This is a genomic window from Diaphorobacter caeni, assembly GCF_015354245.1.
Taxonomy (GTDB): domain Bacteria; phylum Pseudomonadota; class Gammaproteobacteria; order Burkholderiales; family Burkholderiaceae_C; genus Diaphorobacter_A; species Diaphorobacter_A caeni.
In genome coordinates this window covers 1-57408 of sequence record NZ_JADKYZ010000006.1, presented here as the reverse complement: position 1 = coordinate 57408, position 57408 = coordinate 1, and the positions used below count along the sequence as shown (strand labels likewise).

Genomic DNA, 57408 nt, shown 5'->3' with positions numbered 1-57408 from the left:
GCGCCCTGCCCGTCTCCCTTGTCGCCGTTGTCGCCGCTCGACAGCACGCTGCCCTTGGACTTGAAGTGGTTCACGACGAAGGTGAACGACTCCTTTCCGGTTGGAGCGGTGAACGAGAAGGTCTGCGCGATCGGCACGCGCGCGCCGCCCACGCCGGGCGTGAACGCGTCGTAGGTAGCCACGTTCGGCACGGCGGCCTGGCCCTCGGGCGTCACCCGGTCGCTGCGGTAGACGATGGCGACGGTGATCGCGTCGGTGCCCGCTCCCGCCATGTCCGCGCCGCCGTTCTGCTTGAACGGCGCCTTGATGAAATCAAAGATCGCTCCGGCGGGCTTGTCGGTGCTGGCGTTCATCGCGTCGACCAGCAACTGGAGTGCGCTGCTCGCGTCAAAGCCGTTGTTCTGCACCTCCATGAGGCCATAGACGTCGGCGTCGAGCCCGACCAGATTGGCGACGACCTTGGCCTTCTGGCGATCCAGCTCCGCCGCGTTGTTGGCGCCGCGAATGCCGATGGGCGAACTGCCTGCGGTGGGCGGCGTGAAGACATCCTTGGTGCTTGTGCTGGTGTCGCCCACCTTGCTGAAGAAGTTGAGCACGTTGGCGGAGGCCACCTTCACGTTGGCCGCACCGACGGCCGCCTTCAGATCGGCGGCGGTGGGCCGCGCCGCGCCGGTGAAATTCAGCGGCTGCGTGGGCTGCACGCGGTAGCTGGTCTGGTAGATCTCGGGGGGCGACGACGTCTGGTAGAACTGGTCGAGCACGCCGATCACCGCGTCCACGCCATCGCCCGCGCGCAGCGGATTGCTGGCCGAGAGCGGCTGGCCGTTGCGGCCGCGCACGGCAGCGGGGTTCGACTTGCTGCTGTTGTCGTCCAGAATGATCTGGCTGCGCCGCATGGTGTCGGCGTACTCGGTGAAGCCGCTCACGCTCGGCTCATTCTCGTCGGTGAACTGAGGCAGGACGCGGTCGGCGGACAGCGTCACGTCGCCATACCGCCCGAGCGTGTAGTTGTCGCTGATGACGAGCTTGCCGCCGCTGGTGGCGGAACTCACCTTGACCAGCATGCCCTCGTAGCGCTCCCACAGCGCCGCGTCGCTGATGGGCAGCGTGAGCGACACGGGCGTGGGCAGCACGCCGTCGCCGATGATCTCAAACGCCGTGAGGTTCTTGAGCTGCGTCTGGCGGTTGTATTCATCGACCGTGGCCGAGACCTGCACTCGCTTGCCGACGGTGGCCGCGCTCACGCCCGGGTTGGTGCCTCCGTAATACACGAAGATGCCCTCGGAAGTCGCGGGGTCCGCGTCGGCGTCGGCATCGGCCTCCTGCATCACGAAGCCCGAAAGATCGGGCATGTAGGCCGTGACCACGGCGTTGACATGCACGGCCGTGCCGAGTTTGGTCGAAGCATCCCCGCTGCCCTGGATCGCCGAGATGCGCGTGATCGTCGGTGCCGCCCCGGTGGTGAAGCTCAGGCTCTGCACCACCCACGCGTTGCTCGACAGATCCTGCACCGGAGTGCCTACCGGCACCACGCTGTAGGCCGTGTTCGGCTGCAACGAGACGCCAGGCGTCAGCGTCACGGTCTGCGCGTTGATGGCGACTCGCGAGGCGTCGGTGACCGGCATGGTCGCCAGAACGCTCGCGCCCTGTCGCAGCTCAAAACTGCCGGTGCCCGCCTGCACGGATTCGTTGAAGCTCAAGGCGATGCTGCTCGTCGTGGTCGCGACGCCGGTGGCCCCGGCTGCGGGTACGCTGCTGCTCAGCGTCGGCGCGGCGATGTCGGCACCGGCGGTCTTGACGACCAGATCGTCGATGGCCATGCCGTGGTTGGAGCTCGCAATGCGCGTATTCACCCAGCGCAGCCAAAGCGTCTGTCCCTTGGCCCACTGCAGGTTGCGCAGATCGCCGCCGAGACCGCTGACACGGCCGCTGTCGTTGCCGATGCTGCTGACGATCGTGGCGCCCACCACGGGCGTCGACCAGCGGAAAAGATCGCCGGCGTCCTGCCAGTTCGCGACGGCATCGAAGCTGTCGCCGATGCCGTACTGCAGCCCCATCGTCTGCGCGTTGGTGTTGCCGCCGCTGCGCCACTGCTCGCCATTGAATTTCACGTTCAGCGCGTCGATCAGTGCTTCCGTATCGTTCGTGAGCGCAAGCGCCATCCAGCCCGCGACGCTTCCAGCGATCGGATTGTTGAAGGCGTTGGCGGAAATCAGAATGCCGAGCGCGCGCTCGGTCGACCCCGCCGCTCCGAAGCTGTAGAACGCCCCGGCATTGTCGCTGCCCGTGCCGCCTCTGTACGTGGTGAAGGCCGAGTTGTCGTGACGGAACAAAGACCAGCCGGTCAGCGTGTTGCCGTTGTCCCAGACATTGGCGGTGCCGGTGCTCGCAAGCGCATCGAAGTTCTGCTCGTAGTGGCCGGTGAACGACACCGGTCCGGCAGATGCGCAGGTCGATGCCAGCCCGAAGAGCAGTGCCCCGCCAAGCGCCTGCCAATGCATGCGTGCGCGCGTGATCGCGGTGGGATTGAAAACGGTGGACGATGTGCGGTGAGTGAAGGCTGTAGTCATGTAGGTGTTGCCGAAGAATGCCCCACCCTCCCAAGGGTGAGTCATGCGCCATTCTTTCGACGCCGCGTGACGCGGTCATGACGTGCGGATCAAGTCCCCGTCGATTCGCCAGCGGGTTCACGACACCTCTTGTGCCAACACCATTTCAAAGAATTTCAAAAAAAACGGGCCGCACGAGGCGGCCCAAGTTCCCACTAACACCTGGATGAAACTATGGCTTGCAGAGAGCGCGGATCACTGCAGGAAAACAGGCTTCGCGTAACCCGCGAACTTGGTGTCGACCACCGTCTTGAAATCAGCAGAATGGAATGCTTCGGCCAGGTCCTTGGCCCATCGCGCATCCTTGTCCTTGGTCTTCACCGCGACGATGTTCAGATAGTGATCGGGCGTCTTCTCGAGCACCACGGCATCCTGCAGCTTGAGGCCCGAAGAGATCGCGAAGTTGCCGTTGATGATGGCGTACTGCACATCGTCGAGCGAGCGCGGCAGCTGCGCGGCCTCCAGCGGCACGAACTTGAGCTTGTGCGGGTTCTCGGCGATGTCCAGCTCCGAGATGCGCAGCGGGTTCACATTGGTCTTGACCTTGATGAGTCCCGCCTGCTGCACCAGCAGCAGCGCGCGCGCCAGATTGCTGGCGTCGTTGGGCAGCGCGATGCGGTCACCGGGCTTGGCCTCGGCGAGCGACTTGCGGGCCTTCGAGTAGATGCCCATCGGCGCGATCGGACCCTGCGTCAGCGCCACCAGATCGAGCTTGCGGTCGCCCTTGAACTGGTTGAAGTAGACCTCGTGCTGGAAGAAGTTCGCGTCCAGCGAACCATCGGCCAGCGCCAGATTCGGCTGCACATAGTCGTTGAACTCGACCAGCTTGACCTTGTAGCCCTTCTTCTGCAGAAGCGGCACGATGCCGGACTGCAACTGGTCGATGTTGGACCCGGCCGTGCCGCCGATGATCAACTGCTTCTTGCCGGCGTCCTGCGCCAGCGCGCCGCCGGCCAGCCCCAGCGAGGCGGCGGAGACCGCCAGCACCGACGCAGCGGCGGTCAACAGGGAACGGCGGGATGTCGAAACCAAGCTCATGCAGAATTCTCCGGGTGCCCTCGCAAGGGCCTATGTGTCTATGGATGGATACGGAGTATGTCGACTCGTCTTGATTTCTCAAAATAATATAAAACATGATGAATATTCCAATTTCACATATAGACTATTCGAGGATCCAAGAGATGCCGCAACATTCGATTGCTCGCATACACCGGGCCTCACAAGTGCCGGCGTGATAATCGAATCGCCATGCAACCCAGCCCTCACTCCCTCCCCTCCCCCTCTACCCCTCGCGGCTGCATCACCGATGTGGCCGGCATCGAGGTGGGCCAGTTCACCGATCCGCGCCGCCCCACTGGCTGCTCCGTCGTCATTGCGCGCGCGGGTGCGGTCGCGGGCGTCGATGTGCGCGGCGCGGCGCCGGGCACGCGCGAGACGGACCTGCTGGAGCCGTGCAATCTCGTGCAGCAGGTGCACGCGGTCATGCTGTCCGGCGGCAGCGCCTACGGGCTGGATGCGGCGACCGGCGCGATGCGATGGCTGGAAGAGCAAGGCATCGGGCTCGACGTGGGCGTGGGGCTCGTGCCCATCGTGCCCGCGGCGGTGCTCTTTGATCTGACGGTGGGCGACATGAAGATCCGCCCCGATGCGGCGGCCGGCCATGCGGCCTGCGCGGCTGCATCACGCGCCGCCGTCGAGCAGGGCAACGTGGGCGCTGGCGCAGGCGCCGTGGTCGGCAAGATGTTCGGGCTGCACAACGCGATGAAAGGCGGCATCGGCAGCGCATCGGTGCGCGTGGGCGGCGTCACCGTCGGCGCGCTGATCGCCTGCAATGCGGTCGGCGACGTGATCTCGCCGCAGGATGCCAGGCCGCTGGCCGGCGCGCGCACGGACGATGGACGCCGTCTGCGCGACACGCGTCGCGCATTGCTTTCGGGCGATGCTCCGCGTGCGCTGCTCGCGGGCACCAACACGACCATTGGGGTGATCGCCACCGATGCGCGGATCACCAAGGTGCAGGCCACGCGTCTGGCCACGGTGGGCCATGACGGGCTCGCGCGCAGCATCAATCCGGTGCACACGATGACCGACGGCGACACGCTGTTCGCGCTCGGCACCGGGCAGGTCGATGAGAACCCCGGCATGCTGGTGCTCGCGGCGATGGCCGCCGAAGCCGTTGCGCTCGCGACCGAGCAGGCCGTGCGGGCGGCGCGCTCCATCACGCTGCCCGACGGAACGGTGCTTCCAGGTCTTGCCGACTGGCGTGCGGAGGCAGCGGCATGACCGTCACCCAGATGTCGCGCGGCCTGCGCAATCTGCTGCTGTCGATCCGCGATCTGCTGGTCTCCGCCGGGCCGCTGGCCGTGCTCGGCGTGGCGCTGGTGATCGGCGCGTACTGGTGGCTCAAACCGACGCCGCCCAAAACGGTGACGCTCGCCACCGGTCCAAGCCAGAGCGCGTACGAGGAATTCGGCAAGCGCTACCAGCAGGCGCTCAAGGCCGACGGCATCGAGGTCAAGCTGGTCGAAAGCGAAGGCTCCTCGTCCAACCTGCAACTGCTGCGCGACGGCGAGGTCGATCTGGCTTTTGTGCAGGGCGGCAGCGGCGAACTCAAGCCCGAGGACAGTGACGACATGGTCTCGCTCGGCAGCCTGTTCGTCGAGCCGGTCTGGCTGTTCTACCGCGCCGAATCGGCGAAGAAATTCACCCGCAGCGAGCGCCTTGACGGCCTGCACCAGCTGCGCGGCATGCGCGTGAACGTGGGCTCGGCGGGCAGCGGCCTTCCCATGCTCATGGAGCGACTGCTGGACGCCAACCACATCGCGCTCGGCGAACTCACGCTCAGCGAACTGGGCCAGACGCCCGCGACGGTGGCGTTTCTGAATGGTGAACTCGACGCCATCGTGTTCGCGTCCGCACCCGAATCGCTGATGGTCCAGATGCTGCTGCAGACACCCGGCGTGCACCTGCTGAGCTTTTCCCAGAATGAGGCCTACAGCCGCCGCTTTCCGTTTCTCACGCCGGTCACTCTGCCGCGCGGCGTGGTCGATCTGGCCAAGAACGTGCCCACGCGCGACGTGCGGCTGGTGGCGTCGACCACGTCTTTGCTGGCGCGCGAAGGAACCCACCCCGCCCTGCTCACGCTGTTTGCGCAGAACGCGCAGATCATCCACGGCAAGGCCGGCTGGTTCAACCGCGCACGCGAGTTTCCAAGCACGCTGCACGCCGAACTGCCGATCGCCAAGGAGGCCGAGCGCGCGATCAACGAGCCCACGCCCTCGCTGCAGCGCTACATGCCGTTCTGGATCGCCAACCTCATTGAACGCATGTGGCTGGTGATGGGTCTGCTGATCGCGGTGATGCTGCCGCTGTCGCGCATCGTTCCGCCGCTCTACCAGTTCCGGGTGCGCTCGCGCGTGTTCCGCTGGTACGGCAAGCTGCGCGAGATCGAGGACGAGATGGAAAGCGGCACGTTCGATGGCAAGGAACTGCTCGCGCAACTCGACAAGCTCGAGTCCCAGGTCGAAAAGATCAGCGTGCCGCTGTCCTACGCCGAAGAACTGTATGCCCTGCGCAACCACATCCAGCTGGTGCGCAAGCGGGTGACGTACCGGAGCGGGCAAGCCAAGGAACCCGCGTCCACCGAAGCTGACAACCGCATCAGCGACGGCAGTGGCGGCAACGCCTCGTCGGTGGCCTGACGCGTCAGCCTCATCAGGCTTGTCAGGCTCGTCAGGCGACCTTCTTGCTGCTGCGCAGCTTGGAGTCCTTGGCATCCGCCGCCACGGCGCCCAGCGCGCGGGCCACGACGCGCTGATCCTCGAGCTTGCGGATCATGCCCTCGGCATGGAGCTTGTCGAGCATGCGGCGCGTCATCGACTGCGTGCTCGCATCGAGCGCGGTGAAGAGGAACAGCGTGTTGTGCGGACTGACCCAGGTGAGCTGGGTCTTGACGGTGCGCTGATGGGTCGTGAGCTCAACCCACTGGCCGACTTCGAATCCCGTGCCATTGCCTGAACCACCCGAACCGACCGCGCTGTCCACTGCACCCGCCATCGTCTCCAGCGGCACGCTGGCACTGACATCCAGCGGCTGCGGCACTGCGGCGGCTGGCGCTTGCTGTTGCGGCACGGGCTGAGGTTCTGGCCCGGGTTCGGGCTGTCGAACCGGATCGGCCACGACGGAAGTCGGGAGCGGTTCCGGCTCGCCAAAGAAAGTCTGCGCGGGCGTCTCGGTCAAGGAGCGCAAGCGGCGCTTCTCGACCATCGGCGCAACGGGCTCTGGCGCGGCCTGTGCGACTGCTGCAGGAACCGAAACCGGCTCTGGAGGAATCGGAGCCGACACCGCCGACTCCATCGGAGCATCGACTGCCGCATCCACGACGGGCGCGCGGGCCTGGAGCTCCGCAGCGCTCTGGGCCACCTGGTTCTGCAACCCCGACAGGCGCTGCAGCACAAGTGCGATGTTCTGGTCGGGCTGACCGACGCTGCGCAGTCCGTCACGCACGATGAACTGCATCGGCGCGAGCAGCGGCAGCATGCGCTGCGCGTCTTCGGGAGCATGGCTGGGCTGGGCGCACCAGAGAATCTGCGGCACCATGGCCAGATAGTCATGCGGATCGCCACCGGGCTGACCGCCGCTTTGCACGGCGTCGCACTGCGCCTTGGCCACCACGCCGGACCAGACGCCGGTGATGAATTCCAGAATGTCCGGCGGCACGCTGCGCGCCTCGGGCAGCTGGTGAAAATCTTTGGCCAGACGCGCGGCGAGCATCTGCCGCCGTTCGGTTTCGGCGAGCGCCTTCTGTTCGTTGTCCTGCTGGCGGCGCAGCTGCTGCACCTGCGTGTTCCAGGCGCTTTCGAGCGCGCCGGAGACATGCTCGAAGGCGCTTGCATCATGCACCGGCACGGTGGCCAGATGCTGCACGGCCGCATTGACGAGCTGGATGTACTTGCGAAAGCCCTTGGACTCCGGATCGGTGAAGGTGAGGCTTCGCTGCGTCAGATCGTCGAGCAGACGCCGCGCCGGGTGCTGCTCGTTGGAGAAGAAGCTCGGATCGTGGCGCACCAGCTGCTTGAGCGCGGGCTCGAGGTTCTGCACCGCGCGCTGCACCGGAGCGAGCAGTCGTGAGTCCTGCGCGATGTGGTCCATCATGCGGCTGAGCACCTCGGTCGCCGTGCGTGCAGACAGGCTGCCGTAGGCCGACAGGTTGCCCGGCACCGACACGTCCTGCTGCCAGTTGGTGGCCGCCGCGACAGGCATATCGCCCGGGCGCGCCATCGGCATGGCCTGCATCGGCTGAGCACCGCCGAGACTGCCGGACAGACGTCCGACCAGTTTCTCAAGCTGGGCGATGTCCTCCATCGCCTCGTTCGCCTGCGCGCTCGAATAGCCCATCTGCGCCGCGTGGCCCGGGTTCATCGCCACCTGCTGCACCTGCTGCTGCACCACCTGCTGCGCCATCGGCATGGCGCGATGCATCGGCTGCACCACGTCGTACGCGAACGGGTCGCCGCCCGCAGCGAGCATCTGCCGCAGGATGCCCGCCGCCAGAATCGCCTCCTGCGGATCGCTGGGTGCGGCCATCATCGGCTGGCCGTAACCCGTGGGGGCGACCGGCGCGAGCCCGGTCGCGCTCCAGCCACCATGCGGACCGGACGCCATGGGCGGCGCGAAGTTGGTCTGGGTCTGGGGGTGGCCGTAGCCCGTGTGTGCCACCGCTCCCTGCGCGCCACCGTGGCTGCGCTGCATTCCAGCCGCCGACGCCACGGTGTAGCCCACCGGCGTCACGCCATGTTCGCGCAGGCTTTCGCTCACGCGCTTGTAGGCGGCGGTCAGTTCGGCTCCCATCACCTCGCGCATGCGCTCGATCCACAAGTGGCGGGTTTCGCTCGAGACCTGACAGTCGTCCACCGCGCGCTGCAGGGCGCGGATGTAGTTTTCGGGGCGAAACGGGTTGCGCTCGGGCTGTACGTTCGAGAAGCCCTGTGCGGAACTGACCAGCGTGTTGAGTTCGGCCAGCGCCGCATCGGTCGCGTGGCTGGCGATCTGCTGCGCACGGGCCAACTCGACCTGCGCCATCACCTCGTTGTCGTCCACCAGCGTGAGCTCGCCGAAATCCATGCCGGTATCGAGCGCCGCACGCGATTTGCCGGCCGATCCGCCGCCGTCCGAGAACGTCTCCAGCAGCGCCATGGGGTAGCTCTTGAGCAGCGTGGCTTCCTGCTGGTCCAGCGCGCGCAGAGCGTCGCCCAGATGCATGCGCTCCTGAATGCCGCTGGCCTTCTGTTCGGCCTCGCTGAGATCCGCACGCGTGCTGCGGATCAATTGCGACATCAGCGCCTCGCTTTCCCTGACGGCATTGACGACGCAAGCGCGAAAAACCGCAGTGGACCGAGAAGCGGGCAGGGACATGACGCGAGGGGCTGAATAATGTAAGTAGTTTTAAGTTAATGCTACTACCTGCAGACCTCGAAAACGGGGTTTTGACCCTTCAAATTTGAGGTTTTCACTACAAGAGTGTAGTTAAATTTAACTATCAAAAGCAAACAGTTATTTTGCAACTTGCAACAAAAAACCGAACCGACTAGGCGCCCCCATTCGATTCGGTTTTGTTCTATCTCAAAGCGCATTCACATGCGCCAGAACTGATTACTTCAGTGCCTTGTAGCGCACGCGCTTGGGCTTCGCGCCCTCTTCGCCGAGGCGCTTCTTCTTGTCGGCTTCGTATTCCTGATAGTTGCCGTCAAAGAACACCCACTGCGAGTCACCCTCGGCGGCCAGGATGTGCGTCGCGATGCGGTCGAGGAACCAGCGGTCATGGGAAATCACCATCACGGTGCCCGCGTATTCGAGCAGCGCATCTTCCAGCGCGCGCAGGGTTTCCACGTCCAAGTCATTGGATGGCTCGTCCAGCAGCAGCACGTTGCCGCCCTGGATCAGCGTCTTGGCCAGGTGCAGACGGCCACGCTCACCACCGGAGAGATTGCCGACCTTCTTCTGCTGGTCCTGGCCGTTGAAGTTGAAGCGGCCCGCGTAGGCACGCGAAGCCATCTGGAACTTGCCGACGTTGATGATGTCGAGGCCGCCCGAGATATCTTCCCAGACGGTCTTTTCATTGGCCAGCGCGTCGCGGTGCTGGTCGACGAAGGCCATCTTCACGGTCTTGCCGATCACCACGGTCCCGGAATCGGGCTGCTCCTTGCCGGCGATCAGCTTGAACAGCGTGGACTTGCCGGCGCCGTTCGGGCCGATGATGCCGACGATGGCGCCCGCGGGGACGTTCATCGACAGGTTATCGATCAGCATGCGGTCGCCGAAGGACTTGGAGACGCCATGGAATTCAATGACCTGCGCGCCCAGACGCTCCGCCACAGGAATGAAGATTTCCTGTGTTTCGTTGCGCTGCTGGTATTCGTAGTCGCTCAGTTCCTCGAAGCGCGCGATACGCGCCTTGGACTTGGCCTGACGGCCCTTGGCGTTCTGGCGCACCCACTCCAGCTCCTTCTTCAGGGCCTTGGCGCGGGCTTCCTCGCCCTTCTGCTCGGCCTCGAGGCGGTTGCCCTTCTGGATCAGCCAGTCGGAGTAGTTGCCCTTGTAGGGAATGCCGTGGCCACGGTCGAGTTCGAGAATCCACTCGGCCGCGTTGTCCAGGAAGTAGCGATCGTGGGTAATGGCCACCACGGTGCCGGTGAAGCGGTGCAGGAACTGCTCGAGCCAGTCGACGGATTCGGCATCCAAGTGGTTGGTCGGTTCGTCGAGCAGCAGCATGTCGGGCTTGGACAGCAGCAGCTTGCACAGCGCCACGCGGCGCTTTTCACCGCCGGAGAGCTGACCGACGATGGCGTCCCATGCGGGCAGGCGCAGCGCGTCGGCGGCGATTTCCAGCTGGTGCTCGGAATCCGTGCCGGCGGCGGCGATGATGGCTTCGAGCTGCCCCTGCTCGGCGGCCAGCGCGTCGAAATCGGCGTCTTCCTCGGCATACGCGGCGTACACCTCTTCGAGGCGCGCCTTGGCGTTGTTCACTTCGGACATCGCCTCTTCGACCGCCTGACGCACGGTGTGCTCAGGATTGAGCTGCGGCTCCTGAGGCAGGTAGCCGATGGACAGGCCCTGCATCGGGATGGCCTCGCCTTCGATTTCCTTGTCCACGCCGGCCATGATCTTCAGCAGCGACGACTTGCCAGAGCCGTTCAGACCCAGCACGCCGATCTTGGCGCCAGGGAAGAAGCTGAGGGAGATGTCCTTCAAGATCTGTCGCTTGGGCGGCACAGTCTTGGTGACATGATTCATCGAGAAAACGTATTGAGCCATGAATTAGTTGTTCAGAAGTCAGGAAAAAAGCGCCATAATTTCGCGCGTAACCCCGGATTATCAGTCCATGAGACAATATCCGTAGCCAAAGGTACCAGTTTGCCTCAAGGCCACAGCACAACAGCTGGGGACAGGGAAGCTTTTTTTCCACGCTCCCACTCTTAAAACCTTATCCGCCTTGTGAGCTGGCCAGACGACCCGCAAGTCTTCTGGAACAGGCTGATACCCAGCGCCCCGGATGGGCGCCAATCGAAAATAAATGACATTTGACGAACTAGAGCTGGACCCGGCTATTCTGCAAGCCGTGACCGAACAGGGCTATCAGAACCCTACTCCCATTCAAGAGCAAGCAATCCCCGCAGTGCTATCCGGCAAGGACCTGCTGGCAGGCGCCCAGACCGGCACCGGCAAGACGGCCGCTTTCACGCTGCCCATGCTCACGCGCCTCGCCAAGGGTACCGCACCTGCCAACAAATTTGGCGGAAAGGGCATTCGCGCCCTCGTCCTCACCCCCACCCGCGAGCTGGCCGCTCAGGTCGAGGAGTCGGTGCGCGCTTACGGCAAGCATCTGAACATGAACTCCTGCGTCGTCTTCGGCGGCGTGGGCATGAAGCCGCAGATCGACCGCATCAAGCGCGGCGTCGACGTGCTGGTGGCCACTCCCGGCCGCCTGCTCGATCTGGAGCAGCAAGGCTTCCTCGATCTCTCCACGGTCGAAATCCTGATCCTTGACGAAGCCGACCGCATGCTCGACATGGGCTTCATCCACGACGTGAAGAAGGTCCTCAAGCTGGTTCCCAAGGACAAGCAGAGCCTGCTGTTCTCGGCCACCTTCAGCGACGAGATCCGCGAGCTGGCCAACGGCCTGCTGCGCGATCCGATGTCCATCCAGGTCACTCCCCGCAACACCACGGTGCAGCGCATCACGCAGGTGATCCACCCCGTCGGCCGCGGTCGCAAGAAGGAAGTGCTGCTGCACATCATCCGCGAGAACGACTGGAGCCAGGTGCTGGTCTTCACCCGCACCAAGTTCGGCGCCAACAACGTCGCCGACTACCTCACCAAGAACGGCGTGAAGGCCATGGCGCTGCACGGCAACAAGAGCCAGAGCGCACGCACGCAGGCGCTCAGCGAGTTCAAGAGCGGTGAAATCCGCGCACTCGTGGCCACCGACATCGCGGCGCGCGGCATCGACATCGACGACCTGCCGCACGTCGTGAACTACGAAATCCCGAACGTCTCCGAAGACTACGTGCACCGCATCGGCCGCACGGGCCGCGCCGGTCGCGAAGGCCACGCCGTGAGCCTGGTCTGCATGGACGAAGAAGGCTTCATGATGGAAATCGAGCGCTTCACCAAGCAGGAAATCCCTGTGCAGGTGATCGAAGGCTTCGGCCCCGCGCCCGACGAGAAGGCCGAACCCATCGCCATGGGCCGCCAGACCATCTGGGGCGGAGCCGGCAAGCCTCCGGGACGCGACGTGATGCAGGCAGCCGCCAAGGCCGCCCGTCAGGAAATGATGGAGCGCATCCGCACCAACAAGGCCACTCAGGGCGATGCGCGCGGCGGCAAACGTGGCGGCGGCAAGCGCCCCGGCGCTGCCGAAGGCCAAGCCGTCCAATTGGACGACGACGGCCTGCCAATGCAGCAACCCGCACGCGCCGAGCGCCGCCCTTCTCAGCCTCGCGGCGAGCGCAACGGTGACCGCCAGGGCGACCGTCAAGGTCAAGGACAAGGTCAGGGCCAGCGGGAGGACAGCCGACGCGGTCCACGCCGCGGTCCCGGCCAGGCGCTGCAGAACAACAACGGCGGTGCCCGTCGTCGCCAGGACGGCGAAGGCGGTGGCCGCAATGGCGGTGGCAACTTCGGCGGCGGAAACGGCGGCGGAAACGGTGGCGGGAATGGCGGCGGTCGTCGCCATGACGACAGCCAGCCACGCGGCGAGAACGCCCACCTCGGCACCCAGCTGGGTCATCTGGGCGGTGGTGGCCGTCACAATGCGCGCGGCGCGGGTGGTCAGCCTGATCCGATGCGCACCAGCGTCGACAGCATGGGCGGCGGTGGCCGTCGCGGCGGCGGTGGCTTCCGTGGTGGCAACGGCAATGGTGGTGGCGGCTTCGGCGGCGGCAACCGTGGTGGCTTCGGCGGCGGCGGTGGCAACCGCGGCGGCCGTTTCGGTGGCAATGGCCGCTGATCCCTCCCGTCCTGACTGACGCTCAAGCCCGGCCCCGCGCCGGGCTTTTTCCATTCGGCGCACAGACGACAGATCGTCAACATTTGTCGTCCAACTCGTGGCAAATGATCCGATCCTGTGAGAATTCGCCGCGACTTGGCCGCTCCGCCAGTGCAAACCGCTCGGTTGTAACCCCCTGAGGGGTAACATCGGCGCCCACAAATGAGTTTTCTGGTCCGTTAGCGACCCCATCAACATGACACAGAACAACAAATTGCCCCCTGTAGCCCAGCCCAGTTCTCCCGAGCGGCACACCGCGCTCTCCCTGCGGCTTGGCGTGTTGATGTCCGCCGCACTGCTGGCCGCCTGCACGAGCACGCCCCTGCCGCCGTGGCCAGCGAATCCCGGCACGGTCTCCACGAGCGGTGCCCGCCCCGCCCCGCAGCAGACGCCGCAGCGCCAGGTTCTGCCCCAGCTCGGCACCCAGCGCCCTGCACAGTCACAGCAGGCCGACCAGCAGCAGGTGCAGACAGGCACGGTCACCCGCTCGCCGCTGTCGCCCAACCCGGTCGATGAGCCGCAGTCCGCCGCCAACCTGCCCTACAACCCGCTCGTCGCCGCACGCTTTCCCGTACCCGACGTACGCTACGCCACCCCCGGCCTCCAGCCGGGACGACGCGCCTTCACGACCAACAACGAACTCTCCGACTGGCTGAACCAGCTTGCCGCCGTCAGCGCCGGCCGCACGCACGCGCAGGTCCAAACCATCGGCTCCTCGCAGAACGGCGTGCCGCTGCAGGCGCTCATCATCACCCAGGCCGCGGGCACCTCACCCGACGCGCTGGAAGACTCCAAGCGCCCGACCATCATGCTCGTCGGCCAGCAGCACGGCGACGAGCCCGCAGGCTCGGAAGCGCTGCTCATCATCGCCCGTGAACTCACACAGGGGCTGCTCGAGCCGCTGCTGCAGCGCATCAACGTGGTCATCGTGCCGCGCGCCAACCCCGATGGCGCCGATGCCAACCAGCGCGTGACCTCCAACGGCGTCGACATGAACCGCGACCACCTGCTGCTCAACACACCCGAAGCACAGGCGCTCGCCAAGCTCTCCAACGCCTACCGCCCGATCGCCATGATCGACGCGCACGAATACACCGTCGTCGGCCGCTACCTGCAGAAGTTCAACGCGGTGCAGAAGTACGACGCGCTGCTCCAGCACGCCACCGCCGCCAACATGCCCGAATTCGTGACCAAGGCCGCGACCCAGTGGTATCTCGAGCCCATGCGCAAGTCACTGCAGGAGCAGCAGCTCACCGCCGACTGGTACTACACCACCTCCACCGATCTGTCGGACCGCAGCCTGTCGATGGGCGGCGCGCAGCCCGACACCGGTCGCAACGTCAACGGTCTGAAGAACGCCGTCAGCCTGCTCGTCGAGACACGCGGCGTCGGCATGGAGCGCAACGACATCCAGCGCCGCGTCCACGCCCAGGTCACCGCCATCGGTGCCGCCCTGCGCACCACCTCCGAGCGCGCCAGCGAACTCCAGCAGGTTCGCTCCTTCGTCACCCGCGAAATCTCCTCCCAAGCCTGCCGCGGCAGCGTCGTCATCGAAGCCGCGCAGACGCCCGAAAAGCGCGACGTCACCATGCTCGACCCGAACACCGGCGCCGACACGACACTCAACGTCGACTGGAACTCCTCGCTGCACCTGCGCACCCTCAAGACCCGCCCACGCCCCTGCGGCTACTGGCTCTCGGCCCAATCGAGCACCGCCGTCGAGCGCCTGCAGATGCTTGGCGTGCAGATCATGCGCGTGGCCGAATCCGGCAACGTACTGGCCGACACCTACGTGGAAAACAGCCGCAGCACCGCTGATCGCCCCGACGTGCGCGGCACGGTCGCAGGCGGTGGCCCCATCACCCGCGTGAGCGTCACCCCCACCCGAAGCGCCATCGACATCCCTGAAGGCAGCTTCTACGTGCCCCTGAACCAGGCCATGGCCAACATCGCCATCGCCGCTCTGGAGCCCGACTCGCAGAGCAGCTACTTCGCCAACCACCTGATCGACCACCTCGACAGCGTCGCCCGCATCATGACCGTGCCCCCGCTGGTGTTCGAAGACACGGATTGACCCCCAAACCCGGTCAAATCCACAAATCCCGCCCCGCAGCCGTCAGCGACGCTGCCGGGCAGGTATGATTGACGGTTGTCATCGGTTGGACACCCTCTGGGCAGCTCCCACCGCGCAAGACACTGACTGCCCATAGCTCAACTGGATAGAGCAATTGCCTTCTAAGCAATAGGTCGGGGGTTCGAGTCCCTCTGGGCAGGCCAATGCCGCGCACCCAATGCCGTCACCGCCTCCGGCAACATAGGCCCAAGCAAGCGCCTTCCTCGCCTTTGCGGCACCTCTTTCTCGCTTTCTTCGCACTTTTGCGCACGCTTTCTCACGCCAGGAAAGCAGGGTCGCGAGCGCCATTCCATCCTCTCTTCGTCCATGCGCACGAACGCAAGGCAACTATATTTCCACGCGCTCCGGAAAATTAGTCCGCCCGCGCACTCCCTTCCCTTGCCATCATTCCAGTCCGTTTTTCCGACCGTCTTCGGCCTGTCGGAACTGCCCGCTCATGGACCCGCACCCTCGCCCACTGTTGGCTGGCGGCGGGGCACTCAATTTCCGGAAGATGGAGACAACGACTATGAAGATCAGCACACTGGCTTTTGCCCTGTCCGCAATCGGCGCGGCGACCGCTGTCCAGGCGGCCGACATCAAGATCGGCGCGGCCGAGGCCTTGAGCGGTGGTGCCGCGCAGTATGGCATTTCGATCCGCAATGCGCAGCAGCTGGCTGTCGAGCAGATCAACGCCGCCGGTGGCGTGAACGGCGACAAGCTGGTGCTGGTGGTGGAAGACGAACAGGGCAAGAAGGAAGAAGCCATCAACGTCTTCAAGAAGCTGATCTTCCAGGACCGCGTGCTGATGATCTTCGGCCCGACGCTGTCGAACTCCGCGCAGGCGGCTTTCCCGATTGCGCAGGCGGCGAAGATTCCCGCGTTCGGCACATCGACGACCGCCGACGGCATCACCTCGATCGGTGACTTCACCTTCCGCAACGCCGTGACCGAAGCCGACGTGCTGCCCGAAACCGTGAAGGCCGCCGTCAAGGCCGCTGGCGTGAAGAAGGTCGCCGTCATGTACGGCAACGACGACGTGTTCACCAAGAGCGGCTACGACAATTTCAAGAAGGCGCTGGCCGACCAGAACATCACCGTGACCACGACCGAGACCTTCGCCAAGGGCGACGTGGACTTCAAGGCTCAGCTCACCAAGATCAAGGCCAGCAATCCCGACGCCATCGTGCTGTCGGCGTTGATGGCCGAAGGTGCGCCGATCATGGTGCAGGCGCGCCAGATCGGCCTGAACGTGCCGGTGATCGGCGGCAACGGCATGAACTCGGTGAAGGTGTTCGACCTCGCCAAGGGCGCGAGCGACGGCCTGTGGGTGGGCAGCCCCTGGTCTGCGGAAAACAAGACCGCCGAGAACACCAAGTTCATGGAAAGCTACACGCAGAAGTACAAGACCGCTCCCGACCAGTTCGCCGCGCAGGCCTATGACGGCATCTACATCGCCGCCGCCGCGCTCAAGGGCATCAAGCTGACCGGCAAGATCGAGGCGGACCGCAAGGCGCTGCGCGATGCGCTTGCCACCGTGAAGCACACCGGCGCGACCGGCGCCTTCGCCTTCCGCCGCGTGAACGACAAGGCTGGCAAGCCCGCTGGCTACGACGCCGATCAGAAGCCGATCATCAGCGTGACCAAGCAAGGCCGCTACACCATCGCGCAGTGATTCGACTGGGCGATACCGACATCTTTACCGCACCGACCGCCGCGCGCGCGATCCGCTGATCGCGGCGGTCACTCTCACACTCCCCACGCCAACGATCAACGTCCGACCGCGCACCGCTCACCAGGCGGCTGCCCGCGGCAGGCACGGCGTGTAGTCGCAGACACCAAGGCCCACCCTTTCATCCCACGAAGGCGGCCGGTCCGCACGTCGGCCCAACACGGCCCACTGGAACCATCATGCTGGAACAGCAGTTATTCAACGCTCTGTCGCTGGGGTGCGTCTACGCACTCTTCGCGCTGGGCTTCACGCTTGTCTTCGGCGTGCTGGGCGTCATCAATCTATCGCATGGCGCGGTGTTCATGGTGGGCGCTTATGCGGCCCTGGCCGCCGTGCAGAACCTCGGCCTGCCGCTGTGGGCAGCCATCATCTTCGCCTTCATGGTCTCGGGCTGCGTGGGCGCGCTGGTCGACGTGCTGGTGCTCAGGCCGCTGCGCAACCGCAATGCGCCGCACCTGATTCCGATGATCGCCACCATCGGCGTGGCCATCGTCCTCAACAATCTGGCGCAAGGCATCGCGGGCGCGGAGAACAAGCGCTTTCCCGTCGAGGTGCTGCCGCAGGAGTCTCTGGATTTCCTCGGTCTGCACATCACGGTGATCGAACTCGGCATCATCCTGCTGTCGTTCCTGCTGATGGTCGCTCTGGTGCTGGTGATCGGCCGCACGCAGATCGGCCGCGCCTTGCGCGCCATCGCCGAATCGCCCAAGGCCGCGCTGCTGCTGGGCATCAACGTGGAGTGGCTGTTCATCATCACCTCGTTCGTCGCCGCAGGTCTGGGCGGCGTGGCGGGCACGCTGGTGGGCGTCTACTCCAATGCCCTCTTCCCGCTGATGGGCCAGCCCATCCTGCACAAGGGGATCGCCGTGATCATTCTCGGCGGCATGGGTGACATCCGCGGTGCGATGCTCGCCGGTCTGTTCCTCGGATTCGCCGAAGTGATGAGCGTGGCCTACATCGGCTCGAACATGCGCGACGCGGTGGCATTCGGCGTGCTGTTCCTCGTGCTGATCCTGCGCCCTCAGGGTCTGCTTGGACGCATTCAAGAGCGCAAGGCGTGAGGCGGCACATCCATGGAATACTTTGAAAATTTCTGGCAGATCTACAGCAACCTGGTGCTCACGCTGGGCATCAACGCGCTGCTCGCGCTGTCGATCTACATCACCCTCTCGTGCGGCATGCTGTCGCTCGCCAATGCGGCCTTCATGGGCATCGGGGCATACACCGCGTCCATCCTGACGATGAGCCACGAGGCGCCCTTCGCGCTGGCGCTGGCGAGCGGCATCGCGATGCCGATGTTCGTCGCCTTCTTTCTCGGCAAGGCGGTGATGCGTCTGTCGGGCGTGTACCTCGCGATGGCGACCCTCGCCTTCGGCGAAGTGGTGCGCATCGTCATCCTCAACGCGGAAGATCTGACGGGCGGCGCGCTGGGCCTCAACGGCATTCCCAACAGCACCGAATGGTGGCATGTGCTGCTCGCGCTGGTCGTGGTGATCGCGATGCTGGCGTGCATGCGCCGCTCCAAGGTGGGTCGCGCCCTCGAGGCCATCAAGGAAGACGAAACCGCCGCCGGCCTGATGGGCATCGACACCAACTCCAACAAGATGATGGCCTTCATCATCGGAGCGGGCATCGCCGGTCTGGCAGGCGGTCTGAGCGCCCATCTCACCTTCTTCATCGGCCCCAACGAGTACGGCTTTGACCGCGCGGTGGAGATTCTCACGATGGCGATTCTGGGCGGCGTGAACTCGCTGATCGGTCCGGTGGTCGGCTCGCTGTTCCTCACGCTGCTGCCCGAAGTGCTGCGCGGATTGAAGGACTTCCGCCTCGTCGTCAACGGCATGCTGCTGATCGTGATCATCCTGTTCCTGCCACGCGGGCTGTGGGATCCGGCGCGCTTCAGGCGCATGTTCGGCGGCGCCGGGAAGGGAGAGTCGAAGTGAGCAAGCATCCAAACCATTCCCCGCTGCTGGAACTCAGGAACGTGTCGCGCCACTTCGGTGGTCTGCGCGTGCTGGAGGACGTGAACCTCAGCGTTCCCGCCAACACCATCTTCGGCCTGATCGGCCCCAACGGTGCGGGCAAGACCACGGTGCTGAACATCATCACCGGCCTGCTGCCGCCCTCGTCCGGCGAGGTGCTGTTCAACGGCGTGTCGCTGGTGGGCAGAAAGCCGTACAAGATCACGCAGGGCGGCATCGCGCGCACGTTCCAGAACATCCGCGTCTTCAAGGAAATGAGCCTGCTCGACAACGTGGCCGTGGGCATGCACGCGAATCTGGACTACGGCTTCGCCAGCGTGTTTCTGCGCGGAGGACGCTTTGCCGCAGCCGAGCGCGCGGCGCGCGAGAAGGCGCACGAGTTGCTGTCGTGGGTGCGCCTCGACCACAAGTGTCACGAGCTGGCCGAGAGCCTGTCCTACGGCGAACAGCGCCGCCTCGAACTGGCGCGCGCGCTGGCCACCAACCCCAAGCTGCTGCTGCTCGACGAGCCCGTCGCCGGCATGAACTCGACCGAAAAGGAAGAGCTGATGCATGAGGTGCGCAACATCCATGCGCGCGGCTTCACCATCTTCATGATCGAGCACGACATGCGCTTCGTGATGGGCCTGTGCAAGGAGATCGCGGTGCTGAATTTTGGACGGATCATCTCGCACGGCGACCCCGATCACGTGCGCAATGATCCGCAGGTGATCGAGGCCTATCTGGGCCGCGACGATGACGATGACGCGGGAGCAGCGCAATGAACCAGCACGCCAACGACATGACCGAGCCCCTGCTCCGCGTGCGCGATCTCGCCGTGAACTACGGCCACGTGAAGGCCGTCAAGGGCATCTCGTTCGACCTGATGCCCGGCCAGATCACCACGCTGGTCGGCGCCAACGGAGCGGGCAAATCAACCACGCTGCTCGCGCTCTCCGGCCTCGTGAAGAAGCATGCGGGCAGCGTGCTGTTCGGCGGCCGGGACGTCTCCGCGCTCAAGCCGCATCAGCTGGTGGCGGGTGGTCTGGTGCAGGTCGCCGAAGGCCGCGCCACGCTCACGCGCCTGACCGTGCGCGAGAACCTGCAGCTCGGTGCCTACACCCGCAAGGATTCTGCCGCCGATCAGGCCGCCGATCTGGACCGCATCTATGCACTGTTCCCGCGCCTCAAGGAGCGGGACGACGGGCTGGCCGGCAATCTCTCGGGCGGCGAGCAACAGATGCTGGCCATCGGCCGCGCGCTCATGGCCAGGCCACGCGTGCTGCTGCTCGATGAACCGTCGATGGGACTTGCACCCATCATCGTGCAGGACATCTTCCGCACGCTTCGCGACATCAACCGGGAAGGCCTCACCATCTTTCTGGTGGAGCAGAACGTGCGCCAGGCACTGAAGATTTCGGACCACGCCTACGTGCTGGAAACCGGTGAAATCGTGCTCGAAGGCAGCGGCAAGGCCTTGCTGGGCAACGAGAAAGTACAGGCCGCCTACCTCGGCGGTTGAGCAATGATTAGCAGCAGCAACCGCATGAGCAATCCGTCCGACCACTCCCGCCTGATCAACCCCTTGTTCGCACCCACCGCGAGCGATCTCGCCAAGGCCGTGTGCATCGAGGACCTGCGCGTGCTCGCGCAAAAGCGCGTGCCCAGGATGTTCTACGACTACGCCGACAGCGGCAGCTGGACCGAGAGCACCTACCAGGCCAACGAGAGCGACTTCCAGAACATCCGCTTTCGCCAGCGCGTGGCGCGCAACATCGCGGACCGCAGCATCGAGAGCACCATGGTCGGCGTGCCGGTGAGCATGCCGGTGGCGATCGCGCCCACCGGGCTTGCGGGCATGCAGCATGCGGATGGAGAGATTCTCGCGGCCAAGGCCTGCGAAAAATTCGGCGTGCCCTACACGCTGAGCACGATGAGCATCGCCTCCATCGAGGACGTCGCCGCGCACACGAGCAAGCCGTTCTGGTTCCAGCTCTACGTGATGAAGGACCGCGACTTCATCGGCCGCCTCATCGACCGCGCCAAGGCCGCGAACTGCGGCGCACTGGTGGTCACGCTCGATCTGCAGGTCATCGGTCAGCGCCACAAGGACCTGCGCAACGGCCTGACGGCGCCGCCGCGCATCACCCTCGGCAACATGCTGAACTTCGCGACCAAGCCGGCCTGGTGCCTGAACATGCTGCGCACCCACCGCCGCGAATTCGGCAACGTCATCGGCCATGTCTCCGGCGTGGACGACATGGGGTCGCTGCTGTCATGGACGGCCCAGCAGTTCGATCCCAAGCTCGACTGGTCCGACATCGCCTGGATCAAGAAGCGCTGGGGCGGCAAGCTGGTGCTCAAGGGCGTGCTCGATGTGGAAGACGCGCGTCTCGCCACCGCCTGCGGGGTGGACGCGCTCGTCGTCTCCAACCACGGTGGTCGCCAGCTCGACGGCGCACTCTCCTCGATCGCCGTGCTGCCCGCCATCGCCGATGCGGTCGGCAACCAGGTCGAACTGTGGCTGGACAGCGGCATCCGCAGCGGCCAGGACGTGCTCAAGGCAGTGGCCCTCGGCGCGCGCGGCACGATGATCGGCCGCCCTCACCTCTACGGACTCGGCGCCTTTGGCGAGGCGGGGGTGACGCGCTGCCTCGAAATTCTGGCCAAGGAACTCGACGTGACCATGGCCTTCTGCGGCCACACCGACATCCGCGCCGTTGGCCGCGACGTGCTGCATCCGGCGAGCATTCCGGCCTGCTGATTCAGGCGTCCAGATGATCCAGCGCACCGTGCCGCGCAAGCGCCTGCTGCGCCAGCTCCTGGCTCAGCATCGCCTGTTCGGCGCACAGTGACTGCAACCACTGCACGAAGATCCGCACCTCTTCCGAGGGGGTGTTGGTCAGCGCGTAGTATTGGTTCGCCGGGCGTGAGAACACATTGAACAGCGGGCGCAGCGTGTCATTCATGAGCCAGTCGCGCACCAAACTCAGCCGACACAGCGCCACGCCATGGCCCTTCAACGCGGCCTCGTAGATCAACCCCAGATCCTGAAACTTCGGTCCCTGCTGCGGCTCGGGCCAATCGAGCAAGGCGGCCTGGAACCACGGCTGCCATGGCTCCAGCGTCGTGCGGATCAGCGGCGCGTGCCGCAGATCGGCAGGACAGCGAAGCGGCGGCAGCGACTTGAGCAGCACCGGCGACGCCATCGGCATGGCAACGTCCTGCGTGAGCGGAATCCCGCCGTTGGCCAGCGCATCGCCGGCGCGGATCTCGACCTCGGCATTGGTCGACGGATAGTCGAACACCGGCGGCACGACAATCAGCTCCACATCGATATGCGGATAGAGATTCATGAACCCCTGCAGACTCGACGCCAGCATCTGGCGCGCAAACGTCGGCGTGGCGGTGATGCGCAGTCGCGTGGTCGCCGCCGCAGGCTGCACGAACGATGGCAGCGCGATCAGCATGTTGAGGATCGGTCTCGCGGATTCGAGATACTTCCCCCCCGCCTCGGTGAGGATGATCGCGTTGCTGCGGCGATCGAACAGCTCCGCTCCCACCAGCTCCTCCAGCCCGTTCACCCGCTTGCGGATCGCACTGGCCGTGAGACTCAGCTCCCGCGCCGCCCGCTCAAAGCTCCCCAGCCGCGCCACGGCCTCGAATCCCCGCAGCGCCTCGGTGGACGGCATGCGCACGCAACCGCGCCTGTTGTGCTGTTCAATCTGCATCTCGCCTTCCCTGCCCCGTCCTGTCCGTCGTTCATGGTTACAGGCCGTATTGTCTACGGTGACACCGTTCAGAATCGCGGGAAAATACCTACAGCCGCCTGCACATTGCACGCATGCAGCCTTCAATGCACGGTACACACCATGCAAGGATCAAACGACCGCACGATGTGCTGCACCGACACGGGTGACTTCTCACCCGGCAATACAGGGGCGCCTTCGAGGGCTTTTTCCAAGGCCCCCGGCGTGCCGCCCACGTCGCGTGGCGAGAAGTTCCAGCTGGTAGGCGCGACGATCTGGTAGTTGGCGATGCGGCCGTTCTTCACCACCAGCCAGTGGCCGAGCGCACCGCGCGCGGCCTCGCCAAGGCCCATGCCTACGCCTTCGTCGGGCAGTTCGCAGGCCGTGAAATACGGGGCACCGGGTTCGAGCGCCTTGAGCCAGCGCTCCATCATCGGTACGACGATGGCGAGTTCGAGCACGCGCGCGATCACCCGGGTGAGCACGCAGCCGCCGTGCTTGGCCACCGCGTCGCGCACCAGCGGGTGGCCCGACGCAAGCTGGCGGGCGATGGCGCCGGTTTCCACCACCTCACCGGCGAGGCGCGGTGCCTTGTTCCAGGTGTAGGCACCCGCCTTGTCGGCGTTCGGCAGCGTCATGCCCTGCAGCGGATGCAGCGGCATGGGCGCGTCTTCAAGCCATGCATGGGTGGCGTCTTCGGTGATCGCGAGCGTGTCGGGCTCGACCAGCGTCTGCTCGCTCGCGCGCCACACGCCCGAGGCCAGCGCATGCGCGCCGCCCGGTTGAGAATACGCACCGAAGCTCAGATACAGCCCCGGCCCTGCGCCAAGCTGATGCAGATCGAGATCGCGCGCGCAACTCAGGAACAGCCGGAAGTCGCCCGCATTCGCGGCCGCGTCATGCCATGCCCAGAGCGCATCCAGCGACGACAGCGCAGCCATGTCCTCGAGCGGCGTGGCGAACAGATGGCGCTCCAGAAACCAGCGGAATTCGCGCAGCTTGGACAGCAGACGGATGCGCTCGGCCGGTTCCACCGCACGCGAGCTGCCACCGGGATCGATGCTTTGGGTGTGCGGCCATTTGCCGCCCAGCGTGCCGAGCAGCGTGAACCAGCGCTGGCGCGCGGCAATCGCCTCGCGCATCTGCTCGCCGGTCTGCGGCGCGAAGCGGCGCACGGCCTCGGCGTGCCAGGCGCGTGACGCGTAGACGGGCCGGGTGAAATCCGGCATGAAGAACAGGTAGAAATGCGTGAGGTGATCGGCAAGGTTCTCGGTCGCCTGCATCAGATTGGTCACGTGCAGGCCGTTGTCGGGCACGGTGACGCCGGCAAGATCGGCCAGCGCCTTGGCGCTCGCCACCGATTGCGAGACCGAACAGATGCCGCAGATGCGCGGCACATAGACCAGCGCATCATTGGGCAGCTTGCCCTGCAGGATCTGCTCGAAACCGCGGTACATGGTGGCGTTGACCTGCGCACGCTGCACGCGCCCCGCGCGGACGTCGAGCGAGACTTCAAGATCACCTTCCACCCGGTTGAACGGGCCTACGAGCAGACGCGCCATGCGTGAAACCTTCTTGGGACTTTCTCTGAACCGATCGGCATTTATCTGAGCCGCGTCTTGCGCACGGCCGGCGTCACCACCAGATGGTCGGCCGTGGCATTGATCTTCACGCGCTTGGGCGTGGCGGACTTGGACAGCGACGCGAGCGCCACGAACCACGCCTTGGGCATGTCGGTCGGCAGGCCAATCGGAATGCCAGCCACCTTGGGGGTGCGGTCGAACGCATGACCGGGCTCCTGAAAACCCGGCTCGGTGCAGGCAATGCAGGCATAGCCGCCCCGCGTGCACGAGCCCTCGCCGTTCCACAGCCGCGTATTGCAGTCGGCATGCACCTGCGTGCCCTTGCAGCCCATGTGCTCCATCATGCAGCCACGGTCCGAGGGCTTCTCGGCACTGGCCTTGAACTCGTAGAACTCGTTGCGCGTGCAGCCGTGATGCACCAGATGATCGGCGTAGAAGCGCGGACGCGCGAGCGAGTCCAGATCCTGTTCGGTGAGGCTGTCCGCAGCCAGCGCGCTCAGGCTCTCGATCACCCAGCCGGGGTGCGTCGGGCAGCCCGCGATGTTGATCACCGGAAGCCCGGAGCGCGAACGGAAATCCGCGCCTAGCAGACCGCCCACGCGGTCATCTTCGTATTGCAGACCGCAGGCGTCCGTGGGATTGCTCGCGCCCGCCGTGATGCCGCCCCAGGCCGCGCAGCTGCCGACCGCGACCACATGCCGTGCAACTCCAGCAAGCCTGCGCACCCAGTCGACCATCGGAATGCCCGTGCCCGCCATCACATGAAAGCGTCCGGTTCCGTTGGGGCCGCGCAGCAGCGCGCCTTCGATGCAGAGCGCATCCACGCGCAAGCGGCCATCCAGCGCGCGTGCGAGCACGTCCTGCAACTCGTCGGCAGATTCGAGCGACAGGCTTGGATGCCAGAGCAGGTTGATTCCGGCATCGCGCAGCTGGCCATGAAAATCCGTCGTGTCGGCGCACAGCAGCGACATGCTGCAGCCGCCGCAACCGCCGGACTGCAGCCAGAGAACGTTGAACATGTCAGAAGGCGTCGTGGGCATGTGCGATCACTTCTCCAGACCAAAGCGCTGCATCTTGGCGCGCAGCCCCACGCGCGACAGCCCCAGCTCCTTGGCCACGCGCGTCTTGTTCCAGCGGTGGTGCAGCAGCGTCTCGCGCAGCACCATGGCCTCGATGGCATCAAGCCGCTCGCCGAGCGTTCCGGTCTGCGGCAGCGCCGCGCTCACCACCGACGACGCGACGGTCGACAGCCCCGCATGGCCCTGCAGCACGCGCGGAGAGAATGCCGTCGCGGGCAGCTCGCCTCCGTCATGAAGCGCAATCGCACGCGCGATCTCGTTGCGCAGCTCGCGGATGTTGCCGGGCCACGGGTAGGTCATCAGACAGGCGAGCGCCTCGCGGCTCAGTGTCGCGCCGGGGCAGCCGAGCTCCTGGCCGATCTCGCGCACCAGCTTCGTGGCGATCGGTTCGATGTCACCACTGCGCTCGCGCAGCGGCGGCACGGTGAGACTGACGCCCGCGATGCGGTAGTACAGGTCTTCGCGGAACAGCCCTTCGCGCACGCGCTGCTCCAGATCGCGGTGGGTTGCTGCGATCACGCGCACGTTCACCGGAACCGGCCGCTGCGCGCCGATCGGCCGCACCTCGCCCTCCTGCAGCGCACGCAGAAGGCGCACCTGGAACGCGAGCGAGGTCTCGCCGATCTCGTCAAGAAACAGCGTGCCGCCGCTCGCGCGCTGAAACAGGCCGGGCCGGTCCTCATACGCGCCGGTGAAGGCGCCGCGCCGGTAGCCGAACAGCTCGGACTCGATCAGCGTGTCGGGAATCGCCGCGCAGTTCTCGACCACGAAGGCGCCCGATGCACGCGGGCTCGCGTAATGCATCGCGCGTGCGATCAGCTCCTTGCCCACGCCCGATTCCCCGAGCACCAGCACCGACAGGTCGTAGCGAGCCACCTTCTCGGCAATCGCGCAGACGGCGTTGAGCGGACTGGCCGCGCCGCGTTCAATGCGGTCAAAATCGAAGACGCTGCGCGCCAACTCGAGCTTGGCCTGCATGCGCTGGCGCAGCTGGGGCGTGCTCGCGCGCAGCTCCAGATCGAGCTGGCTCATGCCGCGCTGCAGGCTCTGCGCATCGACCGCGTCGCGCACGGTGCGCAGCAGGTGATCGGGCACCCAGGGCTTGAGGATGTACTGGTAGATGCCGGCGTCGTTGATGCCCGCGATGATGTCCTGCGAATCGGAGTAGCCCGAGATCACGATGCGCACCGTCTCGGGCCAGCGCTCGCGCACTTCTTTCAAGAACTCCACGCCCGTCACGCCCGGCATGCGCTGGTCGCAGAGAATCACCTGGATGCTTTGGCGCTCGAAGTGCTCCCGCGCGTCGTGGGCGCCACTGGCCGTCAGCACCTGGAAGTCTTCATCGAGCGTGCGCCGGATCGCGTCCTGCGAGCGCACCTCGTCGTCCACCACCAGCACCGTCGGCAGATCCTGCGGGTCGTCCATCATCGCGCGCCGCTCCACCTCGTCGTGCGACGTGGAAGACCCCAAAACCGTGGTTCGAAAGAATGCTGCCGCATGCGTGATGACTGCCGAGAAGTGTTCATTTCCAGCCCATCAGGCCGATGCAACTGATTGTAATGAAGACGCGCCACAAACAGTCCCTCGTGCCGTTAGAGCGTGTTTGCGATCTCAGCGCGAGGCTTGCGGGATGCGGATCGGGATGGGCTGCAAGGCGCAAACCGCAGCAATAGCTCGGGCTATTGCGAGGATTTGCAACGCAGCAGAGCGCCCGAGGCCGCGCCTGCAAGACCGTGTGGAGATCGTAAACACGCTCTTAACAGATGCGGGGCAATTGCTCGCCGCTCAACCAGTCGACCATGCGGCGGCCACCGAAGCGCGTGTTCATCTGCACGAAGTGATGCGGATCCGCCGTCACCACCCCGATGCGCGCCGCGTGGGCGCCGAGCGGATGCGCACGCATCGCTGCCAGCGCGGCGGCCTCGTGTTCGGGCGCGCACACGGCCAGCAGCTTGCCTTCGTTGGCGATGTAGAGCGGATCGAGGCCGAGCAGCTCGCACGCGGCCTCGACCTGGGGCAGCACGGGAATTGCGGCCTCCTCAAGCACCATGCCTGCGCCGGACTGTCGAGCGATCTCGTTGAGCGTCGTCGCCACGCCGCCGCGCGTGGGGTCGCGCAGCACGCGCACCGCCCCGGGGACTGCGGCCAGCATGGCGGCGACCAGCGTGTGCAGTGCGGCAGTGTCAGACGCGATGCTGGTCTCGAACTGCAGCGACTCACGCTGCGAGAGCACGGCCACGCCATGCTCGCCGATGGTGCCGGAGAGCAGCACCACATCGCCCACGCGCGCATTCGCGCCGCCAATGTCCACGCCCGCCGCCACCACGCCGAGGCCGGTGGTGCTGATGAACACGCCGTCGCCCTTGCCGCGCTCGACCACCTTGGTGTCGCCGGTGACGATGGGCACGCCCGCTTCCCTCGATGCGGCGGCCATGGACTCGACCACGCGCCGCAGATCGGCGAGCGGGAAGCCTTCTTCGAGAATGAAGCTCGCCGTCAGATACAGCGGCGTCGCGCCCGACATGGCCAGATCGTTGACCGTGCCATGCACCGACAGACAGCCCACGTCGCCGCCCGGAAAGAACAGCGGAGAGACCACATGCGCATCGGTCGCCATCACCAGCCGCGCACCCGCATCCAGCGCGGGCGGCGCGAACACCGCGCCGTCATTGCCCTGGCGCAGCAGTTCGTTGTCGAAGGCTTTGAGGAACAGCTCCTCGATGAGCTGCGACGCGGCCCGCCCTCCGGCGCCATGGTTCATGTCGACGCGCCCGTTCTTGAAATCCAGCGGACGCACGTAGTCCTTTTTTACCGACCCATTCACCATCACATTGCCGCTCATGCCGCAGCCCCCGCTTCCGTCTCGCTCATCACCGGAATGCTCCGGAACCGGCCATATGAATAATGCGCCGCGCACGCGCCCTCGCTCGACACCATGCACGAGCCCACCGGGTTTTCCGGCGTGCACACGGTGCCGAAGATCTTGCAGTCGGTCGGCCGCTTCACGCCGCGCAGAATCGCGCCGCACTCGCAGGCCTTGTTGTCCGCCACCGGCGCGTACTCGAGCGGAAAGCGCCGCTCAGCATCAAACTCCGCATACTTTCCGCAGATGCGCAGCGCGCTCAGCGGCACCTCGCCAAGGCCCCGCCATTCAAAGGCCGCGCGCAACTCGAAGATCTCGTCCATCAGGTCGATGGCGATCCAGTTGCCCTCGCGGGTGACGGCGCGCGTGAACTCGTTCTCGACTTCGGCCCGGCTCTCGTTGACCTGACGGATGAGCATCAGAATGGCCTGCATCACGTCGAGCGGCTCGAAGCCCGCGATCACCACCGGCTTGCGGTACTCGCGCGCAAACGGCTCATACGGCGCGGAGCCGATCACGATGCTCACATGCGCAGGGCCGACAAAACCGTCGAGCGGCACCGTGCCGTACTGCTTGACCTCGGGTGAATTGAGCACATGTGCAATTGCGGCGGGCGTGAGCACATGGCAGCACAGCACGCTGAAGTTCTTCAATTTCTGCTGCTGCGCCGAACGGATGGCGGCTGCCGTGGGCGGCGTGGTGGTTTCAAAGCCGATGGCGAAGAAAACCACCTCGCGCGCCGGATTGTCGCGCGCGATCACCAGCGCATCCGAGGGCGAATACACCATGCGGATGTCGCCACCGCGCGCCTTGGCCTTGAGCAGCGAGAGACCGTCCGACGCCGGCACGCGCAGGGTGTCACCGTAACAGCAGACGATGGCGTCATGCTCGAGCGCGAGCCGGATCGCCATGTCGATGCGCCCGATCGGCAGCACGCAGACGGGGCATCCCGGGCCGTGGACCATGCGCACGTTGGCGGGCAGCAGACTGTCCACGCCGTAGCGCGAGATCGCGTGCGTATGGCCGCCGCAGAACTCCATGAAGCTGTAGTTGCGATCAGGCCGTGCCTCGGCCGCGATGCGCGCCGCGATCTGCCGCGCCAGTTCGCCGTCGCGGAATTCGTCGATGTATTTCATGCCGAGGTAGCCTCCATCTTTGCCTTCTCGGCTTCGCTCATCTGCGCGAACAGGGCCAGCGTGCGCGCGGCCTCCTCGGGGTCGATGCGGCCGATGGCGAACCCGACGTGCACGACGACATATTCATCGAGCGTCACGTCGCCCACCAGCGAGCAGTCGATGCTCTTGCGAATCCCACCGACGTCGACCACGGCACGCGCGTCCTGCAGAATTTCCACGACGCGCACGGGAATGGCTAGGCACATACAACATCCTCTTCGTTTTTCCGCAGCAGCGGCAACTGCCGCGCCGCCACCCACGCCTGCCCCAGCGCAATGCCCGCGTCACCGCAGGAATGCGACTGCGGCCACAGCACCCGCAGCCCGCGCAGCGTGAGCTGCAGCTGCACCCGGCGCTTGAGCAGTTCATTGAAAAAGCAGCCGCCACTGAGCACCACGGTGCTGCAGCCGGTGCGGTCCGCCGCGTTGGCGGCCCAGTCCGAAACGCCATCGGCCAACGCCTGATGGAACCAGGCCGCCGCCTCGGGCACCGCCTGCTCGCCGCCTTCCCAGGCCAGCAGCTCCGCGATCAGCGGGCGCACATCGAGCACCCCGTCACGCGACTCGGCTGCGCGCGCGAGATTCACCGGCAGGTCGGTCTTGAAGCTTGATGCGGCGGTCTCGAGCGCAATCGCCGCCTCGGCCTCGGCCTGCTGGCGCGGCGCAAGCCCCAGCGCCGCAGCAGCAGCGTCGAACCAGCGCCCCGCGCTCGTGGTCAGCGGACTCAGCAGTCCGCGCTCCAGCAGGTTCTGGATCATGCGCGCGCCGGATTCACCCACGATGGGTCGCGAACGCTCGATGATCTCGTCGCCACGACCCATCGCATGCAGCGCCGAGGCCAGCATGCGCCACGGCTCGCGCGCCGCCACATCACCGCCGGGCAGCGCCAGCGGCCACAGATGGCCCAGGCGCTCGAAGCCCAGCGGATTCACCCGCAGCAGCTCGCCCCCCCAGGCCGAGCCATCAGTGCCAAGCCCCACGCCATCGAGCGCGAGGCCGATCGCTGAGCCGCTGCAGTCAAACTCGGCCATTACGCCCGCAACATGCGCGTGGTGGTGCTGCACGCCAATGGCCGGAATTCCCCATTCGGCCGCAAGCTCATGCGCCAGCCGCGTGCTGTGAAAATCAGGATGCAGATCGTGCGCAATGGCCCGTGGCATGCCGTGCTGGCGCACCAGCTCGCGCGCCGAAGTCTCGAGCGCCACGCAGGCCGTCACATCGCGCAGATCGCCGTGCACGGCGGACCAATGCACCGCGTCGCCGTCCACCCAGCAGGCGCGGTTCTTGAGCCACGCGCCAAGCGCGAGCACAGGCTCGCTCATCGCGAGCCCTCATGGGCATGAGAATGGGCATGACCGTGACTGTGACCGTGCCCGTGTTGATGATCATGGTCGTGGTGGTGATGGTGGTGATGCTCCGCACCCATCGCGTGCTCAATCCAGTGCAGCCAAGCGTCGATTCCCTCGCCGGTCGTCGCCGAGACCTGCAGGATCTCTATGCCCGGATTCACCCGCCGCGCGAGCTCGATGCAGCGCGCCACGTCGAAGTTCAGATGCGGCAGCAGATCGACCTTGTTGAGCACCATGAGCTGCGCGGCCGCGAACATGTCGGGGTATTTAAGCGGCTTGTCCTCGCCCTCGGTCACCGAGAGAATCGCCACCTTCGCGGCTTCACCGAGGTCCCACATCGCGGGGCACACCAGATTGCCGACGTTCTCGATGAACAGCAGGCCACGATGGTCGTGACCATGCCCGTGCGTGTGCAGGCGGTTGAAGGCATCGGCCACCATCGGCGCATCGAGATGGCAGCCCTTGCCGGTGTTCACCTGGATCGCGGGCACGCCGGTTTCGCGGATGCGGTCGGCATCAAAGCTGGTCTGCTGATCGCCCTCGATCACGCTGATGTCCATGTCCGCATGGCGCGCGCGCATGGCCTTGATGGTCGCGCACAGCAGCGTGGTCTTGCCCGATCCGGGGCTTGACACGAGGTTCAGCGCCGTGATGCCATGGGCCTCGAAATGCGCGCGGTTGCGCCGCGCGATGCGGTTGTTCTCGCCGAGGATGTCGGTCTCGATGCGCAGCGCGCGCTCCTGGCTCAGACCGGGCACGCTCACCCGCGCCGCGCCGCGCCCGTAGTGCAGCTCGCCGTCCTGCTCGCCTGCTGCGGGCGTGGCCTGATGCACATGGGGGTGGGCATGGGCATGTCCACCAGAATGGCCATGGGAATGCTCATGGGCATGTGGCTGGGCGTGTCCTGCCGAGGTCTGGGCATCGCTGCTGCACCCGCAAACTACACACATGGCTGTACTCCTTCAATATCACTGAGTTGGCTCGTCGTTGATTCAATGACCGCTCTGCTGGTCTTCGACAAGCATTTCCGAAACGCGGAATTCCGTGCCCTCGACGGGCTGCAATTGGTATCCACCGCAATGCACGCAAGGCTCTCCGCGCCGCGCAAGGGGCGAGCGCAGACCGCAGGGCAGACACCAGGCCATGCCGGGCAGCTCCACATAGTCGATGCGCGCGCCCTCCAGCAAAGTGCCCGGCGCAATCGAATCGAGCGCAAACTGCAGCGCACGCATCTCCACGCCCGCCAGCTGCCCCACTTCAAGCCGAAGCAGCGTCACCCGCGCGAAGCCCTCATCCAATGCCGCCTGCTCCACCACGCGCAGCACACCGCCGGCCAGACTCGCCTCATGCATGGTGCAGCGCTCCACTCCGGCTGGGTCTGGTTTCGATGCGGTAGTTCACGCAAGGGTCGTAGGCAGTCATCAACGCAATGATATGGTCACTGGCCGACGTTTTCTGGGTCTCCAGCGTTCTTGCGACCGCTCCCTGCGGATGAAAATTCCACTCGGTCGGCGCCACCACGTCGCAGCGGCTCACCCGCTCGCCATCCAGCTCCACGCGGTGCATCAGCACGCCGCGCGCCATCTCGATCCACGCCATGCCGTGGTTTTTTTCCAGCGTGATCTGCCCGCCGCGCAGATGCCGGGTCTCGCGGTTGCTCAGGGCGAGCTGCGCCACCTCGGCAATGCGCGCGCCCATCTTGAGCCACGGCGTGCGATACATCGACGGCGCGTCCTCGCCAAGCCTTGTCCAGCAGCCCGTCTCCGCACTCACGCCACGCCATGTCGGTTGATGCCCCGTGGTCTCGCCCGCCTGCAACTGCAGAGCGAACGCCGCCAGCTCGCTGTCGCACCCATGCACGCGCAGCGCGGGCGCGCTGCAGATCTCCTCGTCCGCCGCAGCGCGCGCCTCCAGCATCAGGCGGGCCAGCCAGCTGTCGGATTCCTCGCTCCACAGCTCCAACCAGCCATGGGCATCGCGCTCCCAGCCGCTCAGCCAGGCCCTTGCCGACATGCCCAGCCATGCCTGCTCGATCCACGGCAGGAGCGACGACAGTCCCTTGATCCACTCGTCGAGCGGACGCCCCGGCAGCACCGGGGCCTCGCGCAGACACTTCATCGCCTGCAGATGGATGCGCGCGCCTTCCGCGCCAGGCATCAGGCGTGCCGGCCAGTCGAGCGCGATGCGGCGCAGATGCTCGCGCAGCGTCTCCGCGTGCAGCCGCGCGAGCGCGAAATCATGCGGTTGATCGGCAGTGCCTCGCGCGGCATCGCAGGCCCATTGCGAGCAGATGCGGTGCGCCTCGGCGCAGTTGCTGAACACGCTGGCAAGCAGCATCGGCAACTGCGCCGCCTGGCTTCCGGGGGCAAGCGAGCTCGCCCACGCCGGACGGCTGCTGCGCAGGTTGTCGGGCATCGCCATGCCGGGAAGCACCGTCAATTCACCCGCCAACGCCATCGACGCATCAAACATTGCCGCCACCCCTGACTGACGAACGACCAAAGAAAAAAGAGCGACGCGTAGGCGCCGTCCGCACCGGTACTGACTCGCTCTTCACAACCCGCCTGTCCAGTGGAGCGGGAACCTGCACGGACGCATCCGGCTGCGGCTTTCGCAGCAGCGCGAGCACCTGCTCCGCAGTGCGCTCCGCCGCCACGGCATCTTGAAACTCGAACATCGGAGAGAACAGCGAACAGGCTTCGAAACTGCCCACGCCACGCTCCTCGTGCATGCCGAGAAATGCCAGATCCGTACCGCCAAGATGTCGAATGCGCTGCTCGCCAACGCGTTGCGGTTCATCGCTGCGCACCAAAGGAAGACACAGCAGATTCATGAACCACGGCGTGACCAGCACTCCCATCGCAGCGGCTTCGTCCGCCATGAGCTGAAACCCCAGCGCACGCACGCGCAGCGACGGATTCAGCAACGCCACGCCTTGCATGCGTGTCCTTGCGATGTGAATGAAGCAGGCCTGCAGTTCGGCCACGCGACTTTGCAGCGCGCGTTCGTCGTGTGTCGTGCAGGCCATGGCCTCAAGCATTCCCGGGCAAGACCATAAACTGTTCGGCATCGCCATCACATTCGGGGCAACGCCAATGTTCAGGCAGCTCCGCGAATGGCACTCCGGGCGCTATCTGCCAGACCGGGTCGCCCACCGCAGGGTCGTAGACCCACCAGCAGATCTTGCACTCCAGGCGCGCGTCGTTGGGCAGCCGCGCACGCTCGCCAAGATAGCTGCCTTCGAATCGCGAAGTGGGCGCTTGGTTCGACTCCGCACTCATTGCCCGTCCTCCAGCCACGCCAGCACTTCGCGGAAACGGTGCTGCGTGTCTTCGAGATCTTCGCGCGCGGCGCGAGCCACGTCAGGCAGCGCTCCAATCTCCACCGTATTGAGGATCACGGTGTCCTGCGAGTTGTAATAGACCACGCGCCATGTGTTGGGCACACAACAGTTGGTGATGCGGCAGTTGCCATATCCGCGCGAGAGAATCAGCACGCGGCCGGTGCCGAGATGGTGGTCCATGAAGCCGATGTCCTCATTCGACATCGGCAGCAGCGTGAGATTGACCACATAGGCCGGCTGGCCCGCCCGCCACTGCGTGAACTGCTCCTCGATCTCGCCGAGCAGCAACGGGGCGTTCTGCACGTTGGGCGGCAGCGGGCCGGACCAGCGCTCCATCGATGCGCGCTCGTCAGCATGGGCTACGTCTTCGAGGATGCGCGGAATCTCTCCGATCTCCACCTGGTCCCGCACCACGCCGTCGCCACGCAGATGCAGCACGCGCCAGATGCCCGCATAGACGGACTCCTGAATCTGCACCGTTGCGGCATCCGCCTCATCGGACGATGCCTGCACGCAAGCGCTCACCTCGCCCTCGCCGAGCACGGAGTTCACGAGATCGCGATCCGCCTGCGTCAGATCGTCAAGCGACACGACGCGATTCTCGCCATCGACCAGCACCTCGGCCAGCGCGCGCTCGACCGCCTGCAATGCAGCCTTGGCTGCACCGTGTGCCGCGATCTCTTCGGGCTCGGGCAGGATGGGGGCGCGAAAAGTCTCCATGCCCTGAGGCATCGCCATGTACGACAGCTCGTCTTCTTCAACGTGACTGCCCGCGCCCACGACGCGCACCGGTATCGGAAATTCGATCATGTGTTGTCTCTCCTGATCTCAGCTGCAAGACGAGGCATTCGATGCACCTGCACCGACCACCGGAATGCCGACAGTCGGCGCGCGCGATGTCGGCATCTGCAGCGCGGCGTTCACGGCGCTCAGATACGGCGTCCAGTCGTGCATTCCGCCGATGGCGGTCACATACTTTCCATCGCGCAGGAACAGCAGCGTCGGCCAGTGGTTCGCGCCATAGCGCCTGGCGATGCGGTCCTCCGCCGCACGCGGCACGACGGCGAACTCAAACGTCCTGTCCGCGCACTTGCGCAGCTCGGGCAGCACCGCCGCCACATCCAGGCCCTGCGGAAAGCGCACGGGATCGCCCGCGAGCAGCACCACACGGTCGCCGCCCTGCGCTGACCACGCCTCGATGCTGTCCTCGTCCACCCAGGTCGCGCCTTGGGAATCCGCCAGTCGGCACACCAACTGCGCATGCGCCGGCGATGGTGCGTCTGCGTCCATGGCGGGGTGCGACGCGGGTCGCGCGATCGGCGTGCTGATCACCACCTCGGCTGCGGTTTCGGTATCTGTCGTCATGATTTTTCTGCTGTTCTTGTCTGTTCTGTTCGGTTCAATGCGATGTCGACAGCGCGATCAACTCCTCGCGGCTCATGCGCGAGGGCAGCGCGAATGCGGCCTCGGTCTGCGAGACATCGGCGTCGGTGCTGCGCTCGAGCAACGCCAGCGTGGCGTTGATTTCGTGCGCGCGCGTCGCGTCGATCAGCTCGATGGCGCTGTCCAGAAACACCAGCAGCCAGTCACCCGGCACGATGTCGTCGCCCACCAGCACGGTGCGCACCCGCTGGATCGCGCCACGGCTCATGCACAGCGCGATGCCCGGACTGACCGATTCCACCTGCATGGGAATTCCAATGCACATATTTTTTCTCCGCCCAAGGGGTCACTCAAGGCATGAAGCGTTCATCGCCCATGCGACATGCGGCGTCCGCATCCGGCCTTTCGCTTTCATAGCGGGTGAGGCCCAGCTCGGCGAACGTCACGGCCTCGCGGGTATCCAGCGGACGGGTGCGAGGCTTCGGATCGGCGCCCCACTCCCTGAGCACGGCAATGCCCTTGGCCAGAGCCGCGTCCATGGCCGCGCGCACGACGGGGCGCAGGCTGCCGCCGTAGTCCTCGAGTTCCTGCGGCTGGCAGCCGATCAGCAGCACCTTCTGCGGATAGCGCTCGGTCAGCTGCGCGAGCGCCAGCACTTCCTGAAAGCCGGTCTGGTGCAGACTCATCTTCTTGGCGCCCATGAACTTGGGCACCTCCTCATCCGCCACGCAATGCAGCGTTCCGGGCTCAAGCCCGTAGTCCACCGCATCGAAGATCAGCAGATGCGACGCCGCCTGCACGAACTGCACGAGATACAGCCCCTGCGTGCCTCCGTCGATGAGCTGCACATGGTCGGCAAACTGATAGCGCTGCTGCAGCGCCTCGATGCAGCGCACGCCGAAGCCCTCGTCGGCCCAGAGCACATTGCCGATGCCGAGCACGCAGATGCTGTCCTGTGCACGGTTGTCTCCGTCGCCCTGGATGCCGCCGTCACGGTCCTGCGCGATCACTTCCGCATGGCCCATGGTGCTCAATCCTTGAAGGTGCGATGACCGGAGACCATCGTGCTCACCACGCTGGAGCGGCCCATGATGTCTTCGCGGATCGCCGCGTACACATGCAGGATCACGAAGCAGATCAGCGCCCACATGCCGAGGTGATGCCAGGTGTGCACGTCCTGCGACTGGCCGAACAGCGGGATCACCCAGCCAAACAGCTTGTCCTGCCACGAATCGCGCTGCGCGCCTTCGGCATACAGCGCGAAGCCGGTGACCACCATGAACAGCGTGAGCATCAGAAATCCGAAGAACATCGCCATGCGCGCAAGCGGGTTGTGTCCCACGTACTTGCCGGGGCGTTCCGTGAGAAACGCATACCACTTGAGCATCCCGAGCACTTCTTTCCAGAACGAGCGCGTGAACAGCGGCACCCAAAACAACTCGCGCGCATGGTGGTTGCCCACCAGCGCCCAGTAGATGCGCCCCAGCAGCCCCACCGCCAGCACGTAGCCCGCCGCGAAATGCGCAAAGCGGATGTAGCCCATGAGGTAATTGTGGATCGCCTCGCCCGGCTGCGTGGGCAGCGGCGAGCCGATGAAATACCCCGTCACGCACAGCACCGTGATGGCCAATGCGTTCACCCAATGCCACAGGCGCACGGGCGCCTCGTACACATAGACCGATTTCAGCGAACGACTGCTCGCCAACTCCGCCGCATCACGCCGCTCCTCGCCGGAGAGATGGGGGTCTGCTTGAGCTGATTGCGCCATGGCTTGTCTCCTTGTTGTCGAATCCGTCAGAACCGCGTGACCAGCATCGCCAAGCCCGACATCCCCAGCCCCGCAGCCATCGCACGATTCACCCAGCGCGGCGCATTCAGCAGCTGCGTCCCCACGGCATAACCCGCGCCATGCAGCAAGGCCGATCCCAGCAACATGCCGCCGATCATCGCCATCGCAGGCTCGCCTGTGAGCAGATCATTGCCGTGAGCGATGCCATGCAGAAACGCTGCGGCACCGACGATGGCGAGCCCCGCCAGACTGTTCAGATTGCGCCCCAGCAGCATCAACGCGCCAAACAGCGCCACACTCAACGCGACCCCGATTTCCACGCTGGTCATGCTGATGCTCACCACAGGCGCGAGCAACGCCCCCGCCGCCAGGAAGGCCAGAAACACCAACGGCCCCACGACGCGCTTGGCACCGGGCATGGCGATGCAGGACCAGGTTCCCACAGCGACCATCGCCAGCAAATGATCCAGCCCCAGAAACGGATGCACGAGCCCGGAGGCAAAGCCCTCTTCCCCATGCCCCGGATGCGCCTGAGCAGCCCCAGCCACCAAAGCCAACAAGATGAAAGCCGCACGGCGTGCGTTTGATTTGTTGAACGACATCTCTTCAATTCCCATAAAAATTACCACCCAGCACCCCAACACCCCAACACCCCACCACCGCTCCCCATAAAGGCACGAGCGAAGCAAAGTGCCGAACACACCTCTTCCCACCTGACTCGCGGCGGTTGTCCGAACGGAGCGCGCCAGCGCGCAGTGAGTTCTGCCGCGTGCCCCCGATCCCACAGCGCGTTTTTGGTTACTTTTTGCGCGCAAGCAAAAAGTGACTGCCCAGCCGGGGGCAGTCCCGGCCTCCGCAAGCCACCACCCGGCAGAAGGAAAAAGCCCCCTCCCCCACAAACGAGCGAGGGAGCAAAACCTCACCGTACCGTCACCTTCGCCAACTCCTGCCCCTCTGGACTCATCACATGCGTGGAACAAGCCAGACAAGGATCGAACGAATGCAAGGTCCGCAGAATCTCCACCGGCTCCTCCGGATTCACCATCGGCGTATTCAGCAGCGACGCCTCGAACGCCCCGATCTGATTCTTCGCATCCCGAGGGCTCCCGTTCCAGGTCGTGGGAACGACGCACTGGTAGTTCTCGATCCGCCCATCCTTGATGCGGATCCAATGCCCCAGCGCCCCGCGCGGCGCGGCCACCACGCCCACGCCCTTGGCTTCCTTCGGCCAGGTCGACGGATCCCACTTCTCGACGTTCGCCGTGCTCGTGTCGCCCGCCTTGATGTTGGCGATCAGCTCCTTGTAGTCGTCGAGCATCATCTCGCTGCAGTACTGCGACTCGAGCGCGCGCGCCAGCGTGCGGCCGATCGTCGACGGCAGCATCTGCTTGGGCGAAAGCTGTGTCTCGGGCAGGCCAAGCGCCTTGGGCAGACCGCTGTTGATGGCGGCGGCCGCGTCGTCGACCTGCTCCTTCACGCGCTGGCTGTACTGGTGGCCCTGCAGCGCATGGGCATAGCCGAGGATGTAGCGCGACAGCGGTCCCACCTCCATCGCGTGACCGCGCCAGCGCGGTGACTTGATCCACGAATACTTGGCGCTTTCGTCGATCTCCTGGATGTTGGTGCGCGAGCCCTTGGTCTTGTCGCCCAGTTCGAAATTCGGCTCGGTCACGCCGTCCCATGGGTGCAGGCCCTTGGTCTCGTCGGCGTACTTGTACCAGCTGTGCGAAACGAATTCCTGCACCTGTTCCGGATCGCGCACGTCCACTGGGTGGATCTTGCTCCAGTCGCCATCCAGAATCGCGCCGCCCGGCAGCTGCTGCGTCTCGCTTCTCCCCATCACCTTTTCGTAGGTGCCGTAATCCATCACGTTGGTGGCTGCAAGGCCCCCGCCATACAACCAGCCCGCGTTCTTGTACAGGGTGCCGATGGCCAGCACGTCGGGCAGATAGACGTTCTTGTTGAACTCGATCATTTCGCGGATGCGGGCCTCGACAACGTTCAGGCGCTCGATGTTGATCGGCGCGCCCGACGCTCCCGTGCCGTCGATGTTGATCGCGCACGGCACGCCGCCCACGAGGTAGTTGGGGTGCGGATTCTTGCCGCCGAAGATGGTGTGCACCTTCACCCACTCCTTCTGCAGGTCGAGCGCTTCAAGGTAATGCGTCACCGCCATCAGATTGGCCTCGGGCGGCAGCACATACGCCTTGCTGCCCCAGTAACCGTTCATGAAGGGGCCGAGCTGACCGCTCTCCACGAACTTCTTCAGGCGGTTCTGAATGTCACGGAAGTACCCTGGCGAAGAGAGCGGGTGCGATGGCGACACCATCTGCTGCAGCTCGGACGTCCTCTTGGGGTCGGCCTTGAGCGCCGACACCACATCCACCCAGTCCAGCGCGTGCAGGTGATAGAAATGGACGGCGTGGTCATGCACCTGCAGCGTCTTGGCCATGATCTCGCGGATCAGGTACGCGTTCTTCGGGATGGTGATGCCGAGCGCATCCTCCACCGCGCGCACCGAGGTCAGTGCATGGCAACCCGTGCAGACGCCGCAGATGCGCTCGACGAACGCCCAGGCGTCGCGCGGGTCGCGGCCCTTCAGGATCACCTCGAGGCCACGCCACATCGTGCCTGTGGACACGGCATTGCGGATCACGTTGTTGGAATCGACGTTCACCTCGCAGCGCATGTGACCTTCGATGCGTGTGACCGGATCGACGACGATGCGACGGCCCGTGTTGTCGAGCTTGAAGCCCTGAGTTTCGATGGCGCCCATGTCGGTGCCTCCTTGTTCTTGTCGTTGTGATGTCAGTGGGTGTCGACGGCCGCGCTGCGCTGGTCGTCCTGCTTGTGCGCCGCGCGCTTGATGGCCGAGACCGCCGCATGGGCCGCCACGGCCGCGCCCACGGCACCGGCCGCGTAGCCACCGACCTGATCGGCGTTGGCCTCGATGCCGAACTGGTGGATGTCGGTCAGGCGGTTGTAGAACGAGCCCTTGTCCCAGAAGCCGTCTTCCGAGCAGCCGATGCAGCCGTGACCCGACTGGATCGGAAAGCTCGTGCCCTCGTTCCAGCGCGTGGTGGCGCAGGCGTTGTAGGTGGTCGGGCCCTTGCAGCCGACCTTGTAGAGGCAGTAGCCCTTGCGCGCCGATTCGTCATCGAACGACTCGACGAACTGGCCCGCGTCGAAATGCGGGCGGCGGTAGCACTTGTCGTGGATGCGCTGGCTGTAGAACATCTTCGGGCGGCCCTGGCGGTCGAGCTCGGGCATGCGATCGAAGGTCAGCATGTAGGTGATCACGCCGGTCATCACCTCGGCGATCGGCGGGCAGCCCGGCACCTTGATGATGGGCTTGTCGAAGATGACCTTGTGGACCGGTGTCGCGCCTGTCGGGTTGGGCTTGGCGGCCTGCACGCAGCCCCAGCTCGCGCACGAGCCCCAGCTGATGATGGCCTTGGCGTCCTTGGCCACATGCTTGAGCTTTTCGATGAACGGCTTGCCCGACTGGAAGCAGCTCATGCCGTCCTGATTGAGCGGAGGATTGCCCTCGACCGCAAGGATGTAGTTGCCCTTGTACTTGGTCATGATCTCTTCGAGGATCGCCTCGGCCTGATGACCGGCGGCGGCCATCAGCGTGTCGTCGTAGTCGAGCGAGATCATCGACAGCACCACATCCTTGGCGAGCGGGTGCGCCGAGCGGATGAACGATTCCGAGCAGCAGGTGCACTCCAGACCATGCAGCCACAGCACCGGCGTGCGCGGCTTGGTCTCCATCGCATGCGCGATCTGCGGCACGAAGGATGCGCCCAGACCCAGCGAAGTGGCGGTGAGCGAGCAATATTTGAGAAAGCTGCGGCGGGAGATGCCCTGGCGGCGCATCACCTCATAAAACGTTTCCATCGGGGTCGTCTCCTGTTATTTGGACGTATCTGCCGATGTCAATGCAATAGCCGGGCCAGTTCCCATGTGCGTTTGCACATATCTCGCGATGGTTTTTTTTCGATGCGAAATGATGTGTTGTGATACGGGCTTGCGTGCGTTTTCTCTGCGACTTGCGCCAAGTCAAAACCTGCAAAACCCGCGTTAACCCTGAGTGCAAGAAGAAGCGAGATTCGCAAGCCGGTCATCCGGTTTGCATGCGCAAGCGGAAAGAAAACTTCCACCGTTTCAGGATGCGGGTGGCGCCTCTTGCGCGAGTGGCAGCTCGACCACGAACTCCGCGCCGCCCTGCTCCGAATTCTGCGCGGACAGGGTGCCGCCATGCTGCTCGACGATGCCGTAGCTGATCGACAGCCCCAGCCCCGTGCCCTGGCCCACGGGCTTGGTGGTGAAGAACGGATCGAAGATGCGCGTGAGATGCGCGTGCGCGATCCCCGCTCCGTTGTCGCGCAGCGTGAAGACCGCATGCCCGTCGCGCCGCGTGATCGACACATGCAGCACCGGCGTACACTGCGTCGCCGCGACGGCATCGAGCGCGTTCTGCAGCAGATTCATCATCACCTGCTGCAGTTGCCCGCCACTGCCGGTGACGTGGCACGGCACGCGCTCGTCCCAATGCAGCTCGAACGCGGTGGTCACGCCCTTGCGAATCCAGTGGATCGCGCGCTCCACCACCTCGATCAGGTCGACGCTCGCACGCGCGTCAGGGTCCATCGCCGAAAACCGCTTGAGCCCGTTGACGATGTCCGTCGTGCGCTGCGCGCCCTCCATCGTGCCCTCGATCAGTGACGGCAGGTCGGCCAGCATGTGGTCGATGCGCAACTTTCTGCGCATCGCCTCGAGCTGCGCGGGCGGCTCGTGCGCGTGCACCGCGGCCAGATAGCTCGACAGGCGCTGGGTGTAGCGGTCCAGCGCGTGCACATTGCCGAGCACGAAGCTGATCGGATTGTTGAGCTCATGCGCCACGCCCGCGACCAGCCGCCCCAGCGAGGCCATCTTCTCGGAATGGATGAGCTGCTGCTGCGCGCGCTTCAAGGCGTCGTGCGCGCTGCGCAGTTCCTGATATGCCCGCTTGAGTTCCGCCGTCGGCCGCCCAACCAGCACCGTGCCCACATGGCGGCCGTTGTGGTCGATGCGCGGCGTGCAGTTGGCATCCACCGGCACGCTGGCCGCGCCAGCATCGCGCAACTGCAGCTCCAGCACCTGGCCGCTGCGCTGCGCGCGGGTCTGCGCGAGTACTTGACGCACGCGCTGCACGCTGTCGGCATCCGCCAGCAGATCAACGAAGGGCGTGCCGCGCAGCGCGTCTTCATCACGCCCCACCAGATCATTGAGCGCCGCGTTGGTCTGCTCGATCCGGCCCTGCGCGTCGCAGACCACGAGCACATCCGACATCGCCGAGATGACGCTGAAGACGAACTGCTGCGACTGCTCGAGCTCGGCGTTCTTCTTCTCGAGCTCGACCTCATCGTCGATGAGCTGGGAGTACACCTCATCCATCTTCTGGATGACGTCCATCCACACCGCCTCGTCCACCGCGCCGGCAAGCGGCGCCTGCAGCGCGGAGTCGTCCTCATCGAGACCGGATTCGCGCAGCAGATTCTTCGCGGAGAGTCGTTCAGGAACCATGGTCAGCGCAGTGAATGAGGGAGATGGCCGATTGTAGGCGGGCCCTCCCAACGCGCGTCAGGCCGTCTGCGCGATGCGCTCTACGCCAAACCCCTCGGTCGGCAGGACCACGCCATCATCAAACTGCAGCACGCGCTCGGGCCAGCGCAGCGCGGCCAGCTTGAAATCGCGCTCCGGCGGCCGTCCCTTGAGCCGCGCGCTCCAGCGCGCGCCCACCGAAAAGTCGACACAGAACACATTGCCCTGCTGCCCATGCCAGGCCATCGGCGCGATCTCGGCGAACAGATCCTGATCGCCCTTGCCGATCTGCGCGCGGTCAATGGAATGCAGCCGCCGCCAGTAATGGCCCACGACCACCGGCACGCCTTCGGCATAGTCGTCCCACCAGCCCACGCGTTCCACAAAGCGCCACTTGCCGCCCGCAAAGAACGGATCGCTGCCCTTGCGCTCCACGCCCGAGGTCAGCACCTTGAGCGGATTGAGCATCTGCTTGTTGGATTCATTCTCGGCGTGCGCTGGCAGAAACGGCGGCTTCTTCTCGCCATCTTCCAGATCGTGCGGCCAGAGCACGCGCTCTGCCTTCATCCGGTCCTCGAGATGCGTCTCGTGGGCCTGACGTGCGGCTTCGTCTTCCCAATGGTCGTATTCACGCCGCACCGAGCCCATCGGCAAAGCGCGCGCCATGGCGATCTGCTCGGACTGCCATGCTGCATGGATCACCCGCAGATCGGCGCGCTCCAGCGCAATCGGCAGCCCCGCGACAAGCCGCACGATGCGCTCGCGCTGCGCCGCATCCGGGCGGTGATAAGGGGCGTACTTGGCGTTGTCACGCTGCACGCGCTCGTCAAAGAACCAGCCCGAGCCGTCCTTGACATCTTCGCGCAACAGATTGATCTCATGATTGCCGAGCACCGCCACCGCGCGGCCCGACTCGATCAGCCGTGCGGCCAGATCGAGCACCGCCGGACTGTCCGGCCCGCGATCGCAGAAATCACCCACGAACACCAGCGTGCGGCCCTCGGGGTGATGACCGTCAGCGTCGTAGCCCAGGTGGTGGAGCAGTTGCGTCAGCGCGGAAAACTCGCCGTGGATGTCGCCGATGATGTCCAGCGGACCTTCCGGCAAAGCTTGAATCAGACTCATGATGCAAAGGATTTTGTCAGCAAACGCGACCGCCCGCTCCGGCCGGCCACATGCCCCGCAAACGGACGGGTTCAGCCAAACAGGTGATCTACAGATGCAACATTTTGAGCGATTTGAAACAACATTGCTCAGACTCCCTCTGGCGCACTTTGTGAAAAACCCTTGCGCGCGAAAAGTAGGGAATTTGTCCGACGCCAAACCCGCCGCGCGGCGTCATCATAGGAAGCACGGTACGCAGCACTTCCGTTGTCGTCGCGACCGAGGAGAAACCACCATGTTCCAGCGCTTCATGAACCCCACCATCGTCTACATGCGCCGCATCCAGAGCGGTCTGGAAGAAGCCCGCATGGCCGCACTGGAACACGAGAGCGCCGCAGAACACCACGCCGCGCTGGCCACCATGTACCGGGAACGCGCCCGCCGCCTCCAGGCTGAAATGGCCGTGGTCTCCGAAGAGCTCGCGGGCCGCAGCGCCGTGAGCAAGCAGGCAAGCGCCTCCAATTCAGCCACGGACGCCCCCTCCAGCGCCGAAGCCGACTCAGCCGCCGCCCAGGTGCACCGCATCACCCCGCGTGCGACCAAACGGGACGACGCCACGCCGGGCTCGACGCCGCAAGGATTGCTGCCGCAGGGCGCTGCGGGTTGACGCCGCAGCGGCAACGGCTCACGGCTGCTGGTAGCGGCTGTAACCTCGTCAGACCAAGCCACCTCACGCTGGTCCATTGGATGCATCGAACACGCTGGGCGCCTGATTTCAGCGCTCCCGAGCGAACCGCTCTTGCTCAATCCACCGGCACGATGCGCACGCTGGCCGCGCTGTTGGCGTCCGCTGCCGACACCGCCACGAACAGGCGGCGATAGTTTTCGTCATAGGCCACGCCTTTGATCTTGGGCCAACCGCTGGCGATCACGCTGGTCTCGCCCTTGGGAGAAATGCGAAACAGCTTGCCGCCCGAGCCGCCGAAGAACAGCGTTCCGTCCGACGCTGCAGTCATCAAATCGATGCCGTCGAGCGTGGTGAAGGTCGCGATCACCTTGCCGTCCGCCAGCGTGGCAGGCGTGGCGCGCACCTTGGCAAGGGAATAGGACAGGATGTTGCCCGTGTTCTGGTCGCTCACATAGATCGCATCACCCACCACCGCCAGCCCCACGGGCTTGCCGAGTCCGGTGATCAATTCACGTTCGCTGGCGGTCGATCCGCTCAATGCGAGCTCGCTCACCGCCCCCGACCCACCCTTGATGAACCAGCCGTCCAGCAGCGCACCGTCTGGCGTGGTCGTGATGCCGATGCGGCGACGCAGAGCATCCGTGCCGCCGAGGTTGTAGGCATTGCCGGTTTTTGGAACCGCGACCACGGCACCGTCGGTGCCGAAACCAAAGCGCGTCACATACAGCGTGCCGTCGGCGGCTCCGGTGAGCTGGCCTAGCGTCGCACCGCTCGCGGGCGCAGCGGGCAACGCCGCGTACTGCGTGAATTGCGTTCCGCCATCCCAGGCGCGGATGTTGTTGGCCGCGTCATCCGTCACGAACAGGCGCTCTTGCGACTTGTCCCAATACAGACCATTGAGGTTGGCGGACACCGTCAGCGTCGAGGGTCCGCGGTCCACGCTCCCCCCTCCTCCCCCGCATGCGGTCAGCGTCACCGCCGCCGACGCAAGGCCGATCAGCAACATGCGGCGCAGGCCGGAAGTCCAACGTGAACGGTGCAGCTTTGCAGAACTGGAATGCATAGTCTCCTCGTGATCTTCAATGTGGATAAAGCGCTATTATATTTTGGAATAACGAATAAGCCACACCCACCCAACCACATGCACACTGCCCATCACACATTTCCTTGCGCGCATGGCGCTCGCAAAGCGCGTCTCCCCGCGCGCTTGATCGCCGCGTTGACGACCGCACTGGTGGCCGCGCTCGTTCTGCCCGCCTGTGGCGGTGGCGGCTCGTCCTCGTCAGGCGCGACGTCCGAAACGACTCCACCGGAAACGGAAGCATGGCAATGGAATCTGCCTGCCGGATTCAACCCGCCCGACGTGCCCGCCGACAACCCGATGAGCGCCGCCAAGGTGGCGCTGGGACGCGCGCTGTTCCACGATGTGCGCCTGTCGGGCAACGCCACGCAGTCGTGCGCCAGTTGTCATACGCAGGAAAGCGCCTTCACCGACAGCCGTGCGCTCTCGCGGGGTTCAACCGGCGAAGTGCATCCGCGCAATTCCCAGCCACTGGCCAATGTGGCATGGAACAGCACGCTCACTTGGGCGAATCCCAATGAACGCACGCTCGAGCACCAGATGCTCACGCCGATCTTCGGCACCAACCCCGTGGAACTGGGTGTGAACGACACCAACCGGGCCGAAGTGCTGGCCCGGTTCCAGTCGGATGCAAACTATGCACCGCGCTTCAAGGCGGCGTTTGCAGGCCAGGCCAATCCGGTGAGCTGGGACAATATCATCAAGGCCATCGCATCATTTGAGCGCACGCTGATTTCCGCTGACAGCCGTTACGACAGGCAGGTGGCCGGACAGCTCACATTCAACGAACAGGAAGCGCGCGGCATGAAGCTGTTCTTCGGTGATCAGGCCCGATGCTCGCAGTGCCACGGAAGCCCCAACTTCAACGATCAGTTCAGCACGGCGACCAGCATTCAAAGCAGCCCCGCCTTTCACAACACGGGCCTGTTCAACATCGGTGGCACCGGAGCCTATCCCGAGCCCAATCGCGGCGTGTTCGAAATCACGAAGATCGCCAGCGACATGGGCAAGTTCCGCGCGGCCAGCCTGCGCAACGTCGATCTCACCGCGCCCTACATGCATGACGGCAGCATCGGCACGCTGGAGGCCGTGCTCGACTTCTACGCGGCGGGCGGGCGCGATGTGGGCAACGGACTCTACGCAGGCGACGGCAGACTCAATCCCTACAAGGACCCGCTTGTCTCGCAGATCCAGCTGAACGAGCAGGACAAGGCCGATCTCGTCGCTTTTCTCAAGACACTGACCGACACCGGCTTCGTGACGAATGCAGCCCTTTCCGCACCTTGAGCTTGATGATGACATCCACGACCGAGACCATCCAGCTGCGCCCCATCGGCGTGGTGCGCAGCCCTTTCCAATCCACCAGCGGCATGCCGATACAGACCGTCGCGGCCATGGACGTGCAGGGTCGGCTCGAAATCCATGAAGAGTTCGCTGCGGGCCTGCGCGACATCCAAGGGTTTGAATACCTGATCGTGCTGACCCATCTGCACCAAGCCACGGAAAAGCTGGAAGTCGTCCCCTTCATGGACACGCAGAGCCACGGCGTGTTCGCCACGCGCGCTCCCGCGCGGCCCAACCGCATCGGCTTGTCCATCGTGCGGCTGCTGAGCGTCGACGGCTCGACGCTGCACTTCGCGGGCAACGACATGCTGGACGGCACTCCAGTGCTGGACATCAAGCCCTATGTGCCAGAGCTCGATGTGCGGCGGACGGACCGCATCGGCTGGTTCAGGCAGGGACTTGAGCGTCTGCCGTCAACGCTGTCCGATGACCGGATGAAATGATCATGCGGCGCGCCATGAACAGTGGCGCGCTCAGTCGTCCACGCCGATCATCACCGACGACGCCTTGATCACGCCGTATGCCTTCGAGCCCTCCTTGAGCTTGAGCGCGTCCGCCGAGTTGGTGGTGATGCTTGACGTGATCTGCAGACCGGGTGCGATCTCCAGCGTGACCTCGGTGGAGACGGGGCCTCGGACGATGGAAACGACTTTGCCGCTGAGAACGTTGCGTGCACTGATTTTCATGATGGACTCCAGATAGAAAACGGAAATGAACATGCCCCTCAACCAAGGGTTAGTCAATATACGCCCATCCAACCGCCGGGACAGACTGCAGCACATCCCAAGCGGGCAACGTTCCGGTCGCTCGACAAGCAATCCGTGGATTTTTTGAAATGAATTGAGAATCGTTCTCAATATTGGATATACTTGGCATCCGGCGCAATCGCAACAATTGCTCCAAGGTTCTTTTTCATCGTGGTTCAGCCAACGGGTCCCAACGGGTCCGTTGGCTTTTTTTCGTCCACATCCCGCGCCAGCTCTCGCGCCTCACGACACAGCGCACCTTTACGCCCCTCTTCGGCGTGATGCACTCCCCCCCTCTCACTTTCAATTCAGTGCCGCTCGCATGGTTTATTGAATAATAACCATTCTCATTTAAAATACTCGCAATGAATGAAGCACATCGCTGCGTTCAACACCCGTGAATCAGCAGGAGCATCAGACTTTGGAGGCGAGCGCATCGTGTCATACCGCGACGAAGACATCCATCAGCTTGTGCTTGAGCACGGGATTTTGCTGCGTCGATGCGGCGCACTGCAGGGTCGCTGCACGGAGAGCGCAATGACGCATGAACTGGAAATCGAGCGCCTGCGCGGCGAGCTCATGCGAACGCGTGCGCGGCTCGTGGCGCGCGAGAGCCTGCTGGCGTGGGAGCGCGAGGAGCGGCTGCAGTTGCAGCGTACGCTCGAACGCTGGGGGCTCAAGGGCATGAGCGGTGCGTCAGGCGCATCGCTTGTTGACGAATCGGTCACCGAAGACATCACCGGCATGGCCGCAGCCCGGCTCGAAAGCAGCCTGCACGCGGCCGATCTCGTGATCTGCCAGACGGGCTGCGTTTCGCACGATTCCTTCTGGCGTGTCGAGGACCACTGCAAGCGCACCGGCAAGGCCTGCGTGTTGATCGAGCGGCCCGAGGCGCTGCGCATCGTGCGCGTGCATCCATCGGGCGAGACCGAGCAACTGGCCACGTCATTCTGGAATGACAAGGAGATCAAGGAGATCACATGAGCACCATTCACCCCCATTCAAGCACCTCGCCATCAACCGCCAGCGCCCTGCTGGCTGAATGGCGGCGATTGACGCTGGAGGGCAACGATGCGCGCCAGACGCAATGCGTCGCGCACGCCCTCGCATGGCATGAGCAGGCGCTGCGCGTGGCGCACCAGTTGCTGTTCAGGCATGCAGGCAGCATCGAGGTGACGCACGACGATCGCCTCGCGGCCTTCGTCGTCGCGCATCTGAATCTCGCCGAATGCCTGGAAGCCATGGACCAGAAGGCACAGGCCGCAGAGTGCCTGCGCTGCGCGCACCACCGGCTTGTCGCACTGATGCAGAGCGAGGACGAATCCGAGGCCATGCGTCTGGCCGCCTGCCACCACATCCGCTACACGTGGGCCGCGCTGAATTCACAGGGCGCACAGCCGAGCGACGCCACGCATGACGCCGATGCGCTTCCGCGTTCGGTGCCGCACATCGGCCCTCACCACAGCACGTCGCTGCATTGATTCCCCTTTTTCACCTCAATCGGTTTTTCACCATGCCACATGCCCTGCCCCCGCTGCCCTATGCCTACGACGCTCTGGAGCCGAACATCGATGCCCAGACCATGGAGATCCACTACACCAGACACCACCAGACCTATGTGAACAATCTGAACGCTGCGCTGGAAGGAAGCGAATTCGCGGCGCTGCCGGTGGATGAGTTGATTGCACGCATCGCCTCGCTTCCCGACAAGCTGCACGCGCCCGTGCGCAACAACGGCGGCGGGCATGCGAACCACAGCCTGTTCTGGCAGGTGATGTCGCCCACGGGCGGCGGCGCTCCCACCGACGCGCTGGCACAGGCCATCGATACGGACCTCGGCGGCATGGATGCATTTCGTGCGGAATTCACCAAGGCGGCGTTGACCCGATTCGGCAGCGGCTGGGCCTGGCTCACGGTGAATGCTGCCGGTCAGCTCGCGGTCGAAAGCACCGCCAATCAGGACTCGCCGCTCATGCCCGGAATCGCCTCCGGCCACACGCCGATTCTGGGCCTCGATGTCTGGGAGCACGCGTACTACCTCAAGTACCAGAATCGCCGTCCCGAATACATCGCGGCGTTCTTCAACGTCATCGACTGGACGGAGGTGGCGCGCCGCCACGCCGCAGCCACAAGGACTCTCGCCGCGAAGTGACGCGCCCGTCCGAGCAAGCGCACGCACCATGGAAAAAGAGGAAACGGACATGCTGATCGAAGAGATTTCGCTTCACTCCAACACGCCTCAGGAGAGGTCGCCGTTGCGCTTGAAAACCTGCGTCGGACTCGCGATCTGCATGCTCGGCGCGCTGGCTGCGTGCATGTTCCTTTGGAATGCGCTACAGGAGCAGCAGGCCGCACGCAGCGCGCTGATCGGCGGCAGCATCGCCGCATTGGCGACCGCGCTTGGAACGCTGCCGGTGCTGCTCGCGCAGCGCCCATCGGAGCGCGTGCAGGACACGCTGTTCGGCTTTGGCGCGGGCGTGATGCTTGCAGCATGTGCGTTCTCGTTGGTGATGCCGGCATTGGAAGCCGCCCGCTCCACGCCCCTTGCCGGAAGCAACGCATGGGGCGCCGGCGGCATCGTGGGTGCGGCCATTCTGCTGGGCGGACTGGCGCTGCTGGCACTGGACCGCATGCTGCCGCACGAGCATTTCATCAAGGGGCGCGAAGGCGCGTCAGCCCGCAAGCTGCGCCGCACCTGGCTGTTCGTCATCGCCATCATGCTGCACAACCTGCCCGAAGGGCTTGCCATCGGCGTCGGATATGCGGGCAACGAAGGACTGCGCGCCAACGCGCTGGCCATCGGCATCGCCATTCAGGACGTACCCGAAGGATTCGTGGTGGCCTCCGCGCTGCTGGCGGTCGGCTATTCACGCGGCTTCTCGGTTCTGCTGGGAGTGCTCTCGGGACTCGTCGAGCCGCTGGGCGCGGTGATCGGCGCGGCGATGATCAGCAACTCCATCCTCCTCCTCCCATGGGGACTCGGATTTGCAGCGGGAGCCATGCTGTTCGTGATCAGCCACGAGATCATTCCCGAGTCACACCGCAAGGGACATGAAGCACACGCCACCGCCGGACTGATGACCGGATTCGTGATGATGATGGTGCTGGACACGGCGCTCTGACGGCGCTCTGACCGCGCCCGTCCGCTTGAAGCACGACGGCGCAAGTGCGATGACAATACGCACATGTCGTCTTCGCCCTCCACTCCTGCCGATCCCGCCGCCCCCGCAGCGCCAGAACCGCATTCCGCCGAACTGCTGGCCCAGGTCGCCGCGCTGCCGCCCCTGCCGGGCGTGTATCGCTATTTTGATGCGCAGGATGCGCTGCTCTACGTGGGCAAGGCGCGCAATCTGAAGAAGCGCGTGTCGAGCTACTTCGCAAAGAACCATGGCGGCACGCGCATCGGACACATGGTCAGCAAGATCGTGAAGCTGGAGACCACGGTGGTGCGCTCGGAAGCCGAGGCGCTGCTGCTGGAAAACAATCTGATCAAGTCGCTGAACCCCAAGTACAACATCCTGTTCCGCGACGACAAGAGCTACCCCTATCTGAAGATCACCGGCGTGGCCGCCAAGGATGGCACGGGTTCCGCAGCGGGACAGAAGTTTCCGCGCATCGCCTATTACCGCGGCGCGGTGGACAAGCGGCATCGCTACTTCGGCCCCTATCCTGGTGCCTGGGCGGTCAAGGAAACCATTCTGCTGCTGCAGAAGGTCTTTCGCCTGCGCACCTGCGAGGACACGGTTTTCTCCAACCGCACGCGGCCCTGCCTGCTCTATCAGATCAAGCGCTGCACCGCGCCTTGCGTCAATCTGATTTCGCCGGAGGCCTACGCGGTCGATGTGGGCCACGCCGAGGCCATGTTGCGCGGCGAGACGCAGGAGTTGCTGCAGCAGCTCGAGGCACGCATGATGGCGCATTCGGAGAAGCTCGAATTCGAGCAGGCCGCCGAAATCCGCAACCAGATCACGGCGCTCTCGCGCGTACTGCATCAGCAGGCGATCGAGACGGTCTCCGACAAGGACGTGGACATTCTGGCCGTGAAGGTGCATGGCGGCCGCGCATGCGTGAATCTGGCGATGGTGCGCGGCGGTCGGCATCTCGGCGACCGCGCCTACTTTCCCACGCATGTGGAAGACGCGACAGCCATCTATCGCGCCGAAAAGGACGTCGAGGCGACTGACCAGGAAACACACGAAACCCACGAAGCGCCCGAAACCGAGCAGCGCCCGGTCGCTCAGCAGGTGCTCGAGGCCTTCATCGCCCAGCACTATCTGCATGTGCCCGTGCCCCCCACGCTGCTGGTCAGCGAGCCGGTGGACGAGGTGCTGCTCGATGCGCTCAGCGAGCAAAGCGGTGTGCGCGTGCACGCGGTCAACCAGCCACGCGAGCAGCGGCGCGTGTGGCTGGAGATGGCGCAGAAGAACGCCGACATCCAGCTCGCGCGGCTGCTGTCCGAAGAAGGCTCGCAGCAGGCGCGCACCCGTGCGCTGGCCGAGGCGCTGGACCTCGAGGCCGAGGATCTGGACCAGCTCACCATCGAGTGCTTCGACATCTCGCACACGGCGGGCGAATCCACGCAGGCCTCCTGCGTCGTGTTCCATCACCACAAGATGCAGAGCAGCGAATATCGCCGCTTCAAGATCGAGGGCATCACCGGCGGTGACGACTACGCCGCCATGCGGCAGGTGCTCACGCGCCGCTACAGCAAGGTGGCCGAGGCGCAGCGCGAGGCCGGTGGCGCCGAGGTCGCGGCAGGCCAGGCGCGCCTGCCCGACCTGGTGCTGGTCGACGGCGGCAAAGGCCAGGTCAGCATGGCGCGCGAAGTGTTCGAGCACCTCGGGCTGGACGTCTCACGCATCGTCGGCGTCGAAAAGGGCGAAGGTCGCAAGGTCGGCCTCGAAGAACTCGTGTTCGCGGATGGCCGCGAGAAGGTCTATCTCGGCACGGACTCGGCCGCGCTCATGCTGGTCGCGCAGATCCGCGACGAAGCCCACCGTTTCGCGATCACCGGCATGCGTGCGGCGCGGGCCAAGGTGCGCGTGGGCGGCAGCCGGCTGGAAGACATTCCCGGCATCGGCCCGAAGAAGCGCGCCCGGCTGCTGCAGCGCTTTGGCGGCGTGCGCGGCGTGGGTGACGCAAGCGTCGAAGATCTGGCTTCCGTCGAAGGAATATCGCGCGATCTCGCCGAAGAAATCTACCGCGCGTTGCGCTGATTCATGCGGGAAACGTGGAATCCGGCCCGGTTTCGCGCCCCGCGGCTGGGGTTGCTGGCAGGGCTTTGTTTTGCATGACACAATCGCCCCATGTTTTTCACTATCCCCACCATAATGACCTGGACGCGCATCGTCGCGATCCCTTTGATCGTGGGGGTGTACTCCGCACCGCTGGAGCTGCAGACCAAGAACCTGATCGCGACGGTGATGTTCATCGCCTTCGCGATCACCGACTGGCTCGACGGATATCTGGCCCGCAAGCTCAATCAGACATCGTCCTTCGGGGCGTTTCTCGATCCTGTCGCGGACAAGTTCCTCGTCTGCGCCGCCCTCCTCGTTCTGGTGCATCTGCAGCGTGCCGACGTGTTCGTCGCGCTGATCATCATTGGCCGCGAGATCGCCATCTCGGCACTGCGCGAGTGGATGGCCCAGATCGGCGCCAGCAAGAGCGTCGCGGTCCACATGATCGGCAAGCTCAAGACCACCGTGCAGATGGTCGCGATTCCGTTTCTTCTATATGACGACAAGCTCTTCGGCGTCATCGACACCGGCGTGTGGGGCACCTGGCTGATCTGGATCGCCGCGATCCTGACCGTCTGGTCGATGGTCTACTACCTGCAGAAAGCGCTGCCGGAAATTCGCGCCCGCGTTGTCAAGTAGCAAACATCAATATCGCTACATGTGTTGCATCCAAGTCAACCACATGAAGGCTGCATGCGCTTTTGCGCGGCAAAAGCTTCAACAAGCCTGAGAACCAGCGAAAAATACGACTAGAATTCCCATCCATGCTATTGCAGAGCGGCTGTCTGTATTGACACCGACGAACGTGGTAGCTTTAATCTGGAACAGCAATCTGTTGAGCACGCAGTCTTTCTTTCAGACTGATGAGTTGCCACAAGGCGGCAACAGAAAACTCCCTCCAGGTATGCAAGAACGAACTAATTCCATCCACTCATTTGCGAGAGGTTCCTTGTGAATAAAACCGAACTGATTGAGCACATTGCTAACAACGCTGACATCTCCAAGGCCGCCGCAGCGCGCGCTCTGGAATCCACGATCGACGCGGTCAAGAAGACGCTGAAAAAGGGTGGCACGGTGTCGCTCGTCGGCTTCGGCACTTTCGCAGTGGGCAAGCGTGCAGCTCGTACGGGTCGCAACCCCCGTACCGGTGATACAATCAAGATCAAGGCAGCAAAAGTGCCAAAGTTCCGTCCAGGCAAGGCATTGAAGGATGCTCTGAACTGACAGGTTGATTGAAGTGGGTGCTTAGCTCAGTTGGTAGAGCGGCGCCCTTACAAGGCGTAGGTCAGCGGTTCGACCCCGTTAGCACCCACCACTAGATCCCCTCCTGAAGAAACCACCCGAAGCGATTCCGGTGGTTTTTTTGCGCCTGCACGTTTTGCAACCGTGCTGGCACCGCAAGCGGCACTCCTCGTGGCGAAAACGCATTGGCACTGCATCCTCTGGTGGTTTGCGAGAGAGCAAGGCGACGAAATCCGCAAACGAAAAGGTACAATCTTTCGATTGCCGTCCGTGTTGGACGACAAGCCTCGTTGGTGGTTGCTGCTGGCAATCGGTTCGCACGGGCTCCGACCAAGAGGGTCACGACGACCCGACGGAAATCCTTGCCGCACAACGTTGCCACCCCGCCCAAGCTAAGGCGAACGCAAGGTTCGCCTTTTCTTTTGTTGCCAGAAAGATTGACTGACCATGTTTGAAGCCATCCGCAAGCACTCAAAGATAGTGATGTTCTTGCTGGTCTTGCTGATCGTTCCTTCGTTCATTCTCGTCGGTGTGAACCAGAACTACTTCACCGAAAAAAGCCCGGTCGTGGCGCGCGTGAATGGCAAGGACATCACCCAAGCCGATTGGGATGCCGCACACCGTCAGGCGAGCGATCGCCTGCGTGCACAGAATCCAACCATGGACAGCAAGCTGCTCGACTCGCCGCAAGCCAAGTACGAAACGCTCGAGCGCATCGTGCGCGACAAGGTGTACGAGACCGCCGCGCGCGACATGCACTTCGCCACCACCGATGTGCGCCTGGCCCGCGAACTGCAGAAGATTCCGCAGATCGCCGCGCTTCGCAAGCCCGACGGTACGCTCGATGGCGAGGCCTACAAGGCGCTCGTCGGCGCCCAAGGCCTGACGCCCGAAGGCTTCGAGAATCAAGTGCGCTATGACCTGTCGGTAAACCAGGTGATGGGCGGCGTGCTGACCTCCTCCTTCAGCACCGTGCCTGAAGTGAAGCTCGCGATGGATGCCGTGTGGCAAGGCCGCGAGATTCAGGTCGCGCGCTTCGACGCCAACAACTACACCGCCAAGGTCACCGCCTCCGACGCCGATGTCGAAGCCTTCTACAAGGCCAACGCACCGCGTTTCCAGCAGAACGAGCAAGCCTCCGTGGAGTACCTCGTGCTCGATCTCGACTCCGTGAAGGCCACCATCGTGCCGAACGAAGAAGACCTGCGCACCTACTACAAGGAAAACCTCGAGCGCCTGTCCGGCAAGGAAGAACGCCGCGCAAGCCACATCCTGATCAGCGCATCGAAGGACGCATCATCGGCCGACCGCGAAAAGGCCAAGGCCAAGGCCGAAGCCATCCTGGCGGAAGTGCGCAAGAACCCCGGCAGCTTTGCCGACGTCGCCAAGAAGGAGTCCGAAGATCCAGGCTCCGCCAAGTCCGGTGGCGATCTGGGCTTCTTCTCGCGCGGCTCGATGGTCAAGCCTTTCGAAGAAGCCGCCTACGCGCTCAAGAAGGGCGACATCAGCGATGTCGTGGCATCCGATTTCGGCTTCCACATCATCATGCTGACCGATGTGAAAACCCCTCCCCGCCCTTCGTTCGAAGAACTGCGCCCCAAGCTCGAAGCCGATCTGAAGGATCAACAGGCACAGCGCAAGTTCGCCGAAATGGCTGACACCTTCTCCAACACCGTCTACGAACAGGGCGACAACCTCAAGGCCGTGGCCGACAAGTTCAAGCTCAAGCTGCAGACGGTGGCCAACGTGGCCCGCGTCCCCGGCCCCGAAACGCAAGGCCCGCTCGCCAACGCCCGCTTCCTGGAAGCCCTGTTCGCGCAGGACTCGCTGCAGAACAAGCGCTCGACGGAAGCCGTCGAAGTCGGCCCCAGCATGCTCGCCGCCGGCCGCGTGACCCAGTACTCGCCCGCGATGACCATCCCCTGGGAGCAGGCAAAGGTTCAAGCCAAGGCCTTCTACACCGCCGACAAGGCGGCCGAAATGGCGCGTCAGGATGGCGATGCCAAGCTCGCCGCATGGAAGGCCGCCCCCGCATCGGCCACCGGCCTGTCCGCACCTGTCACCGTCTCGCGTGAACAGGCGCATGACCAGCCCCGCGCCGTGCTCGACGCCGTGCTGCAGGCACCCATCGACAACCTGCCCACATGGGTCGGCGTGAACCTCGGCGCCGCTGGTTATGCGGTCGCCAAGATCGACAAGATCGTGCCGCGCGCAGCGCAGGATGCAGCCACCTATCAAAAAGAGCAGCAACAGTACACGCAAGTCTGGTCAGGGGTCGAAGCTATGGCATACTACGAGTTGCTCAAGCAGCACTTCAAGGCCGAGATCAAGGTACCCCGCCCCAGCGCAGAGTAAATTGATCAAAGCAAGAAAAAACTTCGAAGTTCTCAAAACAGACAGAAATATCGCGTTATAATTCAAGTCTGCACTACGGTGGCTGTAGCTCAGTTGGTAGAGTCCAGGATTGTGATTCCTGTTGTCGTGGGTTCGAGCCCCATCAGCCACCCCAAGAACACTAGTTCTTATGCTACTTAAAAGGTAGCAATGGGAAATAAAAAAGCCTTCGTGGGAAATCACGAAGGCTTTTTGCTTTTCCGCCCTGCAAGATGCAATTTCTTGCAGCGTTATCCATCGGGGCAAACGCCCCAGGCTGAGTGGTTTAAGTAACGCTCACTCCACGGCTCACTCCCTCACCTGCCCATGCAGCAGCTTGAGCCGGTTGGCCTGCGCCTCGGGGTCGTGCTGCATATTGCGAGCCTTCGCCGTGCGGCGAATCCCTCCGACGACAAAGCTGGCCGAGAAACTCAGGGCTTCACAATGCTCGTTCCTGAAGCGCGCCGTGTACTCGCCTAGTGCGTCTTTTTCGATGTGTGGACTCCGATCATTTCTTGGGCTCTGTTGCGAGCTTGATCGTACAAAGGTCAGTCCCGCCGCGAGAAAGCCGGGGCTTGAGCCTACACATCACCAACGCAACCCTAGTCTTAGAGCGGCTAACACAACTTCAATTTGAGGGCTCCAAAAGCATTTATGCTTCACAGTCTCATGTCCCGAGCCCCCATCAGCAAAGAGTTGTGGCAACAACTGCAACCCCTCATTCCCCCGTTCAT

Annotated in this window: 50 protein-coding genes and 3 tRNA genes (1 of these 53 only partly in view); 24 read left to right on the top strand and 29 right to left on the bottom strand. The window is 64.5% G+C overall.

Annotation, left to right across the window (positions count from 1 at the left end):
* On the bottom strand, nt 1-2615 hold the 5' portion of the coding sequence (locus tag ISG32_RS15550; RefSeq protein ID WP_194771948.1) for an ExeM/NucH family extracellular endonuclease. It extends 1300 nt beyond the left edge of the window; only the first 2615 of its 3915 coding nucleotides appear in the window; it begins with the start codon at nt 2613-2615; the stop codon falls past the left edge of the window.
* A gap of 189 nt (nt 2616-2804) precedes the next feature.
* Nucleotides 2805-3647 carry a MetQ/NlpA family ABC transporter substrate-binding protein gene (locus ISG32_RS15545; RefSeq protein ID WP_194771947.1) on the bottom strand — a complete coding sequence of 281 codons (843 nt, stop codon included), beginning with the start codon at nt 3645-3647 and terminating at the stop codon, nt 2805-2807.
* A gap of 210 nt (nt 3648-3857) precedes the next feature.
* Here ISG32_RS15545 and ISG32_RS15540 point away from each other — a divergent pair, with 210 nt between their 5' ends.
* Together ISG32_RS15540 and ISG32_RS15535 are read left to right on the top strand one after the other, a co-directional pair.
* On the top strand, nt 3858-4892 hold the full coding sequence (locus ISG32_RS15540; RefSeq protein WP_194771946.1) for a P1 family peptidase: 1035 nt from the start codon (nt 3858-3860) through the stop codon (nt 4890-4892).
* Nucleotides 4889-6310, top strand: coding sequence for a TAXI family TRAP transporter solute-binding subunit (locus ISG32_RS15535; protein ID WP_407645068.1), 1422 nt, complete (start codon nt 4889-4891; stop codon nt 6308-6310). The genes ISG32_RS15540 and ISG32_RS15535 overlap by 4 nt, the downstream gene beginning before the upstream one ends.
* Before the next feature lie 31 nt (nt 6311-6341).
* On the opposite strand, the gene ISG32_RS15530 is transcribed toward ISG32_RS15535, so the two are convergent.
* Both ISG32_RS15530 and ettA read right to left on the bottom strand, forming a co-directional pair.
* Nucleotides 6342-9023: a DUF1631 family protein gene (locus tag ISG32_RS15530; RefSeq protein ID WP_194771945.1), complete on the bottom strand. Its 2682-nt coding sequence runs from the start codon at nt 9021-9023 to the stop codon at nt 6342-6344.
* Between the two features lie 237 nt (nt 9024-9260).
* Entirely contained in the window at nt 9261-10922 is a 1662-nt protein-coding gene (gene ettA / locus ISG32_RS15525) for an energy-dependent translational throttle protein EttA (protein WP_194771944.1), read from the bottom strand.
* A 259-nt stretch (nt 10923-11181) separates the two neighbouring features.
* Between ettA and ISG32_RS15520 the strand changes: the two genes are divergently transcribed.
* From ISG32_RS15520 to ISG32_RS15480, 9 genes are all read left to right on the top strand, one after another.
* Nucleotides 11182-13116 (top strand): DEAD/DEAH box helicase, encoded by a 1935-nt coding sequence (locus ISG32_RS15520; protein WP_194771943.1) that lies wholly within the window; start codon nt 11182-11184, stop codon nt 13114-13116.
* 235 nt (nt 13117-13351) lie between these two features.
* Nucleotides 13352-15229: a M14 family metallopeptidase gene (locus ISG32_RS15515; protein WP_194771942.1), complete on the top strand. Its 1878-nt coding sequence runs from the start codon at nt 13352-13354 to the stop codon at nt 15227-15229.
* Between the two features lie 126 nt (nt 15230-15355).
* Nucleotides 15356-15432: transfer RNA gene (locus tag ISG32_RS15510), tRNA-Arg, on the top strand.
* 365 nt (nt 15433-15797) lie between these two features.
* Entirely contained in the window at nt 15798-16943 is a 1146-nt protein-coding gene (locus tag ISG32_RS15505) for an ABC transporter substrate-binding protein (protein ID WP_228529855.1), read from the top strand.
* A 236-nt stretch (nt 16944-17179) separates the two neighbouring features.
* Nucleotides 17180-18061, top strand: a complete 882-nt coding sequence (locus ISG32_RS15500) for a branched-chain amino acid ABC transporter permease (RefSeq protein WP_194771940.1) — start codon at nt 17180-17182, stop codon at nt 18059-18061.
* 12 nt (nt 18062-18073) lie between these two features.
* Nucleotides 18074-18943, top strand: coding sequence for a branched-chain amino acid ABC transporter permease (locus ISG32_RS15495; RefSeq protein ID WP_194771939.1), 870 nt, complete (start codon nt 18074-18076; stop codon nt 18941-18943).
* Nucleotides 18944-18966: 23 nt separating this feature from the next.
* Nucleotides 18967-19746, top strand: a complete 780-nt coding sequence (locus ISG32_RS15490) for an ABC transporter ATP-binding protein (protein ID WP_194772236.1) — start codon at nt 18967-18969, stop codon at nt 19744-19746.
* Entirely contained in the window at nt 19743-20483 is a 741-nt protein-coding gene (locus ISG32_RS15485) for an ABC transporter ATP-binding protein (RefSeq protein ID WP_407645067.1), read from the top strand. Before ISG32_RS15490 ends, ISG32_RS15485 begins: the two co-directional genes overlap by 4 nt.
* A 24-nt stretch (nt 20484-20507) precedes the next feature.
* On the top strand, nt 20508-21725 hold the full coding sequence (locus ISG32_RS15480) for an alpha-hydroxy acid oxidase (RefSeq protein WP_194771938.1): 1218 nt from the start codon (nt 20508-20510) through the stop codon (nt 21723-21725).
* A 1-nt stretch (nt 21726) separates the two neighbouring features.
* Here the strand turns inward: ISG32_RS15480 and ISG32_RS15475 are convergent, their stop codons facing one another.
* From ISG32_RS15475 to ISG32_RS15365, 23 genes are all read right to left on the bottom strand, one after another.
* Nucleotides 21727-22692, bottom strand: a complete 966-nt coding sequence (locus ISG32_RS15475) for a LysR substrate-binding domain-containing protein (protein WP_194771937.1) — start codon at nt 22690-22692, stop codon at nt 21727-21729.
* Between the two features lie 122 nt (nt 22693-22814).
* Nucleotides 22815-24272, bottom strand: coding sequence for a nickel-dependent hydrogenase large subunit (locus ISG32_RS15470; protein ID WP_194771936.1), 1458 nt, complete (start codon nt 24270-24272; stop codon nt 22815-22817).
* Nucleotides 24273-24313: 41 nt separating this feature from the next.
* A complete protein-coding gene (locus ISG32_RS15465; RefSeq protein WP_194771935.1) occupies nt 24314-25333 on the bottom strand; it encodes an NADH-quinone oxidoreductase subunit B family protein in 1020 nt (339 codons plus the stop codon).
* A gap of 6 nt (nt 25334-25339) precedes the next feature.
* Nucleotides 25340-26797 (bottom strand): sigma-54-dependent transcriptional regulator, encoded by a 1458-nt coding sequence (locus ISG32_RS15460; protein ID WP_194772234.1) that lies wholly within the window; start codon nt 26795-26797, stop codon nt 25340-25342.
* Between the two features lie 331 nt (nt 26798-27128).
* A complete protein-coding gene (gene hypE, locus ISG32_RS15455) occupies nt 27129-28214 on the bottom strand; it encodes a hydrogenase expression/formation protein HypE (RefSeq protein ID WP_323745941.1) in 1086 nt (361 codons plus the stop codon).
* On the bottom strand, nt 28211-29371 hold the full coding sequence (gene hypD / locus ISG32_RS15450) for a hydrogenase formation protein HypD (RefSeq protein ID WP_194771934.1): 1161 nt from the start codon (nt 29369-29371) through the stop codon (nt 28211-28213). The genes hypE and hypD overlap by 4 nt, the downstream gene beginning before the upstream one ends.
* Nucleotides 29368-29616 carry a HypC/HybG/HupF family hydrogenase formation chaperone gene (locus ISG32_RS15445; protein WP_194771933.1) on the bottom strand — a complete coding sequence of 83 codons (249 nt, stop codon included), beginning with the start codon at nt 29614-29616 and terminating at the stop codon, nt 29368-29370. Before ISG32_RS15445 ends, hypD begins: the two co-directional genes overlap by 4 nt.
* On the bottom strand, nt 29607-30731 hold the full coding sequence (locus tag ISG32_RS15440) for a Kae1-like domain-containing protein (protein ID WP_194771932.1): 1125 nt from the start codon (nt 30729-30731) through the stop codon (nt 29607-29609). The genes ISG32_RS15445 and ISG32_RS15440 overlap by 10 nt, the downstream gene beginning before the upstream one ends.
* Nucleotides 30728-31708, bottom strand: a complete 981-nt coding sequence (gene hypB, locus ISG32_RS15435; RefSeq protein WP_194771931.1) for a hydrogenase nickel incorporation protein HypB — start codon at nt 31706-31708, stop codon at nt 30728-30730. Before hypB ends, ISG32_RS15440 begins: the two co-directional genes overlap by 4 nt.
* A 42-nt stretch (nt 31709-31750) precedes the next feature.
* Entirely contained in the window at nt 31751-32110 is a 360-nt protein-coding gene (locus ISG32_RS15430; protein ID WP_194771930.1) for a hydrogenase maturation nickel metallochaperone HypA/HybF, read from the bottom strand.
* On the bottom strand, nt 32103-33230 hold the full coding sequence (locus ISG32_RS15425; protein WP_194771929.1) for a nickel-dependent hydrogenase large subunit: 1128 nt from the start codon (nt 33228-33230) through the stop codon (nt 32103-32105). Before ISG32_RS15425 ends, ISG32_RS15430 begins: the two co-directional genes overlap by 8 nt.
* Entirely contained in the window at nt 33223-33786 is a 564-nt protein-coding gene (gene hybE, locus ISG32_RS15420; protein ID WP_194771928.1) for a [NiFe]-hydrogenase assembly chaperone HybE, read from the bottom strand. The genes ISG32_RS15425 and hybE overlap by 8 nt, the downstream gene beginning before the upstream one ends.
* Nucleotides 33787-33790: 4 nt before the next feature.
* A complete protein-coding gene (locus ISG32_RS15415; RefSeq protein ID WP_194771927.1) occupies nt 33791-34039 on the bottom strand; it encodes a rubredoxin in 249 nt (82 codons plus the stop codon).
* Entirely contained in the window at nt 34036-34911 is an 876-nt protein-coding gene (locus tag ISG32_RS15410; RefSeq protein WP_194771926.1) for a hydrogenase expression/formation protein, read from the bottom strand. The genes ISG32_RS15415 and ISG32_RS15410 overlap by 4 nt, the downstream gene beginning before the upstream one ends.
* 18 nt (nt 34912-34929) lie before the next feature.
* A complete protein-coding gene (locus tag ISG32_RS15405; protein WP_194771925.1) occupies nt 34930-35466 on the bottom strand; it encodes a thioredoxin domain-containing protein in 537 nt (178 codons plus the stop codon).
* 34 nt (nt 35467-35500) lie between these two features.
* On the bottom strand, nt 35501-35809 hold the full coding sequence (locus ISG32_RS15400) for a HypC/HybG/HupF family hydrogenase formation chaperone (protein ID WP_194771924.1): 309 nt from the start codon (nt 35807-35809) through the stop codon (nt 35501-35503).
* A 25-nt stretch (nt 35810-35834) separates the two neighbouring features.
* Nucleotides 35835-36509 (bottom strand): HyaD/HybD family hydrogenase maturation endopeptidase, encoded by a 675-nt coding sequence (locus ISG32_RS15395; RefSeq protein WP_194771923.1) that lies wholly within the window; start codon nt 36507-36509, stop codon nt 35835-35837.
* A 5-nt stretch (nt 36510-36514) separates the two neighbouring features.
* Entirely contained in the window at nt 36515-37252 is a 738-nt protein-coding gene (gene cybH / locus ISG32_RS15390; protein WP_194771922.1) for a Ni/Fe-hydrogenase, b-type cytochrome subunit, read from the bottom strand.
* Nucleotides 37253-37278: 26 nt separating this feature from the next.
* Nucleotides 37279-37875 (bottom strand): HupE/UreJ family protein, encoded by a 597-nt coding sequence (locus ISG32_RS15385; RefSeq protein WP_194771921.1) that lies wholly within the window; start codon nt 37873-37875, stop codon nt 37279-37281.
* Nucleotides 37876-38192: 317 nt separating this feature from the next.
* Nucleotides 38193-40049 (bottom strand): nickel-dependent hydrogenase large subunit, encoded by a 1857-nt coding sequence (locus ISG32_RS15380; RefSeq protein WP_194771920.1) that lies wholly within the window; start codon nt 40047-40049, stop codon nt 38193-38195.
* A gap of 32 nt (nt 40050-40081) precedes the next feature.
* Nucleotides 40082-41173, bottom strand: coding sequence for a hydrogenase small subunit (locus ISG32_RS15375; RefSeq protein WP_194771919.1), 1092 nt, complete (start codon nt 41171-41173; stop codon nt 40082-40084).
* 267 nt (nt 41174-41440) lie between these two features.
* Nucleotides 41441-42841, bottom strand: coding sequence for a sensor histidine kinase (locus ISG32_RS15370; protein ID WP_194771918.1), 1401 nt, complete (start codon nt 42839-42841; stop codon nt 41441-41443).
* A gap of 57 nt (nt 42842-42898) precedes the next feature.
* On the bottom strand, nt 42899-43984 hold the full coding sequence (locus ISG32_RS15365; protein WP_194771917.1) for a metallophosphoesterase: 1086 nt from the start codon (nt 43982-43984) through the stop codon (nt 42899-42901).
* Nucleotides 43985-44258: 274 nt separating this feature from the next.
* Between ISG32_RS15365 and ISG32_RS15360 the strand changes: the two genes are divergently transcribed.
* Nucleotides 44259-44630 (top strand): hypothetical protein, encoded by a 372-nt coding sequence (locus ISG32_RS15360; protein ID WP_194771916.1) that lies wholly within the window; start codon nt 44259-44261, stop codon nt 44628-44630.
* A 136-nt stretch (nt 44631-44766) separates the two neighbouring features.
* Here the strand turns inward: ISG32_RS15360 and ISG32_RS15355 are convergent, their stop codons facing one another.
* Entirely contained in the window at nt 44767-45714 is a 948-nt protein-coding gene (locus tag ISG32_RS15355; RefSeq protein ID WP_194771915.1) for an SMP-30/gluconolactonase/LRE family protein, read from the bottom strand.
* Nucleotides 45715-45870: 156 nt separating this feature from the next.
* Between ISG32_RS15355 and ISG32_RS15350 the strand changes: the two genes are divergently transcribed.
* Both ISG32_RS15350 and tsaA read left to right on the top strand, forming a co-directional pair.
* Entirely contained in the window at nt 45871-47019 is a 1149-nt protein-coding gene (locus ISG32_RS15350) for a methanobactin export MATE transporter MbnM (RefSeq protein ID WP_228529854.1), read from the top strand.
* A gap of 5 nt (nt 47020-47024) precedes the next feature.
* Nucleotides 47025-47519 carry a tRNA (N6-threonylcarbamoyladenosine(37)-N6)-methyltransferase TrmO gene (tsaA, locus tag ISG32_RS15345; protein ID WP_407645066.1) on the top strand — a complete coding sequence of 165 codons (495 nt, stop codon included), beginning with the start codon at nt 47025-47027 and terminating at the stop codon, nt 47517-47519.
* A 30-nt stretch (nt 47520-47549) separates the two neighbouring features.
* Here tsaA and ISG32_RS15340 read toward each other — a convergent pair whose 3' ends face one another.
* Nucleotides 47550-47762, bottom strand: coding sequence for a TOBE domain-containing protein (locus ISG32_RS15340; protein WP_194771912.1), 213 nt, complete (start codon nt 47760-47762; stop codon nt 47550-47552).
* A gap of 597 nt (nt 47763-48359) precedes the next feature.
* Between ISG32_RS15340 and ISG32_RS15335 the strand changes: the two genes are divergently transcribed.
* The 10 genes from ISG32_RS15335 to ISG32_RS15290 all read left to right on the top strand — a co-directional run bounded on the left by ISG32_RS15335 (nt 48360) and on the right by ISG32_RS15290 (nt 56810).
* Nucleotides 48360-48806 carry a DUF2325 domain-containing protein gene (locus ISG32_RS15335; protein ID WP_194771911.1) on the top strand — a complete coding sequence of 149 codons (447 nt, stop codon included), beginning with the start codon at nt 48360-48362 and terminating at the stop codon, nt 48804-48806.
* Nucleotides 48803-49303 carry a hypothetical protein gene (locus ISG32_RS15330; protein ID WP_194771910.1) on the top strand — a complete coding sequence of 167 codons (501 nt, stop codon included), beginning with the start codon at nt 48803-48805 and terminating at the stop codon, nt 49301-49303. The genes ISG32_RS15335 and ISG32_RS15330 overlap by 4 nt, the downstream gene beginning before the upstream one ends.
* 32 nt (nt 49304-49335) lie before the next feature.
* Nucleotides 49336-49974 carry a superoxide dismutase gene (locus ISG32_RS15325; protein ID WP_194771909.1) on the top strand — a complete coding sequence of 213 codons (639 nt, stop codon included), beginning with the start codon at nt 49336-49338 and terminating at the stop codon, nt 49972-49974.
* Between the two features lie 49 nt (nt 49975-50023).
* Nucleotides 50024-50944, top strand: a complete 921-nt coding sequence (locus tag ISG32_RS15320; RefSeq protein ID WP_194771908.1) for a ZIP family metal transporter — start codon at nt 50024-50026, stop codon at nt 50942-50944.
* A gap of 63 nt (nt 50945-51007) precedes the next feature.
* On the top strand, nt 51008-53038 hold the full coding sequence (uvrC, locus tag ISG32_RS15315; RefSeq protein WP_194771907.1) for an excinuclease ABC subunit UvrC: 2031 nt from the start codon (nt 51008-51010) through the stop codon (nt 53036-53038).
* 90 nt (nt 53039-53128) lie between these two features.
* The gene (pgsA, locus tag ISG32_RS15310) at nt 53129-53698 is read left to right on the top strand and encodes a CDP-diacylglycerol--glycerol-3-phosphate 3-phosphatidyltransferase (protein WP_194771906.1); all 570 of its coding nucleotides are present in this window, start codon (nt 53129-53131) and stop codon (nt 53696-53698) included.
* A gap of 312 nt (nt 53699-54010) precedes the next feature.
* Nucleotides 54011-54283 (top strand): HU family DNA-binding protein, encoded by a 273-nt coding sequence (locus ISG32_RS15305; protein WP_043387285.1) that lies wholly within the window; start codon nt 54011-54013, stop codon nt 54281-54283.
* A gap of 15 nt (nt 54284-54298) precedes the next feature.
* Nucleotides 54299-54374: transfer RNA gene (locus ISG32_RS15300), tRNA-Val, on the top strand.
* Nucleotides 54375-54748: 374 nt separating this feature from the next.
* A complete protein-coding gene (locus tag ISG32_RS15295) occupies nt 54749-56656 on the top strand; it encodes a SurA N-terminal domain-containing protein (RefSeq protein WP_194771905.1) in 1908 nt (635 codons plus the stop codon).
* A gap of 78 nt (nt 56657-56734) precedes the next feature.
* Nucleotides 56735-56810: transfer RNA gene (locus ISG32_RS15290), tRNA-His, on the top strand.
* Nucleotides 56811-57408 lie beyond the last annotated feature (598 nt).

Excerpts from the sequence above, each read along its gene's own strand:
- ISG32_RS15545 (WP_194771947.1), bottom strand. The coding sequence starts at position 3,647 with ATGAGCTTGGTTTCGACATCCCGCCGTTCCCTGTTGACCGCCGCTGCG.
- ISG32_RS15540 (WP_194771946.1), top strand. The coding sequence starts at position 3,858 with ATGCAACCCAGCCCTCACTCCCTCCCCTCCCCCTCTACCCCTCGCGGC.
- ISG32_RS15535 (WP_407645068.1), top strand. The coding sequence starts at position 4,889 with ATGACCGTCACCCAGATGTCGCGCGGCCTGCGCAATCTGCTGCTGTCG.
- ISG32_RS15530 (WP_194771945.1), bottom strand. The coding sequence starts at position 9,023 with ATGTCCCTGCCCGCTTCTCGGTCCACTGCGGTTTTTCGCGCTTGCGTC.
- ettA (WP_194771944.1), bottom strand. The coding sequence starts at position 10,922 with ATGGCTCAATACGTTTTCTCGATGAATCATGTCACCAAGACTGTGCCG.
- ISG32_RS15520 (WP_194771943.1), top strand. The coding sequence starts at position 11,182 with ATGACATTTGACGAACTAGAGCTGGACCCGGCTATTCTGCAAGCCGTG.
- ISG32_RS15515 (WP_194771942.1), top strand. The coding sequence starts at position 13,352 with ATGACACAGAACAACAAATTGCCCCCTGTAGCCCAGCCCAGTTCTCCC.
- ISG32_RS15505 (WP_228529855.1), top strand. The coding sequence starts at position 15,798 with ATGAAGATCAGCACACTGGCTTTTGCCCTGTCCGCAATCGGCGCGGCG.
- ISG32_RS15500 (WP_194771940.1), top strand. The coding sequence starts at position 17,180 with ATGCTGGAACAGCAGTTATTCAACGCTCTGTCGCTGGGGTGCGTCTAC.
- ISG32_RS15495 (WP_194771939.1), top strand. The coding sequence starts at position 18,074 with ATGGAATACTTTGAAAATTTCTGGCAGATCTACAGCAACCTGGTGCTC.
- ISG32_RS15485 (WP_407645067.1), top strand. The coding sequence starts at position 19,743 with ATGAACCAGCACGCCAACGACATGACCGAGCCCCTGCTCCGCGTGCGC.
- ISG32_RS15480 (WP_194771938.1), top strand. The coding sequence starts at position 20,508 with ATGAGCAATCCGTCCGACCACTCCCGCCTGATCAACCCCTTGTTCGCA.
- ISG32_RS15475 (WP_194771937.1), bottom strand. The coding sequence starts at position 22,692 with ATGCAGATTGAACAGCACAACAGGCGCGGTTGCGTGCGCATGCCGTCC.
- ISG32_RS15470 (WP_194771936.1), bottom strand. The coding sequence starts at position 24,272 with ATGGCGCGTCTGCTCGTAGGCCCGTTCAACCGGGTGGAAGGTGATCTT.
- ISG32_RS15465 (WP_194771935.1), bottom strand. The coding sequence starts at position 25,333 with ATGCCCACGACGCCTTCTGACATGTTCAACGTTCTCTGGCTGCAGTCC.
- ISG32_RS15460 (WP_194772234.1), bottom strand. The coding sequence starts at position 26,797 with ATGGACGACCCGCAGGATCTGCCGACGGTGCTGGTGGTGGACGACGAG.
- hypE (WP_323745941.1), bottom strand. The coding sequence starts at position 28,214 with ATGAGCGGCAATGTGATGGTGAATGGGTCGGTAAAAAAGGACTACGTG.
- hypD (WP_194771934.1), bottom strand. The coding sequence starts at position 29,371 with ATGAAATACATCGACGAATTCCGCGACGGCGAACTGGCGCGGCAGATC.
- ISG32_RS15445 (WP_194771933.1), bottom strand. The coding sequence starts at position 29,616 with ATGTGCCTAGCCATTCCCGTGCGCGTCGTGGAAATTCTGCAGGACGCG.
- ISG32_RS15440 (WP_194771932.1), bottom strand. The coding sequence starts at position 30,731 with ATGAGCGAGCCTGTGCTCGCGCTTGGCGCGTGGCTCAAGAACCGCGCC.
- hypB (WP_194771931.1), bottom strand. The coding sequence starts at position 31,708 with ATGTGTGTAGTTTGCGGGTGCAGCAGCGATGCCCAGACCTCGGCAGGA.
- ISG32_RS15430 (WP_194771930.1), bottom strand. The coding sequence starts at position 32,110 with ATGCATGAGGCGAGTCTGGCCGGCGGTGTGCTGCGCGTGGTGGAGCAG.
- ISG32_RS15425 (WP_194771929.1), bottom strand. The coding sequence starts at position 33,230 with ATGTTTGATGCGTCGATGGCGTTGGCGGGTGAATTGACGGTGCTTCCC.
- hybE (WP_194771928.1), bottom strand. The coding sequence starts at position 33,786 with ATGGCCTGCACGACACACGACGAACGCGCGCTGCAAAGTCGCGTGGCC.
- ISG32_RS15415 (WP_194771927.1), bottom strand. The coding sequence starts at position 34,039 with ATGAGTGCGGAGTCGAACCAAGCGCCCACTTCGCGATTCGAAGGCAGC.
- ISG32_RS15410 (WP_194771926.1), bottom strand. The coding sequence starts at position 34,911 with ATGATCGAATTTCCGATACCGGTGCGCGTCGTGGGCGCGGGCAGTCAC.
- ISG32_RS15405 (WP_194771925.1), bottom strand. The coding sequence starts at position 35,466 with ATGACGACAGATACCGAAACCGCAGCCGAGGTGGTGATCAGCACGCCG.
- ISG32_RS15400 (WP_194771924.1), bottom strand. The coding sequence starts at position 35,809 with ATGTGCATTGGAATTCCCATGCAGGTGGAATCGGTCAGTCCGGGCATC.
- ISG32_RS15395 (WP_194771923.1), bottom strand. The coding sequence starts at position 36,509 with ATGGGCCATGCGGAAGTGATCGCGCAGGACCGTGACGGCGGCATCCAG.
- cybH (WP_194771922.1), bottom strand. The coding sequence starts at position 37,252 with ATGGCGCAATCAGCTCAAGCAGACCCCCATCTCTCCGGCGAGGAGCGG.
- ISG32_RS15385 (WP_194771921.1), bottom strand. The coding sequence starts at position 37,875 with ATGTCGTTCAACAAATCAAACGCACGCCGTGCGGCTTTCATCTTGTTG.
- ISG32_RS15380 (WP_194771920.1), bottom strand. The coding sequence starts at position 40,049 with ATGGGCGCCATCGAAACTCAGGGCTTCAAGCTCGACAACACGGGCCGT.
- ISG32_RS15375 (WP_194771919.1), bottom strand. The coding sequence starts at position 41,173 with ATGGAAACGTTTTATGAGGTGATGCGCCGCCAGGGCATCTCCCGCCGC.
- ISG32_RS15370 (WP_194771918.1), bottom strand. The coding sequence starts at position 42,841 with ATGGTTCCTGAACGACTCTCCGCGAAGAATCTGCTGCGCGAATCCGGT.
- ISG32_RS15365 (WP_194771917.1), bottom strand. The coding sequence starts at position 43,984 with ATGAGTCTGATTCAAGCTTTGCCGGAAGGTCCGCTGGACATCATCGGC.
- ISG32_RS15360 (WP_194771916.1), top strand. The coding sequence starts at position 44,259 with ATGTTCCAGCGCTTCATGAACCCCACCATCGTCTACATGCGCCGCATC.
- ISG32_RS15355 (WP_194771915.1), bottom strand. The coding sequence starts at position 45,714 with ATGCATTCCAGTTCTGCAAAGCTGCACCGTTCACGTTGGACTTCCGGC.
- tsaA (WP_407645066.1), top strand. The coding sequence starts at position 47,025 with ATGATGACATCCACGACCGAGACCATCCAGCTGCGCCCCATCGGCGTG.
- ISG32_RS15340 (WP_194771912.1), bottom strand. The coding sequence starts at position 47,762 with ATGAAAATCAGTGCACGCAACGTTCTCAGCGGCAAAGTCGTTTCCATC.
- ISG32_RS15335 (WP_194771911.1), top strand. The coding sequence starts at position 48,360 with ATGACGCATGAACTGGAAATCGAGCGCCTGCGCGGCGAGCTCATGCGA.
- ISG32_RS15330 (WP_194771910.1), top strand. The coding sequence starts at position 48,803 with ATGAGCACCATTCACCCCCATTCAAGCACCTCGCCATCAACCGCCAGC.
- ISG32_RS15325 (WP_194771909.1), top strand. The coding sequence starts at position 49,336 with ATGCCACATGCCCTGCCCCCGCTGCCCTATGCCTACGACGCTCTGGAG.
- ISG32_RS15320 (WP_194771908.1), top strand. The coding sequence starts at position 50,024 with ATGCTGATCGAAGAGATTTCGCTTCACTCCAACACGCCTCAGGAGAGG.
- uvrC (WP_194771907.1), top strand. The coding sequence starts at position 51,008 with ATGTCGTCTTCGCCCTCCACTCCTGCCGATCCCGCCGCCCCCGCAGCG.
- pgsA (WP_194771906.1), top strand. The coding sequence starts at position 53,129 with ATGTTTTTCACTATCCCCACCATAATGACCTGGACGCGCATCGTCGCG.
- ISG32_RS15295 (WP_194771905.1), top strand. The coding sequence starts at position 54,749 with ATGTTTGAAGCCATCCGCAAGCACTCAAAGATAGTGATGTTCTTGCTG.